At 71.4% G+C, this 55,410-nt stretch carries 53 protein-coding genes (1 of these 53 only partly in view); 29 read left to right on the top strand and 24 right to left on the bottom strand.

Going from position 1 to position 55,410, the window contains the following annotated elements; genetic code table 11:
• Positions 1-230, top strand: partial view of an ArgE/DapE family deacylase gene (locus tag ABIC70_RS23525; RefSeq protein ID WP_043347915.1) — the final stretch only. It extends 1,063 nt beyond the left edge of the window; only the last 230 of its 1,293 coding nucleotides appear in the window; its start codon lies beyond the left edge, outside the window; its stop codon occupies positions 228-230.
• A gap of 107 nt (positions 231-337) precedes the next feature.
• Here ABIC70_RS23525 and ABIC70_RS23520 read toward each other — a convergent pair whose 3' ends face one another.
• A complete protein-coding gene (locus ABIC70_RS23520; RefSeq protein WP_043383463.1) occupies positions 338-1,399 on the bottom strand; it encodes an SDR family oxidoreductase in 1,062 nt (353 codons plus the stop codon).
• A 231-nt stretch (positions 1,400-1,630) separates the two neighbouring features.
• Positions 1,631-2,965, bottom strand: a complete 1,335-nt coding sequence (gene aptA, locus ABIC70_RS23515) for an omega-aminotransferase AptA (protein ID WP_278306724.1) — start codon at positions 2,963-2,965, stop codon at positions 1,631-1,633.
• 167 nt (positions 2,966-3,132) lie between these two features.
• Here aptA and ABIC70_RS23510 point away from each other — a divergent pair, with 167 nt between their 5' ends.
• Positions 3,133-3,693, top strand: coding sequence for a cupin domain-containing protein (locus ABIC70_RS23510; RefSeq protein WP_354441380.1), 561 nt, complete (start codon positions 3,133-3,135; stop codon positions 3,691-3,693).
• A 104-nt stretch (positions 3,694-3,797) separates the two neighbouring features.
• Positions 3,798-3,995, top strand: coding sequence for a hypothetical protein (locus ABIC70_RS23505; RefSeq protein ID WP_075379816.1), 198 nt, complete (start codon positions 3,798-3,800; stop codon positions 3,993-3,995).
• An 83-nt stretch (positions 3,996-4,078) separates the two neighbouring features.
• Here ABIC70_RS23505 and ABIC70_RS23500 read toward each other — a convergent pair whose 3' ends face one another.
• The 3 genes from ABIC70_RS23500 to ABIC70_RS23490 form a co-directional block, all read right to left on the bottom strand.
• Positions 4,079-4,948, bottom strand: a complete 870-nt coding sequence (locus tag ABIC70_RS23500) for an amidohydrolase family protein (protein ID WP_354441378.1) — start codon at positions 4,946-4,948, stop codon at positions 4,079-4,081.
• A gap of 2 nt (positions 4,949-4,950) precedes the next feature.
• Positions 4,951-6,255 carry an MFS transporter gene (locus ABIC70_RS23495; protein WP_043383458.1) on the bottom strand — a complete coding sequence of 435 codons (1,305 nt, stop codon included), beginning with the start codon at positions 6,253-6,255 and terminating at the stop codon, positions 4,951-4,953.
• 127 nt (positions 6,256-6,382) lie between these two features.
• Positions 6,383-6,922, bottom strand: coding sequence for a hypothetical protein (locus ABIC70_RS23490; RefSeq protein ID WP_043383456.1), 540 nt, complete (start codon positions 6,920-6,922; stop codon positions 6,383-6,385).
• A 221-nt stretch (positions 6,923-7,143) separates the two neighbouring features.
• Here ABIC70_RS23490 and ABIC70_RS23485 point away from each other — a divergent pair, with 221 nt between their 5' ends.
• Entirely contained in the window at positions 7,144-7,896 is a 753-nt protein-coding gene (locus ABIC70_RS23485) for a phosphodiester glycosidase family protein (RefSeq protein ID WP_502916039.1), read from the top strand.
• An 8-nt stretch (positions 7,897-7,904) separates the two neighbouring features.
• Here the strand turns inward: ABIC70_RS23485 and ABIC70_RS23480 are convergent, their stop codons facing one another.
• Positions 7,905-9,023 carry an NADH:flavin oxidoreductase/NADH oxidase gene (locus ABIC70_RS23480; protein ID WP_354441374.1) on the bottom strand — a complete coding sequence of 373 codons (1,119 nt, stop codon included), beginning with the start codon at positions 9,021-9,023 and terminating at the stop codon, positions 7,905-7,907.
• Between the two features lie 176 nt (positions 9,024-9,199).
• Here ABIC70_RS23480 and ABIC70_RS23475 point away from each other — a divergent pair, with 176 nt between their 5' ends.
• Positions 9,200-9,670 (top strand): phospholipase A2 family protein, encoded by a 471-nt coding sequence (locus ABIC70_RS23475; protein ID WP_051044695.1) that lies wholly within the window; start codon positions 9,200-9,202, stop codon positions 9,668-9,670.
• Between the two features lie 72 nt (positions 9,671-9,742).
• Here the strand turns inward: ABIC70_RS23475 and ABIC70_RS23470 are convergent, their stop codons facing one another.
• The 4 genes from ABIC70_RS23470 to ABIC70_RS23455 form a co-directional block, all read right to left on the bottom strand.
• A complete protein-coding gene (locus ABIC70_RS23470) occupies positions 9,743-10,885 on the bottom strand; it encodes an extracellular catalytic domain type 1 short-chain-length polyhydroxyalkanoate depolymerase (protein WP_502916038.1) in 1,143 nt (380 codons plus the stop codon).
• Between the two features lie 220 nt (positions 10,886-11,105).
• Positions 11,106-11,525, bottom strand: a complete 420-nt coding sequence (locus tag ABIC70_RS23465; RefSeq protein WP_279899963.1) for a ribbon-helix-helix domain-containing protein — start codon at positions 11,523-11,525, stop codon at positions 11,106-11,108.
• 523 nt (positions 11,526-12,048) lie between these two features.
• The gene (locus ABIC70_RS23460) at positions 12,049-13,974 is read right to left on the bottom strand and encodes a propionyl-CoA synthetase (protein ID WP_354441370.1); all 1,926 of its coding nucleotides are present in this window, start codon (positions 13,972-13,974) and stop codon (positions 12,049-12,051) included.
• Positions 13,975-14,420: 446 nt separating this feature from the next.
• The gene (locus ABIC70_RS23455; protein WP_043347966.1) at positions 14,421-14,603 is read right to left on the bottom strand and encodes a YdcH family protein; all 183 of its coding nucleotides are present in this window, start codon (positions 14,601-14,603) and stop codon (positions 14,421-14,423) included.
• Positions 14,604-14,734: 131 nt separating this feature from the next.
• Between ABIC70_RS23455 and ABIC70_RS23450 the strand changes: the two genes are divergently transcribed.
• The 4 genes from ABIC70_RS23450 to ABIC70_RS23435 all read left to right on the top strand — a co-directional run bounded on the left by ABIC70_RS23450 (position 14,735) and on the right by ABIC70_RS23435 (position 17,884).
• Positions 14,735-14,995 (top strand): YdcH family protein, encoded by a 261-nt coding sequence (locus ABIC70_RS23450; RefSeq protein WP_078947082.1) that lies wholly within the window; start codon positions 14,735-14,737, stop codon positions 14,993-14,995.
• 78 nt (positions 14,996-15,073) lie between these two features.
• Positions 15,074-15,571 (top strand): 5-(carboxyamino)imidazole ribonucleotide mutase, encoded by a 498-nt coding sequence (gene purE, locus ABIC70_RS23445; RefSeq protein ID WP_043383443.1) that lies wholly within the window; start codon positions 15,074-15,076, stop codon positions 15,569-15,571.
• The gene (locus ABIC70_RS23440) at positions 15,568-16,680 is read left to right on the top strand and encodes a 5-(carboxyamino)imidazole ribonucleotide synthase (RefSeq protein ID WP_043383440.1); all 1,113 of its coding nucleotides are present in this window, start codon (positions 15,568-15,570) and stop codon (positions 16,678-16,680) included. Before purE ends, ABIC70_RS23440 begins: the two co-directional genes overlap by 4 nt.
• Positions 16,681-17,011: 331 nt before the next feature.
• A complete protein-coding gene (locus ABIC70_RS23435; RefSeq protein WP_043347979.1) occupies positions 17,012-17,884 on the top strand; it encodes a tetratricopeptide repeat protein in 873 nt (290 codons plus the stop codon).
• Positions 17,885-18,016: 132 nt separating this feature from the next.
• Here ABIC70_RS23435 and ABIC70_RS23430 read toward each other — a convergent pair whose 3' ends face one another.
• The 4 genes from ABIC70_RS23430 to ABIC70_RS23415 all read right to left on the bottom strand — a co-directional run bounded on the left by ABIC70_RS23430 (position 18,017) and on the right by ABIC70_RS23415 (position 24,047).
• Positions 18,017-19,171, bottom strand: coding sequence for an acyl-CoA dehydrogenase family protein (locus ABIC70_RS23430; protein WP_354441366.1), 1,155 nt, complete (start codon positions 19,169-19,171; stop codon positions 18,017-18,019).
• A 248-nt stretch (positions 19,172-19,419) separates the two neighbouring features.
• Positions 19,420-20,616: an acyl-CoA dehydrogenase family protein gene (locus ABIC70_RS23425; protein ID WP_354441364.1), complete on the bottom strand. Its 1,197-nt coding sequence runs from the start codon at positions 20,614-20,616 to the stop codon at positions 19,420-19,422.
• Positions 20,617-20,620: 4 nt separating this feature from the next.
• Complete coding sequence (locus ABIC70_RS23420) at positions 20,621-21,808, bottom strand: acetyl-CoA C-acyltransferase (RefSeq protein ID WP_354441362.1); 1,188 nt, start codon at positions 21,806-21,808, stop codon at positions 20,621-20,623.
• 166 nt (positions 21,809-21,974) lie between these two features.
• Positions 21,975-24,047, bottom strand: a complete 2,073-nt coding sequence (locus ABIC70_RS23415; RefSeq protein ID WP_354441360.1) for a 3-hydroxyacyl-CoA dehydrogenase NAD-binding domain-containing protein — start codon at positions 24,045-24,047, stop codon at positions 21,975-21,977.
• Between the two features lie 346 nt (positions 24,048-24,393).
• Between ABIC70_RS23415 and ABIC70_RS23410 the strand changes: the two genes are divergently transcribed.
• The 4 genes from ABIC70_RS23410 to ABIC70_RS23395 all read left to right on the top strand — a co-directional run bounded on the left by ABIC70_RS23410 (position 24,394) and on the right by ABIC70_RS23395 (position 28,457).
• On the top strand, positions 24,394-25,410 hold the full coding sequence (locus ABIC70_RS23410) for an NAD(P)H-dependent flavin oxidoreductase (RefSeq protein ID WP_354441358.1): 1,017 nt from the start codon (positions 24,394-24,396) through the stop codon (positions 25,408-25,410).
• 250 nt (positions 25,411-25,660) lie between these two features.
• Complete coding sequence (locus ABIC70_RS23405) at positions 25,661-26,416, top strand: enoyl-CoA hydratase-related protein (protein ID WP_354441356.1); 756 nt, start codon at positions 25,661-25,663, stop codon at positions 26,414-26,416.
• An 8-nt stretch (positions 26,417-26,424) separates the two neighbouring features.
• On the top strand, positions 26,425-27,240 hold the full coding sequence (locus tag ABIC70_RS23400; protein ID WP_051976095.1) for an IclR family transcriptional regulator: 816 nt from the start codon (positions 26,425-26,427) through the stop codon (positions 27,238-27,240).
• A gap of 11 nt (positions 27,241-27,251) precedes the next feature.
• Positions 27,252-28,457 (top strand): CaiB/BaiF CoA transferase family protein, encoded by a 1,206-nt coding sequence (locus tag ABIC70_RS23395; protein WP_053609203.1) that lies wholly within the window; start codon positions 27,252-27,254, stop codon positions 28,455-28,457.
• 125 nt (positions 28,458-28,582) lie between these two features.
• On the opposite strand, the gene ABIC70_RS23390 is transcribed toward ABIC70_RS23395, so the two are convergent.
• Entirely contained in the window at positions 28,583-28,960 is a 378-nt protein-coding gene (locus tag ABIC70_RS23390; RefSeq protein ID WP_043345852.1) for a PH domain-containing protein, read from the bottom strand.
• Positions 28,961-29,034: 74 nt separating this feature from the next.
• A complete protein-coding gene (locus ABIC70_RS23385; RefSeq protein ID WP_075379805.1) occupies positions 29,035-29,490 on the bottom strand; it encodes an Rrf2 family transcriptional regulator in 456 nt (151 codons plus the stop codon).
• Between the two features lie 88 nt (positions 29,491-29,578).
• Here ABIC70_RS23385 and ABIC70_RS23380 point away from each other — a divergent pair, with 88 nt between their 5' ends.
• Positions 29,579-30,358, top strand: a complete 780-nt coding sequence (locus tag ABIC70_RS23380; RefSeq protein WP_354441353.1) for a class I SAM-dependent methyltransferase — start codon at positions 29,579-29,581, stop codon at positions 30,356-30,358.
• A gap of 28 nt (positions 30,359-30,386) precedes the next feature.
• Here ABIC70_RS23380 and ABIC70_RS23375 read toward each other — a convergent pair whose 3' ends face one another.
• Both ABIC70_RS23375 and ABIC70_RS23370 read right to left on the bottom strand, forming a co-directional pair.
• Positions 30,387-31,403, bottom strand: coding sequence for an NAD-dependent epimerase/dehydratase family protein (locus ABIC70_RS23375; protein WP_354441351.1), 1,017 nt, complete (start codon positions 31,401-31,403; stop codon positions 30,387-30,389).
• A 26-nt stretch (positions 31,404-31,429) separates the two neighbouring features.
• Positions 31,430-32,674 (bottom strand): complex I NDUFA9 subunit family protein, encoded by a 1,245-nt coding sequence (locus ABIC70_RS23370; protein WP_354441349.1) that lies wholly within the window; start codon positions 32,672-32,674, stop codon positions 31,430-31,432.
• Positions 32,675-32,920: 246 nt separating this feature from the next.
• Here ABIC70_RS23370 and ABIC70_RS23365 point away from each other — a divergent pair, with 246 nt between their 5' ends.
• Complete coding sequence (locus ABIC70_RS23365) at positions 32,921-33,103, top strand: hypothetical protein (protein WP_236952875.1); 183 nt, start codon at positions 32,921-32,923, stop codon at positions 33,101-33,103.
• A 9-nt stretch (positions 33,104-33,112) separates the two neighbouring features.
• Here the strand turns inward: ABIC70_RS23365 and ABIC70_RS23360 are convergent, their stop codons facing one another.
• The 3 genes from ABIC70_RS23360 to ABIC70_RS23350 all read right to left on the bottom strand — a co-directional run bounded on the left by ABIC70_RS23360 (position 33,113) and on the right by ABIC70_RS23350 (position 38,206).
• Entirely contained in the window at positions 33,113-34,054 is a 942-nt protein-coding gene (locus tag ABIC70_RS23360) for an MBL fold metallo-hydrolase (RefSeq protein WP_043756139.1), read from the bottom strand.
• A gap of 205 nt (positions 34,055-34,259) precedes the next feature.
• A complete protein-coding gene (locus ABIC70_RS23355) occupies positions 34,260-35,453 on the bottom strand; it encodes a L,D-transpeptidase family protein (RefSeq protein WP_354441347.1) in 1,194 nt (397 codons plus the stop codon).
• 167 nt (positions 35,454-35,620) lie between these two features.
• The gene (locus ABIC70_RS23350) at positions 35,621-38,206 is read right to left on the bottom strand and encodes a P-loop NTPase family protein (RefSeq protein ID WP_043383415.1); all 2,586 of its coding nucleotides are present in this window, start codon (positions 38,204-38,206) and stop codon (positions 35,621-35,623) included.
• Between the two features lie 385 nt (positions 38,207-38,591).
• On the opposite strand from ABIC70_RS23350, the gene ABIC70_RS23345 reads away from it, so the two are divergent.
• The 14 genes from ABIC70_RS23345 (at position 38,592) to ABIC70_RS23280 (ending at position 53,060) form a co-directional block, all read left to right on the top strand.
• On the top strand, positions 38,592-39,251 hold the full coding sequence (locus ABIC70_RS23345) for a cytochrome c3 family protein (RefSeq protein WP_043345872.1): 660 nt from the start codon (positions 38,592-38,594) through the stop codon (positions 39,249-39,251).
• Positions 39,248-42,229, top strand: coding sequence for a TAT-variant-translocated molybdopterin oxidoreductase (locus tag ABIC70_RS23340; protein ID WP_354441344.1), 2,982 nt, complete (start codon positions 39,248-39,250; stop codon positions 42,227-42,229). The genes ABIC70_RS23345 and ABIC70_RS23340 overlap by 4 nt, the downstream gene beginning before the upstream one ends.
• A gap of 2 nt (positions 42,230-42,231) precedes the next feature.
• Positions 42,232-44,256 (top strand): quinol:electron acceptor oxidoreductase subunit ActD, encoded by a 2,025-nt coding sequence (locus tag ABIC70_RS23335; protein ID WP_043383409.1) that lies wholly within the window; start codon positions 42,232-42,234, stop codon positions 44,254-44,256.
• Positions 44,253-44,798, top strand: coding sequence for a c-type cytochrome (locus ABIC70_RS23330; RefSeq protein WP_043354187.1), 546 nt, complete (start codon positions 44,253-44,255; stop codon positions 44,796-44,798). The genes ABIC70_RS23335 and ABIC70_RS23330 overlap by 4 nt, the downstream gene beginning before the upstream one ends.
• The gene (locus tag ABIC70_RS23325; RefSeq protein WP_354441342.1) at positions 44,795-45,856 is read left to right on the top strand and encodes a hypothetical protein; all 1,062 of its coding nucleotides are present in this window, start codon (positions 44,795-44,797) and stop codon (positions 45,854-45,856) included. Before ABIC70_RS23330 ends, ABIC70_RS23325 begins: the two co-directional genes overlap by 4 nt.
• Entirely contained in the window at positions 45,853-46,341 is a 489-nt protein-coding gene (locus tag ABIC70_RS23320) for a hypothetical protein (protein WP_354441340.1), read from the top strand. The genes ABIC70_RS23325 and ABIC70_RS23320 overlap by 4 nt, the downstream gene beginning before the upstream one ends.
• On the top strand, positions 46,338-47,303 hold the full coding sequence (gene coxB, locus ABIC70_RS23315; protein WP_354441338.1) for a cytochrome c oxidase subunit II: 966 nt from the start codon (positions 46,338-46,340) through the stop codon (positions 47,301-47,303). The genes ABIC70_RS23320 and coxB overlap by 4 nt, the downstream gene beginning before the upstream one ends.
• Before the next feature lie 394 nt (positions 47,304-47,697).
• Entirely contained in the window at positions 47,698-49,374 is a 1,677-nt protein-coding gene (locus ABIC70_RS23310; RefSeq protein WP_051976092.1) for a cytochrome c oxidase subunit I, read from the top strand.
• Complete coding sequence (locus tag ABIC70_RS23305) at positions 49,371-50,030, top strand: cytochrome c oxidase subunit 3 (RefSeq protein ID WP_043383401.1); 660 nt, start codon at positions 49,371-49,373, stop codon at positions 50,028-50,030. The genes ABIC70_RS23310 and ABIC70_RS23305 overlap by 4 nt, the downstream gene beginning before the upstream one ends.
• A 1-nt stretch (position 50,031) precedes the next feature.
• Positions 50,032-50,343 carry a hypothetical protein gene (locus ABIC70_RS23300; protein WP_043383398.1) on the top strand — a complete coding sequence of 104 codons (312 nt, stop codon included), beginning with the start codon at positions 50,032-50,034 and terminating at the stop codon, positions 50,341-50,343.
• A gap of 78 nt (positions 50,344-50,421) precedes the next feature.
• Positions 50,422-51,207: a class II glutamine amidotransferase gene (locus ABIC70_RS23295; protein WP_043352612.1), complete on the top strand. Its 786-nt coding sequence runs from the start codon at positions 50,422-50,424 to the stop codon at positions 51,205-51,207.
• Between the two features lie 163 nt (positions 51,208-51,370).
• Positions 51,371-52,111, top strand: coding sequence for a NepR family anti-sigma factor (locus tag ABIC70_RS23290; RefSeq protein WP_043352613.1), 741 nt, complete (start codon positions 51,371-51,373; stop codon positions 52,109-52,111).
• 126 nt (positions 52,112-52,237) lie between these two features.
• Complete coding sequence (locus ABIC70_RS23285; protein WP_043352617.1) at positions 52,238-52,651, top strand: DUF1236 domain-containing protein; 414 nt, start codon at positions 52,238-52,240, stop codon at positions 52,649-52,651.
• A gap of 133 nt (positions 52,652-52,784) precedes the next feature.
• Positions 52,785-53,060, top strand: coding sequence for a hypothetical protein (locus ABIC70_RS23280; RefSeq protein ID WP_043352614.1), 276 nt, complete (start codon positions 52,785-52,787; stop codon positions 53,058-53,060).
• A gap of 26 nt (positions 53,061-53,086) precedes the next feature.
• On the opposite strand, the gene mscL is transcribed toward ABIC70_RS23280, so the two are convergent.
• From mscL to ABIC70_RS23265, 3 genes are all read right to left on the bottom strand, one after another.
• Complete coding sequence (gene mscL / locus ABIC70_RS23275; protein WP_043352622.1) at positions 53,087-53,506, bottom strand: large conductance mechanosensitive channel protein MscL; 420 nt, start codon at positions 53,504-53,506, stop codon at positions 53,087-53,089.
• Between the two features lie 61 nt (positions 53,507-53,567).
• Positions 53,568-54,419 (bottom strand): CDP-alcohol phosphatidyltransferase family protein, encoded by an 852-nt coding sequence (locus ABIC70_RS23270; protein ID WP_354441333.1) that lies wholly within the window; start codon positions 54,417-54,419, stop codon positions 53,568-53,570.
• Positions 54,420-54,423: 4 nt separating this feature from the next.
• Positions 54,424-55,134 (bottom strand): phosphatidylserine decarboxylase, encoded by a 711-nt coding sequence (locus ABIC70_RS23265; protein WP_012318030.1) that lies wholly within the window; start codon positions 55,132-55,134, stop codon positions 54,424-54,426.
• Between the last annotated feature and the right edge of the window lie 276 nt (positions 55,135-55,410).

The raw sequence follows: 55,410 nt of genomic DNA, 5'->3' as shown, positions 1-55,410 counted from the left end.
CCCACGCGCGGGCGATCGGTTCGCCGCTGCAGAGCTTCACGTCGCCCTCCTACCTCGATACCCGCGTGCACGCCCTCTACGACCGGGTCCCGGCGCTCTGCTACGGCCCGACCGCCCAGAACATCCACGGCTTCGACGAGCGGGTGAGCTTGGCCTCCGTGCAACGCTGCACCACCGCCATGGCGCTGTTCGTGGCCGAGTGGTGCGGGACCGAGCGCAAGGCCGCCTGAGGTCGGCAGGCCGGGGTCGGGGGCGGGTTCCCTCCCCCCGCAGGGGAGAGGGCTTGGTGCGCGTGCTTTCTTCGCAGCGCGACGCGCGCTGACCGGACAGCCCCGGCTCAGGGGATCAGCCGGTCCGCCCGGAGCCGGCCGAACAGGTCGAAGAACGCGTCGTCCGTGGGCTGGTAGGCCGTGAAGCCGAGGCGCCGGCTCTTGCTCATGTCGGTGACGACCTCAATCGGCCGGCCGAGATCGGCATCCGTGTGCCAGGGGGAGGCCAGCTTCTCGAGGTTCGGCTCGGCGAGCCCATGCCGCGCGGCGATCTCCGCCCAGGCCGGCCCGTCCTGCGCCATCCGGGGCTCGAGCGGCCGGTGCGTGCCGTCGAAGGGCACCGCCTCGATCCCGAACCAGTCGGCGATCCGGCCCCACATCCAGCTCCAGCGGAAGACGTCGCCGTTGACGACGTTGAAGGCTTCGTTCGCCGCCTTCGGCTCCGTGGAGGCCCAGAGCAGCTGGCGGGCGAGCAACCGCGCGTCGGTCATGTCGGTGAGCCCGTTCCACTGTACGGCCGAGCCCGGGAACACGAACGGCCGCCCCAGCTCCCGGCACAGGGTGGCGTAGCAGGCGAGCGTCGTGCCCATGTTCATGGCGTTGCCCACCGCCTTGCCGATGATCGTGTGCGGGCGGTGGACGCTCCAGGTGAAGCCGTCGCGCGCGGCGGCCGCGAAGACCGCGTCCTCCTGGGCGTAATAGAAGTTCTCGATATCGAGCCGGCCCTGGTCCTCGCGGAACGGCGTCTGCGGCAGGCGGCCTTTGCCGTAGGCCTCGAACGGGCCGAGATAGTGCTTCAGCCCCGTCACCAGGGCGACGTGGCGGACGCTGCCCTTCGGGCGCAGGGCCTCGAGCAGGTTCTCGATCATGGCCCGGTTGATGCGGATCATCTCCGCCTCGGTGGGACGCCGCTGCCAGGTCGCCAGGAACACGTGGGACGGGGCGATGTCGGCGAGCGCCCGCGCCAGGGAGGCCGGATCCTGCAGGTCGCCGGCCACCGGCGCGACGCCGTCCTGCCGCACCGGATGACGGGCGAGGCCGGCAACCTGCCAGCCCTCCTGATGGAGCAGCGCCGCGGTGGCGCTGCCGACGATGCCGCTGGCGCCGACGATCAGGGCGGTGTTCGACATAGAAACCCTCATGCCCGCCTCAAATCCGGGTCCGGGGCAGATGGGCGTCGGCAGTGTCGCGACAACCCCACCGCGCGCCGGGGGCGCCTGTGCGGACCGCAAGGGTTGCGGGATCGCGTCACCCCTCTCCGTCACCGCGTGCGCAGCGACGCGACCCAGGGCAGCGCGACATCCTTAAGCGTGGCGCGACCCTGGATTGCTTCGCTGCGCTCGCAAAGGCGGATAGCGCTCTCAGGCGGCCCGGTCGATCGCCGCGCCCAGGACGTCCACGATCTCGCCGATCTGGCCGCGCTCGATGATCAGCGGCGGCGACAGTGCGATGATGTCGCCGGTCACCCGGGTGAGCAGGCCGCGCTCGAAGCAGTCGACGAACACCTCGTAGGCGCGCTTGCCGGGCGCGTCCGGCCGCGGTGCCAGCTCGATGCCGGCGATCAGCCCGATGGTGCGGATGTCGATGACGTTCTTGCGTCCGCGCAGATCGTGCATCGCCGCGGCCCAGTCGTCGGCGATGTCGGCGACGCGGGTCAGTAGCCCCTCGTCCCGGTAGATATCCAGCGTGGCGATGCCGGCCGCGCAGGCGACCGGATGCCCGGAATAGGTGTAGCCGTGGAACAGCTCGATCCCGTCCGGGCCGTGCATCAGCCCGTCATGGACCGCCCGGCTCGCGAAGACCGCGCCCATCGGCACCGTGCCGTTGGTCAGGCCCTTGGCGCTGGTCACGAGGTCCGGGACGACGCCGAAGAAGTCGGTCGCGAACGGCGCGCCGAGGCGGCCAAATCCGGAAATGACCTCGTCGAAGATCAGCAGGATGCCGTGCTTCGTGCAGATCTCGCGCAGGCGCTCCAGGTAGCCCTTCGGCGGGATCAGCACCCCCGTGGAGCCCGCCACCGGCTCGACGATGCAGGCCGCGATGGTCTCGGCCCCGTGGAGGGCCACCAGCCGCTCCAGATCCTCGGCGAGTTCCGCCCCGTGCTCGGGCTGGCCCTTCACGAAGGCGTTGCGGGCCGGGTCGTGGGTGTGGCGCAGGTGGTCGGTGCCGTTGAGCTGCGGGAAGACCCGGCGGTTCGACACGATGCCGCCGACCGAGAGCCCGCCGAAGCCGACGCCGTGATAGCCGCGCTCGCGGCCGATCAGCCGGGTGCGGGTCCCCTGCCCGATCGCCCGCTGGTAGGCCAGCGCGATCTTGAGGGCCGTGTCGACCGATTCCGAGCCGGAATTGGTGAAGAACACCCGGTCGAGGCGCTTGTCGGGGCCGCCCGGGGCGATCTCGGCGAGGCGTTCGGCGAATTCGAACGCGATCGGGTGGCCCATCTGGAAGGTCGGGGCGAAGTCGAGGGTCGCGAGCTGGCGCTCCACGGCCGCCGCGATGCCCCGGCGCCCGTGGCCGGCATTGACGCACCAGAGGCCCGCGGTGCCGTCGAGGACCGAACGGCCGTCATCGGCGGTGTAGTGCATGCCCTCGGCCGACACGAGCAGGCGTGGCGCCGCCTTGAACTGGCGGTTGGCCGTGAACGGCATCCAGAAGGCGTCCATCGCGGGCGTGTTGCGGAGCGGATGGTCGGTCATGGGGCGGTTCTCCGGGGCGGGCGGCGCGGATCGGGCGGCGGGACCAGGGGACACCTTCGCCGATCGGGCAACAAGTCCTTTTCTGGTCGCCGCCAACCCCTTGCAGGAATGGGGCCGCGGGTGGCACCGTTGCGGGATCCGCAACACCTGAAACGGGCCTGAGCCGGATGAGCATCGATGTCGGCGCGCGCCTGCGCTTCGTGCGCGCCCACCACGGCCTGTCGCAGCGGACGCTCGCCAAGCGCGCCGGCGTGACCAACTCGGCGATCTCGCTGATCGAGGCGAACCGGGTGAACCCGTCGGTGGGCGCGCTCAAACGGATCCTCGACGGCGTGCCGATCGGCATGGCCGAGTTCTTCGCCCTGGAGCCGGAGCCGGAGCGCAAGGCGTTCTTCGCCGCCGAGGAGCTGACCGAGATCGGCCGCCGGGCCGCCAAGGGGGCGATCTCGTACCGCCAGGTCGGCGACAGCCTGTTCGGGCGCAAGCTCCAGATCCTCAAGGAGCGCTACGAGCCCGGGGCCGATACCGGCCGGGTGCCGCTCTCCCACGAGGGCGAGGAGGGTGGCATCGTGCTCTCCGGCCGCCTGGAGGTGACGGTGGACGCCGAGCGCCGGATCCTCGGCCCCGGCGACGCCTACAGCTTCGACAGCCGCCGCCCGCACCGGTTCCGCTGCGTCGGGCCCAACCCCTGCGAGGTGGTGAGCGCCTGCACGCCGCCGAGCTTCTGACGGCAGGCCGCCCGCGGTGCCGTCCGGGGCGATTGATCCGGATTCGCTCGAAAGCCCCGGATCTGCGTAACGCGGGATTCAGGCGGGAGGATTAGAACAGGGCCATGGATACCCTGGCCGCCACCGCCGTTCAGATGCTGGGCTCGTCCCAGAACCAGCAGATCGGCATCGCCGTCGCCAAGCAGCAGCTCGCGGCCGACAAGGCGGTCGCCGGGCTCGTCGCGGACAGCGCCCAGAGCGCGGCGAACGCCAGTCCCCCGGCGCCCCCCGGACAGGGACTGAGCGTCGACCTGCGGGTTTGACCGGGTCCCCCGCCTCGCCGGCAGCGCGAACGAATTCCGCGCGCGCAGACGGCATGGTCTTCGGCCGGCGTTGAACCCCTGCCCTAACCGAATCCGTAGAGCCGGCGCGGGTTGTCGGCGAAGACCATCCGGCGCCGATCCGCGTCCGGCACCCAGTCGGCCATCAGGTCGAGGAGCGTCGCGGTCCGGGGCGGCCCGTCCCAGGCGGCCACGTGCGGCCAGTCCGAGCCCCAGAGACAGCGCTCGGGGGCGGCGTCGTTGAGGGCGCGGGCGAACGGGATCGTGTCGGCGTAGGGCGGACCGGTCACGGAATCCCGGAAGGCGCCCGACAGCTTCACCCAGTTGCCGTCGGCGACGAGGCCGAGCAGCGCCCGGAAGCCCGGATGGTCCACGCCGGCCGAGGTCGGCATATGGCCCATATGGTCGAAGACCAGCGGCACCGGCAGCCGCGACAGGCGGCCCGCGATGGGCGGCAGTTCACGGGCATCGAGCAGGAACTGGAGGTGCCAGCCCATCTCGCGGGCGAGCGCCCCGTAGGACTCGACCTGATCCAGCCCGACCCCGCCGCCGAACAGAACGTTGAGCCGCAGGCCGACCACTCCGGCCTCCATGAGGGCGGCGAGTTCCCCGTCGGGCAGGCCGAGCGGGATCACCGCGATGCCGCGCAGACGCTCCCGGTTGGCCCGGAGCGTCTCCACCATCAGCCGGTTGTCGGTGCCGTGGACGCTGACCTGGACCAGCACGCCGTTGGCCATGCCGGTGGCGTCGAGCATCGCGAGATACCGGTCCGCCGGGGCGGCCGGGGGCGTGTAGCTGCGGTCGGCTACCAGCGGATAGGCCGGCGGCAGGCCGATCACGTGGGCGTGGGTGTCGACCGCGCCGGCGGGCACCCGGTAGCGGGTGGGCCCGCCCGGATGCGGATCCGGGGCGGGGCAGTCTCGGATCTCCGGCATGGTCAGGTATCCGCGTGCAGGACCCGGCCGCGGGTCTCGGGCAGCGCGAAGGCCGCCAGGAAGAAGATCCCGTAGGCGATGGCCGCGAAGATCGCGATGGCCGAGGCGAGGCCGGCGCGCTCGGCGAGGAAGCCGACCAGCGCCGGGAACAGCGCGCCGACGCCCCGGCCGAAATTGTAGCAGAAGCCCTGCCCCGAGCCGCGCAGGCGGGTCGGGTAGAGCTCGGTCAGGAAGGCGCCCATGCCGGAGAAGTAGCCGGAGGCGAAGAACCCGAGGGGGAAGCCCAGCACCCAGAGCACGCTGTTGGAGAGCGGGATCTGCGTGTAGGCGACGATCACCGCGATGGCGCCCAGCGAGAAGATCAGGAACAGCGGCCGCCGCCCGAGCCGGTCGGCGAGCCAAGCGCCGACCAGGTAGCCGGTGAACGAGCCGATGATCAGCGCCGCGAGGTAGCCGGTGGAGGACACCACCGACAGGCCGCGCTCGGTGGTGAGGAAGCGCGGAACCCAGGTGGTGATCGCGTAATAACCGCCCTGGCAGCCCGCCGCCGCCAGCGAGGCGAGCAGGGTGGTCTTGAGGATCGGCCCGGAGAAAATCTCCCAGATCTTCGGCCGGTCGCCGGTGGCGATGGCCCGGGCGCGGGTCTCGGCGGCGACCTGCGGCTCCTGGACGTAGCGGCGCAGGTAGAAGATCAGCAGGGCCGGCAGGGCGCCCACCGCGAACATCCAGCGCCACGCGATCTCGGGGGGCAGCAGCGAGAAGGTCACCGCCTGCGACAGGACCGCGAGCCCCCAGCCGATGGCCCAGCCGGACTGGACGGAGCCGACCGCCCGGCCGCGATACTCGGCCCGGATGGTCTCGCCGATCAGCACGGCGCCGGCCGCCCACTCGCCGCCGAAGCCGAGGCCCAGGATCGCCCGGGCCACGAGGAGCTGCTCGAAATTCTGCACGAAGGCGCAGAGCAGGGAGAAGAAGGAGAACCACAGGATGGTGATCTGCAGGGTCAGAACCCGGCCGATCCGGTCGGCGATGAAGCCCGCGAGCCAGCCGCCCAGCGCCGAGGCCAGCAGCGTCACCGTGGCGGCGAGACCGGCCGTGCCGGCATCCACGTGCCACAGGGCCATGATCGTCCCGATCACCAGCGGGTAGATCATGAAGTCCATGCCGTCGAGGCACCAGCCGGCCGCGCAGGCCCAGAAGGTGTGCCGCTCCGGCGGGGTCATCGAACGATAGAAGGCGGTGAGGCTGGCGTCGCGGATCTCGACCACCTCCACGGCCGCGCGCCCCTGCCCGGTTGCTGAACTCATCACCGTCTCCCGCCGCCGGATACCAGTATCGGCGTCCCAGGCTGAGCTGTCCAACGATGCGGCGGGCCACGCAAGGAAAAGGCCGCCCGGAGGCGGCCTGTCCCATTCTTTTCGCTGTCGATGACGCTCAGTAGCAGCGTTCGACCAGGACCCGGCGGTAGCCGTAGGGGGTCCAGCGCACCCGCGGGACGGTGTAGCAGCCGCCGCCGTAGCCGTAATCGTAGGCGGCCGGCGCGTAGTAGCCGCCGTAGCCGTAGCCCGGATAGCCGTAGCCATAGCCGCCGTAGAGGCTGCCGGCCGCGAGGCCGAGCCCGACGCCGAGACCCAGGCCGCCGAGGCCGTAGCCGTAGCCGCCGCGATAGCCGTAGCCGCCCCGCCAGCCGTATCCCCGACCGTAGAAGCCGCGGCCGTAGCCGAAGCCGCCCGGACGGAAGCCGGCGCCGCGGAAGCCGCCGCCGAAGCCGCCGTTGCGGAATCCCCCGAACCCGCCGCCACGGAAGCCGCCGCCGCCGAAGCCGCCGCCGTGGAATCCGCCGCCGTGGAACCCGCCTCCGAAGCCGCCGCCATGGAAGCCGCCGCCGCCGAAGCCGCGCGCGTCCGCGCTGGCCGGCGCCAGAACCAGGGCACCCGCCGCCAGCAGGGCCGATCCGAGCACTGCACCCTTCATCACGTCATCTCCGTGGAAAAAATGCCCTCTGCGGCTAAGAACGTGCGAATCGGCAAAACGGTCCAGCCCCGCCCCGCGGCGCGGAGCCGCGAGATCCACGCGAGATCCCCTGACGCGTCCCGGTCGGGCCGAGACACGAAAATCGCCGCTTTCCAGAGCGAGACGCGCGCCGATCTAGCTTCGCCGTCCCCGACTCGCCGTCCCCGAGCTGCATGGAACGAATGATGATGTTGCGACCGGCTCACGCCCTGTTGATCGCGCTGCTCGCCCTCGCGGCCCCGGCCCGGGCGGCGACCCCGGCGGCGGCGGAACCGTGCCGGCCGGTGGAGGCGCAGGGCGAGACCTTCACGGTCTGCACCATCGACCTGCGGCGGCAGCGGCTGCGGCTGTTCTGGCTCTCGGCCGACGGAAAGCCCTACGGCGCCCTCGGCACCCTCGCCGAGAAGCAGGGCGGCCGTCTCGCCTTCGCGATGAATGCCGGCATGTACGACAAGGACCAGGCGCCGGTGGGCCTCTACATCGAAGACGGCCACGAGCTGAAGCGCGCCTCCACGGCGGACGGGCCGGGCAATTTCCACCTCAAGCCCAACGGGATCTTCTGGGTGAAGGGCGAGCGCGCCGGAGTGGTCGACACCGCCCGCTATCTCCGCGCGAAGATGCGCCCGGATTTCGCCACGCAGTCTGGACCGATGCTGGTGATCGACGGCCAGATCCACCCTAAGATCGCCGCCGACGGGCCGAGCCAGAAGATCCGCAACGGCGTCGGCGTGCCCGGCGACGGGCACGTCGCGATCTTCGCCATCTCCGAGCGCCCGGTAACCTTCGGGGCCTTCGCGCGGCTGTTCCGGGACGATCTCGGCTGCCGCAACGCCCTGTTCCTCGACGGCTCGGTCTCGAGCCTCTACGCGCCGAATCTCGGCCGCGCCGACATCAGCCGCCCGCTCGGACCGCTGGTGGGGGCGTTGCCGCGCTGAGGGTATCCTCAGCGCTGCCCGAAGGCCGTATCCTTGAACAGGTCCTTGAACTCCCGCGGCTGCGAGCGCCAGTACTGCTTGGGCGCCCGCACGCGGGCTCCGAGTTCGGCGGCCGCGTGCCAGGGCCAGCGCGGATCGTACAGCATGGCGCGGGCCAGCGAGATCGCGTCCGCCCTGTCCTCCTGCAGGATCGTCTCCGCCTGCCGGGCTTCCGTGATCAGCCCCACCGCGATGGTGGTGAGCCCGGTCTCGGCCTTGATCCGCTCGGCATAGGGCACTTGGTAGCCCGGCCCGAGCTTGATCGCCTGTTTCGGCGAGACGCCGCCCGTCGAGACGTGGAGCGCCGGCGAGCCCGCGCGCTTCAGCGCCTGGGCCAGCGCCACGGTCTCGTCGAGGTCCCAGCCGTCCTCGACCCAGTCGGTGGCCGAGACGCGCAGCCAGACCGGGCTGCCCGCCGGGACGACGTCGCGCACCGCGTCGTAGACCTCGAGGGGGAAGCGCATGCGGTTCTCGAGGCTGCCGCCGTAGGCGTCCGTGCGCTTGTTGGCGATCGGCGACAGGAACTGGTGCAGCAGGTAGCCGTGGGCGCCGTGCAACTCCACGGCCTCGATGCCGAGCCGGACCGCCCGCTTGGCGGTCGCAACGAACTCGTCGCGGACGCGCTTCAGGTCGGCGGCGTCGAGGGCATGGGGTGGGACCTCGTCCTCCCCGTGCGCCACCGCCGAGGGCGCCTCGGTGCGCCAGCCATAGGGATGCTCCGGCGGGATCTGCTGGCCGCCGGCCCAGGGCGCCGCACTCGATGCCTTGCGGCCGGCATGGGCGATCTGGATGCAGATCGGGATCGGCGCGTATTCGCGCACCGCGTCGAGCACGCGGCCGAGCGCCCGCTCGCAGCCGTCGTTGTACAGGCCGAGGTCCCAGGCGGTGATCCGGGCCTCCGGCGAGACCGCGGTCGCCTCCAGGGTGAGCAGGCCCGCCCCCGACATGGCGAGCTGGCCCAGATGCATCATGTGCCAGTCGGTGGCCTCGCCGTCCCGGGCCGAATACTGGCACATCGGGGCGATCAGGATGCGGTTCTCGAGCGTGAGCGCGTCGAGAACCAGCGGTTCGAACAGGCGTGCAGTCATGGGTGGCTCCGGATGCGTCCGGTCAATCTGGCGCAGGACGGCCGCGCCGGCCAGCGCGCTGCGGCAGGTCAGCCCTGCGGCTGGGGGTTCGGGAACTCGCCGATGCGGCTGACCGTTTCTGACGCTGTCGCCACGACGCGAACCGCCTGAGGGGGCGAGATCGCCCGAGGTCCTGAATGATGATCACGAAACTTGCCGCCTCGCTCCTTCTGGCCGCCGGCTGCGCCGCCCTCGCGGCGCCGTCATATGCCCAGCCGGCCGCCTTCGGCGGACCCAAGATGCTCGTTCACGGCAATTATTGCGGTCCGGGCAACAACGCCCCGCTGCCGCCGATCGATGCCCTCGACGCCGCCTGCGCCCGCCACGATGCCTGCACGCCGAATGGCGGGCTGCCCTCGCAGGCCTGCAATCTCCGTCTGCAGCGGGAGGCCACGCTGATCTCCCGCGATCCGCGCCAGCCCCAGGACGTCCGCTCGATGGCCGGCCTCGTCGCGGCCAGCGCGACCCTGATCCCGACCGACCCGAACGCGCGGAGCGTGCCGGCATCGGTGTCGACGAATGCGACGCAGGACGCCTACGCGCCGGCGCTGGACCGATCGGCCCCCGCCGGCCTGGAGGATGACGCCGACGATTCGGACGCCGATTGACACCCTCCTGAGCGCCCGACGGTGACGGCGCGGCGGACCGGCCGCGCCGTCGCTCGCCGCGGTCAGTCACGATCAGGCACGGTCCGCGGACGCTCCTTCCTGCGCCAGGAAGAACCGGACCATCTCGCCGCTGGCATCGGGCCCGCGCGGATCGGTGTAGGATCCGTCGGGGCTTCCGCCCGACCAGGCGTGCCCGGCCCCGTGCAGAACCCACTGCTCCAGCACCGGCCGGCCGGTCGCGTCGCTGCGGACCGTCCGGGTATAGGCCATGCCCCCGGGGCTCATGCCCCGGCTGACCGTCTCGTCCAGGCCCGGGGCCGGCACGGCCTGCGCCGCGACCCGATCGCCATTGACGGGATGCACGGTTCGGTCGCCGTCGCCGTGGAACACGATGGTTGGGACCGCCTGCCGATTCGGCCCCGGTGCCGACCCTTGCCCCTGCATGGCCGCGAAGGCGGTGGGCATGTCCCGGGCCGCCCCGCAGGCCAGCCCGGAATGGATGCCCACGGCCGCGAACAGGTCCGGATAGGTCGCCGCCAGGATCGCCGCCGCGGCGCCGCCGGCCGAGAGCCCGGCCGCGTAGACCCGGCCGGGATCGGCCGAGAACTCCGCCACGACCGACCGGGCGATGCCGGCGATCAGCGCCGGCTCGCCGCCCTCGCGGACTTGGTCGCCCGCCGCGTACCAGTTCCAGCAGCGCTGCAGGTTGGCCGACGGGGGCTGTTCCGGATAGGCGACCAGGAACGTCTGCTCCTCGGCCAGGGCGTTCATCCGCGTGCCGGCCGCGAAATCGTCGGGGTTCTGGGTGCAGCCGTGCAGCATCACGATGACGGGCAGGGCCTGACCCCGGTAGCCGCTCGGGACGTAGACCTTGTAGCCCCGGCTGCCGGCGGCCTCCGTGAAAACGCGATCCTCGAACCGCGCGCCGGGCGGGACTTCGGCGGCAGGGCGGCGGGCTGACGGGCCGGCATTCGGCAGCCGCTCGCGCAGGGCGCGCAACATCGCGGACAGGTCCGGGGCCGTCCCTGGTCGCGAACCGCCGCCTTGATCCGGCGCCGTCCAGGCACCGCCGGCCGCCGTCGGCGCCTCCATGTCGAGGGTCTGCTCGGCATGACCGGCGGTGCCGGGCCGGTCTGCCATGCCGCGTCGTGCCTCGGTCCATTGCGCGACGGCGACCTCCTGGCCGCGGCGGAACCGCGCCATCGCGTCCTGCATCCGGGCGGTCCGGTCCGCTGCCCCGGTTCCTCGCCCGGTTCCTGTCCCCGTTCCCCTGCCCTTCGCCGTCGCGGATCCGAAGGCGTGCGGGTCGAATTGCGGCATTCCGAACGCCGAAAGGTCGAGCTTCGACGGGTCAATCTTGGGGAAACGGAACATGGGGAGGATCCTCATACGGCGTGGTTCGGGTGGAGATTCCGCGCGACCGGGGCGCGGACGGTCAGGTGGTCCGGTCGGCCAGTGCCGCCTTGACGGCGGCGCTGGCCTGGAAGGCACCCAGGACCTCCACGGACGCGATCGCGGCCCGCGCCAGTTCGGGGGTGACGTCGGCGGCGATCGTGGCGAGGCCCAGGACCTGGATGTGCAGGGGCGAGCCGGCATCCCGGGCCGCTTCCAGGTCCGCGCGGGAGAAGTGCGAGAGCCCCAGCCGGAGCTTGCGCCGCGCCACCGACTGCCGGACCGCCTCCTCCTGCCGGTCCAGTTGATTGCGCACGGCCGTGCGGATGAAGTCGGCCCGGTTGGCGTAGAAGCCGTCGCGGACCATCAGGTCGACGCGCCCGAGATCGACGAAGCCGAGATTGACCGTGATCTTCTCGCTATCCGGCACCTTCGGACGGAGGTCGCGCGCGGTGTCGGTCATCGTCGAAACATCTCCAGGCCATCCCGTTGGATGGTCTAAAGATGGTGATGGGCATCCGAAGCGCAATGGGCGTTGGCGTATCGAGACCGGCGGCGGCGCCGCGCACGCCGGTCATGCGGCCCGGGAACCTGCCCGGCAGCCCGCGCGCGTTCTTCCCGGGGAGTGGTGGCGTCCCAGAGCGTGCCAGGGTCGCAGATTCCGTGCGGGATGGCGCAGGCTCGAGCGGTGCGGTGCCATCTGCCCCGCCCCCACCCGTCGCCTCTCCCCTGAGCGTGGGGGAGGCCGCACTCGCGTTCCCGGGGCAGTGGCGCCGGGCGGAGATCTGCGGATCACGCAGGCGCGCTGAGCGCGGCGGCCGCAGAGGGGCGACGGCGGGTCAGGGCGGCTGCCTCCTGCATCATCACCCTCACCGCCGCTCCGGCTCTATCCGCAGGACGCGGTTGGGCCGCGCGGTGTCCCGGCACCGCGCGGGGAGAACCGCCTGGACTCGGCGCCTGTCCCGATCACGGGACCGTCCGGCGCCTCAATCGGCGCCGATTCCCCGCCCCTTCAGGCTCTCGTCGATCTCGTCGAGGGCCGCGGCGTCGTCGATCGTCGCCGGCATCGTCCAGGGCTCGTGGTCGGCGATGCGCTTCATGGTGGCCCGCAGGATCTTGCCCGACCGGGTCTTGGGCAGCCGCGGCACGGTGAGGGCCAGCTTGAACGCCGCCACGGGGCCGATCTCGTCGCGCACCTTGGCCACGAGTTCCCGCTCGATCGTCTCGGTCGGCCGGTCGACGCCGGCCTTGAGCACCACGAAGCCGCAGGGGACTTCGCCCTTCAGGGCGTCCCGGATGCCGATGACCGCGCACTCGGCCACGTCCGGATGGCCCGCCAGCACTGCCTCCATGCCGCCGGTGGACAGGCGGTGCCCGGCGACGTTGATGATGTCGTCGGTGCGTCCCAGCACCGTGATGTAGCCGTCCGCGTCGATCACCCCGGCATCCGAGGTGTCGTAGTAGCCCGGGAACGTGGAAAGGTAGCTCGACCGCATGCGCGCGTCCGAGCCCCAGAGCGTCGGCAGGCAGCCAGGGGGCAGGGGCAGGCGGATCGCGATGGTGCCCATGGTCCCGGCCGGGACCGGTTTGCCGCCCTCGTCCAGCACCTCGACCCGGTAGCCCAGCATCGGCACGCAGGTGCTGCCGTGCTTCACCGGCAGGAGGCCGAGACCCATCGGGTTGCCGGCGATCGGCCAGCCGGTCTCGGTCTGCCACCAATGGTCGATCACCGGCCGGTTCAGCACCCGCTCGGCCCAGGCGACCGAATCGGGATCGGCGCGCTCGCCCGCGAGGAACAGGCTGCGGAAGGCGGAGAGGTCGTAATCGGCGATCCGGGCGCCGGCGGAATCCTCCTTCTTGATGGCCCGCAGCGCCGTCGGCGCGGTGAACAGGCACACGACCCCGTACTCGGCGACGACCCGCCAGAATGCGCCGGCATCCGGCGTGCCCACCGGCTTGCCCTCGTACAGGACCGTGGTGCAGCCGTGCAGGAGCGGCGCGTAGACGATGTAGGAGTGCCCGACGACCCAGCCGATGTCGGAGGCGCAGAAATAGGTCTCGCCGGGCTGGACGCCGTAGAGGTTCGGCATCGACCACGCGAGGGCGACGAGGTAGCCGCCGGTATCGCGGACCACGCCCTTGGGCTTCCCGGTCGTCCCGGAGGTGTAGAGGATGTAGAGCGGGTCGGTGGCGGCGACCGGCACGCAGGCCGCCCGCTGCCCCGCCGCACGGGCGGCCGCCACGGTCTCGGCCCAGTCGCGGTCCCGCTCCGGCATGAGCGTCGCGGCGGCCTGCGGGCGCTGCAGGATCAGGCAGGCTTCCGGCTTGTGGCGCGAGGCCGCGATCGCCGCGTCGAGGAGCGGCTTGTAGGCGACCACGCGGTTCGGCTCGATCCCGCAGGAGGCGGCGAGCACCACCTTCGGCGCCGCGTCCTCGATCCGCACCGCCAGCTCGTTGGCCGCGAAGCCGCCGAACACGACCGAATGCACCGCGCCGAGCCGTGCGCAGGCCAGCATGCCGAACAGGGCCTCGGGCACCATCGGCATGTAGAGGATCACCCGGTCGCCCTTGCCGACGCCGAGGCCGGCGAGGACGGCGGCCAGTACCGCCACCTCGTCGCGCAACGCGCGGTAGGTGATGCTGCGCTTGGTCCCGGTGACGGGCGAATCGTAGCGGATCGCCACCTGATCCGCCCGCGCTCCGTCGGCGTGACGGTCCACGGCATTGTGGCAGGCGTTCAGGGTGCCGTCCGGAAACCAGCGGCCGTAGGGGCCGGAATCCGGCGCGAAGGCCCGCTGCGGGACGTCCGCCCAGTCGAGCGCCTGCGCCGCGCCGAGCCAGAACGCCTCCGGGTCGCGGCGGGCCGAGTCGTAGATGTCCGGGTAGCGGCCCGGCAGGCTGGCTCTCGTCATCGGTTCGGCGTTTCCTCGCGGGCCGCTCTCCGGCGGCGGGGCCCAGAGTAGCGCATTCTTCCGCGGGTGCGAGGCCGGTTGTGGGTCGCCGGAACCCCCACGCGCCTTCGCTCGCGCGATCGGGGTGCTCCGTGACGCGTTCGCCGGATGCATCCCGGATCGGCGGCTTCGAAGCCGGGCGCCTCGGCGTGCCCGGCGGGAAATGCATCTGCCGGGAGGTCGCGGGTCGTCTGTTTCGATCCCCGGGCGTGCGGGCGCGGCAGGCGCCCCGTCGCCAAGGCTCCGGGGTCACATCCGCGAGAGCACGACGCCCGCCCGGATCGGCGATCCCCAGGCGGCCGTTTCTCCAAACGGGCGGTCGCAGAACGCAAAACCGCCGCACCGGTCTCCCGATGCGGCGGCAGCAGTCGTGCCGTTTCTGCTATCCGTGCGGATGGATCAGGGGCTCAGTGCAGCGTATTGCCGTTCGCCTGCAGCCTGTTGATCTCGTCCTTGAGAAGGAGTTTCCGTCGCTTCATCTCGGCGATGTGAAGGTCGTTCGCCGAAGGCCTGTGGATCGCTTCCTGAATCTCACGCTCGAGGGCTTCGTGCTTCCGGGCGAGTTGGTTCAGATGCGTCTGCAGCGACATGAGCCGAATCTCCTGTCATCGTTTCGACACACCGAGATTGGCACAAGATGCCGGACCTGTCGAAGCGTTTTCTGCTGCTAAGTCTGATGATTGCTTACCGCGCCGTCTTGTCCGGCGCCGGAGCGTGACGCATGCTCTCGGGCCATGAACGGTCTTCGGGTCCTCAGGTGACGATGGCGGACGAGGCGGGTGAGAGTGCGCAGTCGGACCTCCTGGGCGAACTGGCGCGGCTGCGCGAGGAGCACCGGGATCTCGACGGTGCCATCGAGGCGCTGGAGCGCAGCGTGGCTGGCGACCAGCTCCAGATCCAGCGTCTGAAGAAGCGCAAGCTCACCCTGCGTGACCGCATCTTCCACATCGAGGACGCGCTCACGCCGGACATCATCGCCTGATGCCGGTGGACGTCTTCGGGCCGCGCCTTGCCGCGGGCCCGCACCGCCTGTAAGCGCCCTCTTTTTCCGGGATCAACGATGGCGTCGCCTCCGGTCGCGATCATCATGGGCAGCCAGTCCGACTGGGCGACCATGCGGCATGCCGCCGAGACGCTCGATGCCCTCGGCGTACCCTACGATGCGCGCATCGTGTCGGCCCACCGCACGCCGGACCGGCTCGTGGCCTTCGCCAAAGGCGCGGTCGCGGCCGGCCTCAAGGTCGTGATCGCGGGGGCGGGCGGCGCCGCGCACCTGCCCGGCATGGCGGCCGCGATGACCCGCCTGCCGGTCTTCGGCGTCCCGGTGGAATCCAAGGCCCTGTCCGGCCAGGACAGCCTCCTCTCGATCGTCCAGATGCCGGCGGGCATCCCGGTGGGGACCCTGGCGATCGGCCGGGCCGGGGCCATCAACGCGGCCCTGCTCGCCGCCGCCGTCCTGGCGCTCGCCGATCCGGATCTGGCGGAGCGCCTGGAGGCGTGGCGCGCGGCCCAGAGCGCCTCGGTGGCCGAACGGCCGGTGACGGAAGAGAACGCGTGACGGACAAGATCCTCGGCCCCGGCTCCACCCTCGGCATCGTCGGTGGAGGCCAACTCGGGCGCATGATCGCGCTGGCGGCGGCCGATTACGGCCTCAAGGCGCACGTCTACGCCCCCGACGCGGACAGCCCCGCCTTCGACGTGGCGGCCCGGACCACCTGCGCGGCCTACGACGATGCCGAGGCGCTGGCCGCCTTCGCGCGCAGCGTCGATGTCGTGACCTACGAGTTCGAGAACATCCCGCACGCCACCGCCGACATCCTGGCCCGGCACGCCGCCCTGCACCCGAACGCGCGGGCGCTCTCGACCACGCAGGACCGCCTCTCCGAGAAGGAATTCATCAACGGGCTGGGCATCCCGACGGCGCCGTTCCGGGCGGTGGACACGCCCGACGATCTCGACCGGGCGATCGAGGTGATCGGCCTGCCGGCGGTGCTCAAGACCCGCCGCTTCGGCTACGACGGCAAGGGGCAGCGCATGCTCCGCGAGCGGGCCGAGGGCGACCGCAACGCCCTGTTCGCCGAGTTCGGCGGCGCGCCGCTGATCCTGGAGGGCTTCGTGCCGTTCGAGCGCGAGGTCTCCGTGGTGGGCGCCCGCGGGCGCGACGGCAGCTTCGCGGCCTACGACCTGTGCGAGAACGAGCACCGCGATCACATCCTCGCGCTGACGCGGGTGCCGGCCCCGGGCGTGGCCCCGGAGACGGGCCGCATCGCCCTCGAGATCGCCCGTCGGATCGCTGACGCCCTCGACTATGTCGGCGTCCTCGCCGTCGAGATGTTCCTCGTCCGCGAGGACGGGGCGGAGCGGCTCGTGGTCAACGAGATCGCGCCCCGGGTCCACAATTCCGGCCACTGGACCAGCGAGGGGGCGCTGACCTCGCAATTCGCCCAGCACGTGCGGGCCGTCTGCGGCTGGCCGCTGGGCGATCCGGGCCGGGTCGGCGGCCTGCCGGTGGAGATGCGCAACCTCATCGGCGCCCAGGCCGACGATTGGCACGCCCTGCTGGCCGAGCCCGGCGCCCATCTGCACCTCTACGGCAAGGGCGAGGCGCGTCCCGGCCGGAAGATGGGGCACGTGACCCGCCTCGGGCCCGTCCCGGCCGGTTCCTGAGGCTTCGAAGGCACACCTGCATCGTCGCATGGCGGTCGGAAGCCCGCCTGCGGCGTCCCGGAACCGTCGAGCCATACCTTCGCCACATCCCACCGCTTCCACCACAGCGTGGTCGGTTCCGAATGCTGTCGATCGATTCCGCCTGTACCGCCTTCGTCCCCGGGACGGGCGGGGGCCGGATCACGACGCGGCGCTTCTTAAGCCGGCCTTCACCGTGATGCGCGACGGTGCCCCGGATTCGGGCGTGCCCGGCGCACGGCGCGGGCTCTTGGACTGTGAGGGGCGAGGCGGGCACGCGCAAGGCGGGCGACGCCTCGGGGAGAGTGGGGCAATGAACGTACGCAACGGGCTGGGACGAAAGACGGCACTGATCGGCGCAGCCATGGTCTCGGCCGCCGGCCTCGCGGGCTGCGAGACCGTCGGGAGCGCGGCCGGCCCGCGGCAATACGCGGTCCTCGAGAAGGACACCACGGGGGCCACGAACGTCAACATCGCCTCCCTGACCGAGGTCGTGCAGCGCAACCCGAACGACGCGGCCGCCTACAACACCCGCGGCGCAGCCTATGCCCGCGCCGGCCAGTTCAACGATGCCATCGCCGACTTCACCAAGGCGATCCAGCTCGATCCGAACTCCGCCTCCGCCTACAACAACCGCGCCCTGGCGAGCCGCCAGATCGGCCGCGACGGCCCTGCCCTGCAGGACTTCACCAAGGCGATCGGGATCGATCCGAATTACGGCCCGGCCTATATCGGCCGCGCCAATGTCGAGCGCGCCCAGGGCAACCTCGACCAGGCGCTCAACGACCTCAACGTCGCGATCCGGCTGATGCCGGAATCGGCCGAGGCCTATCATGCCCGCGGCCTCGTGCGGCAGAAGCAGGGTCAGGACACGCAGGCGATCGCCGATTTCGACGCCGCCATCGACCGCGACCCCTTCAAGTCCGCGCCCTACGCCGCGCGCGGCCAGAGCCTGATCGCCACGAACCAGTACCCGAAGGCGATCGAGGACTACAACGCGGCCCTCAACGTCAACAACAAGGACGCCACCTCCTGGGCCTATCGCGGCCTGGCCTACGAGAAGTCGGGCCAGCGCAAGGAGGCGATGGAGAACTACCAGCGCGCAGCGACGATCGATCCGAACAACTCCGTCGCCCGCGCCGGCCTCGGCCGGGTGCAGGGTGGGGTCGGCTCGCTGTTCAACTGACCGCTCGACGGTCTGAAGGTGGTTTTAAAAGGTCTCCGCCTCCCCTGCCTGGGGCGGAGACCTGTTCGTCGGGGTTTCATCCCGACACCCCACCAAAGGGCACGCCCTTTGGAAGCCCCTTGTCCGCGTGGGTTACGCCGCCAGCAGTCCGTTCGCGTCCTGCGTGATGCGGCGCAGGTGATGGGCGGTGTCGCCGAGCTGGTACTCGATCATGGCGAGCCGCTTGAAGTGGTGGGCGCCGATATACTCGAGGGTCATGCCGATGCCGCCGTGGAGCTGCACGGCCTCCTGGCCGACATACCGGCAGGCCTTGTTGATCTGGACCTTCACGGCCGATAGGGCCGCCGCACGCGCCGCCGCATCCGGCGTGTCGACCATCATGGCGGCGTAGAGGGCCATCGAGCGGGCCTGCTCCAGCTGGATCAGCATGTCCACCGCCCGGTGCTGCAGCGCCTGGAACGAGCCGACGCTGACGCCGAACTGCTTGCGGGTCTTGAGGTACTCGACCGTGAGCGTGTGGAGCGCGTCCATGGAGCCCACCGCCTCGGCGGCGAGCCCCGCGATCCCGTGCTCCACCACCCGCTCCATCAGCGGCAGGCCGGCTTCGGGATCGCCCAGCGCCGCGTCGCCGGGCAGCGGCACCTCCGAGAAGGACACCTCCGCGGCCCGGCCGCCATCCTGCGTCGGGTAGGCCTCGATCGCGACGCCGGCGGCGTCGGCCGGGACCAGGAACAGGCCGATCCCCTGCGCGTCGCGCCGCTCCCCCGACACGCGGGCGGAGACCACCATCAGGCCGGCCGCGTCGGCGTTGGGTACGACGCTCTTGGCCCCGCTCAGCACGAAACCGTCGCCGGAGCGTCGGGCCGTGGTCGCCACGTCGGCGAGGTCATAGCGGGACTGGCGCTCGGTGTGGGCGAGGGTCAGGCGCAGGTCACCGGAGACCAAGTCGGGAACGAGGCGCGCCTTCTGCGCGGCGCTGCCGCCGAGCCGCAGGGCCGTCGAACCGAGAACGAGGCTCGCCAGCAGCGGCTCGACCACGAGGTTGCGGCCGACCGCCTCCATGACCAGCATGGTCTCGACCGGGCCGCCGCCGAGGCCGCCGTCCTCGTCCGAGAAGGGCAGTCCCGTGACGCCGAGTTCGGAAAAAGCCGCCCAGCCCTCCGCGGGGAAGCCGAGCGGCGCCTTGAGCCGCGCCTGCCGGCTTTCCAGGGACGGGTAGAGATCGGCGGCCAGCCGCTCGACGCTGTCGCGTAGGAGCGACTGGTCCTCGTTCAGGTCGAAATCCATGGTGGTTGTCCTCGGAAGTTCCCTCCCCCCTCTGCGGGGGAGGGTGGCCCCTGCGTCAGCAGAGGCCGGGAGAGGGGAACCCGGCTGCAGGACAGGGCGCGACCGGCATGAAGGGCGTGCCGCGTCCTGAAACGTCGCTCCCCTCTCCCGACCTCCTTCGGGGGCCAACCTCCCCCGCAGAGGGGGGAGGGAGAGCCGAGGCCGCGACCGCCGCGTTTCTCAAGCCTGCAAGCGGATCCGGGATCGTCTCACAACCCCAGAATGCCCTTGGCGATGACGTTGTGCTGGATCTCGTTCGAGCCGCCGTAGATCGAGACCTTGCGGTTGTTGAAATAGCTCGGCGCCGCCGCATCGACCCAGTCGAAGCCCCCGGGCAGGTTGTTGGCCCCTGCCCCGCGTGCCGGGGCGGCAAGCGCGAACGGCCCGGCGAGCTCCACCAGCAGCTCCGTCGCCGCCTGCTGGAGCTGCGAGCCGCGGATCTTGAGGAGCGAGGAGGCGGGGTCCGGCTCCACCGAATCCGCCCGGCCCTGCTTGGCCGCCACCCGCATCTGGGTGATCTCCAGGGCCTTCAGCTCGACCTCGACCTCCGCGACGCGGGACCGGAAGGCGGGATCGTCCCACATCGTGCCGGGTCCGGCCGGCATTTCCCGGGCGAGGCGCTTGATCCGGGCGATCCGCTCCTTGGTTAGCCCGATCCGGGCGATGCCGGTCCGCTCGTTGGCGAGCAGGAATTTCGCGTAGTCCCAGCCCTTGTTCTCCTCACCGACCAGGTTCTCGACCGGCACGCGGACAGAGTCGAAGAAGACCTCGTTGACCTCGTGCCGGCCCTCCAGGGTGAGGATCGGGCGCACGGTGATGCCGGGCGTCGTCATGTCGATGAGCAGAAAGGAGATGCCCCGCTGCTTCTTGGCCTCGAAGTCGGTGCGGACCAGGCAGAAGATCCAGTCGGCGTGCTGGCCGAGCGTCGTCCAGGTCTTCTGGCCGTCCACGACGTAGTGGTCGCCGTCGCGCACGGCCTTGGTCTTGAGCGAGGCGAGGTCGGAGCCGGCCCCGGGCTCGGAGAAGCCCTGGCACCACCAATCGTCGAGATTGGCGGCGCGCGGGAGGAAGCGCTCCTTCTGGTCCTGCCGGCCGAAGGTCGCCAGCACCGGGCCGAACATGTAGCAGTTGAACTGCTGCGGCAGGGGTACCGCCGCCTGGAACAGCTCCTCCGTGTAGATGTAGCGCTGGATCGAGGTCCAATCCCGGCCGCCAAATTCCTGCGGCCAGTGCGGCACCGCCCAGCCCTTGGCGTTGAGGATCCGCTGGCTGGTGACGTAGTCGTCCTTCGAGAGACTGCGCCCCTCCGAGACCTTTTTTCGGATCTCGGCCGGGATCTCCGTCCGGCAGAAGTTCCGGACCTCGTCGCGGAACGCGATTTCCTCGTCGGTGAAGCGCAGATCCATCGATTCAGCTCCGGGCGATCTCGAACAGGCCGGCACAGCCCTGGCCGCCGGCGACGCACATGGTCACCACGGCGTAGCGCGCGCCGCGGCGGCGGCCTTCCAGCAGGGCGTGGCCCACGAGCCGCGCCCCCGACATGCCGAACGGGTGGCCGACCGCGATGGCGCCGCCGTTGACGTTGACCGTGTCCGGGTCGATCCCGAGCTTGTCGCGGCAATAGACCGACTGGGACGCGAAGGCCTCGTTCAGCTCCCAGAGGTCGATGTCGGAGACCCGCAGGCCCTGCCGCTCCAGAAGCCGCGGCACCGCGAAGACGGGGCCGATGCCCATCTCGTCCGGCCCGCAGCCGGCCGATGCGAAGCCCCGGAAGATGCCGAGGGGCTCGAGGCCGCGCCGCGCCGCCTCGTCGGCCGACATCAGCACGCTGGCCGAGGCGCCGTCCGAGAGCTGGCTGGCATTGCCCGCCGTGATGAAGGCGCCCTCCCCGCGCACGGGCTTGAGCTTGGCGAGCCCCTCCAGGGTCGTGTCCGGCCGGTTGCCCTCGTCCTTGGCGAGCCGGGTCTCGACCTCCCGGGTCTCGCCGGTGGCCTTGTCGGTCACCGCCATGACGGCGCTCATCGGGACGATCTCGTCGTCGAGCAGCCCGCGTTCCTGCGCGGCGGCGGTGCGGCGCTGGCTCTCCAGGGCGAAGAGATCCTGCGCCTCCCGGGAGATCCGGTAGCGCTCCGCCACGATGTCGGCGGTCTCGATCATCGGCATGTAGATCGCCGGCAGGTGGGCCTCCAGCCACGCGTTGCGGGTCAGCTCCCGCTGCACCTTCGGCTGCACGAGGCTGATCGACTCGACCCCGCCGGCCACCGCCACCGGCACGCCGTCGAGGATGATCCGGCGCGCCGCGCTGGCGATCGCCTCCAGGCCCGAGGCGCAGAAGCGCGAGACGGTGACGCCGGCCGACTCGACCGGGATCCCCGCCACCAGGGCGGCGTGGCGGGCGACGTTGCCGCCCGTGGCGTTCTCCGGATAGCCGCAGCCGAGCACCACCTCCTCGACCGCTTCCGGCTCCAGCCGCGCCCGGTCCAGGGCGCCGCGGATCGCGTGGGCGGCCAGATCGGCGCCGCGGGTGAGGTTCAGCGCGCCGCGATGGGCCTTGCCGATGGGCGTGCGAGCGGTCGCGACGATCACCGCGTCGGTCATGCCGGAATCCTCTGGGGTTCCCAAAGGGCGTCACGCCCTTTGGTGGGGTGTCGGGGCGAGGCCCCGACGGATGCGGCCTCGGCCGTCAACAGGGCGCTGCCCTGCACCCGCGAAAGGTCCCGGACCTTTCGAAACCGGGACTTGGTGTGCGCAAGCCGACACGGCATCAGGCCGAAGCCTTCCACTCGGCGAAGCGGCCATCTTCGGCGGCGAGGCGCTTCAGGAGCGGCGCCGGTTCCTGGCTGTCGTCGCCGGTCTCGGCCGCGAAGCGCGACAGCGCCTCGGCGACCGTCCGCAGCCCGACCGTATCGGCCCAGTGCATCGGGCCGCCGCGCCAGGCCGGCCAGTTGTAGCCGTTGATCCAGATCGTATCGATGTCGCTCGGACGGGCCGCAACGCCCTCCTCCAGGATCCGCGCGCCCTCGTTGACCATCGGGTACATCAGCCGCGCCACGATCTCGTCCGGCGTGAAGCTGCGGCGCGCGATGCCGTGCTCGGCGGCGACGCGGGCGATCAGGGCCTCCACGTCCGGGTCGCGGGTGCCGGTGCGGGCGCCGTCCGGGTAGAGGTAGAAGCCGCGGCCGGTCTTCTGGCCGTAGCGGCCCTGCTCGGCCAGCGAATCGGCGACCGGCGCCCGGCCTCCGAAATCCTTGCGCGAGCGCCAGCCGATATCGAGCCCCGCGAGATCGCTCATGGCGAAGGGGCCCATCCGGAAGCCGAAACCGGTCACCGCCGCGTCGACCTCGTGCGGCAGCGCCCCCTCGAGCAGCAGGCGCTCGCCGGCGCGGCTGCGGCGCTCCAGCATGCGGTTTCCGACGAAGCCGAAGCAGACCCCCACCGTCACCGGCAGCTTGTTGAGGCGCTTGCCGAGATCCAGGGCGGTGGCGAGCACGTCCGGCGCGGTCTTCTCGGCCCGGACTACCTCCACGAGGCGCATGACGTTGGCGGGGCTGAAGAAGTGCAGGCCGAGCACGTCCTGCGGCCGGCTCGTCACCGCCGCGATGGCGTTCACGTCGAGGTAGGAGGTGTTGGTGGCCAGGATCGCGCCAGGTTTGGCGATGGCGTCGAGCTTGGAAAAAATCTCCCGCTTGACGCCCATGTCCTCGAAGGCTGCTTCGATGACGATGTCGGCCTCCGCGGCGTTCTCCAGGCCGATCGCCCCCGTGATCCGGCCGACCCGCTCGTCGCGCTGCGCCTCGGTGATCGAGCCGCGCTTGGCCGAGCCGGCATAGAGGCCCCTCACCCGGTCGAGACCGCGCTCCAGGGCACCGGCCTCCGTTTCGATCACCGTCACGGGGATGCCGGCATTGGCGAAGCACATGGCAATCCCGCCGCCCATCGTGCCGGCGCCGATCACCGCCGCCGTCCGGATGGGGCGGCGGGGCGTGTCCTTCGGCAGGCCGGGCACCCGCGCCGCCTCGCGCTCGGCGAAGAAGGCGTAGCGCAGGGCCTTCGAGCGCGGATCCTCCACCAGGGTGCGGAACTCGGCCCGCTCCACCGCGACGGCGGCGTCGAAATCCTGCTCCAGGCCGGCGCGCACGGCCCGCACCAGGGCGTGGACGTTGGTGGCGTCGGGATCCCGCTTCACCGCCTCGGCAGCCAGGCTCTCGAACCGCTCCCGGGCCTCCGGCGTGAGCTTCTCCGACCGGTCGCGCACCCGCGGGAGGCGGCCCGCATCGGCCAGTTCCAGGGCCCGGGTCCGGGCCTCCGCCACGAGGTCGCCCAGGACCACGGCGTCGACGATGCCGAGCGCCGCCGCCTTCTCGGCGGAGACGGGCTCGCCGGTGAGCATCATCGGGGAGGCGGCGTCGGGGCCGATCAGGCGCGGCAGGCGCTGCGTGCCCCCCGCCCCCGGGATGATCCCGAGCTTGATCTCCGGCAGGCCGAGCTTGACGGCGGGCGCCGCGACCCGGCCGTGGCAGGCCATCGCCAGTTCGAGGCCGCCGCCGAGGGCCACGCCGTTGATGGCCGCCACCACGGGCTTCGGGCTGGTATCGAGGCGGTCCAGGATGTCGGGCAGGCTCGGCGGCTGCTGCGGCTTGCCGAACTCGGTGATGTCGGCCCCGCCGACGAACACCTTACCCTCGGCGGCCAGCACAATCGCGCGGACCGATTCGTCCGCGATGGCCTGGTCCAGGGCCCCGTCGAGGGCGGCCCGCAACGCGGCACCGAGCGCGTTGACCGGCGGGTTGGCGAGCGTGAGCACGGCCACGCCGCCATCGACCTCCTGACGAACCACACAACACTCCCTGTCATTCTGCAATGCAGAATAATGGTCTGCACGTTGGATGAATGTTGGTCCGGGTCGACGCGAGCGTCAAGCGAGGGCCGTGAATCGTCTGCGGCTGACGTCATCTCCGAACCGATCATTCTGCATTGCAGAAATCGACGGATGCTGCCGTTTGACCCGCGCCCCGGCGCCATGTCATCAAAACGGCCCCGGGCGGGACTCGGTTGCGGTCGCCGCCGGGTGAGCGATGATCGGGCTGCCCGAAGCAGGGGAGGATCGCGGTGCGTGGCATCCATCGGGGCGAGCGGCCCGGGAGCGCCTGTCCGGCGCGGAATCGGGCGGCAGGGAGCGGGCGGTGAGCGACGGTCCCGAGCAGACCCTGTCCGGGCGCCTGCCCGAAGCCCTGCGCGGACGCCTCGCCCTGCCGGTGATCTGCGCGCCGATGTTCATCGTCTCCGGGCCGGAACTGGTGATCGCCCAGTGCCTGTCCGGCGTGGTCGGCTCGTTCCCGGCGCTCAATGCCCGGCCCGCCGCTCTGCTCGACGAATGGCTCACGCGGATCACGCGAACGCTTGCGGAGGCCCGGGCGGCCGAACCGTCGCGCAAGGTCGCGCCCTTCGCGGTGAACCAGATCGTCCACGCGTCCAACGACCGGCTGGCCCAGGACGTCGAGGCCTGCGTCCGGCACCAGGTGCCGATCATCATCACCTCGCTGCGGGCGCCCGACGCGGTGATCCGCCCGGTTCACGCCTATGGCGGCGTGGTCTTCCACGACGTCACCACCGTGCGCCATGCCGAGAAGGCGCTGGAGGCCGGGGTCGACGGGCTGATCCTCGTCTGCGCCGGCGCGGGCGGGCATGCCGGCACGCTGAGCCCCTTCGCCCTCGTCGGCGAGATCCGGCGGTTCTACGGCGGTCCGCTGATCCTCTCGGGGGCGATCACCTCGGGCGCGGCGATCCTGGCCGCCCAGGCCATGGGGGCCGACCTCGCCTACATGGGCACCCGGTTCATCGCCACCCGGGAGGCGAACGCCGCCCCCGCCTACAAGGACATGATCGCCGGCAGCGCGGCCGCCGACATCCTCTACACCCCCTACTTCACCGGCGTGCCGGGCAACTACCTGACGCCCAGCATCCGCGCCGCCGGGCTCGATCCCGAGGCGCTGCCGGTGCGCGACAAGACCGCGATGAATTTCGGCAGCGGCGGCGTGAAGGCGTGGCGGGACGTCTGGGGCGCGGGCCAGGGCGTCGGCACCATCGCGGACGCCCCGGCCACCGCCGACCTCGTGGCCCGTCTCGCGCGGGAATACGCGGCGGCGCGGGGGCGGATGGCCGGCCTGTCGGCGGAGTACGCGGGCGAGGCCGTGCCGTGAGCGTCCGGGTGCATCCGCCTCTCGCGGCGCAGGCGGCTCGTCTCATCCCCTTCACGGGATGGGCGATGGAAGTCCGGGCTCCGGATATCCGAGCTTCGGCGCCCCAGCGCGGTGCCGGTCCCCGCCCCCGGACGGGGGCGGAAGCCTGTCGCGCTCCGTCGGCGATGGCGGGGGGCACGCGAATCTCGCCGCCCGTTGCCCGTCCGGCGAGGGGACAGCGGCCTGCTCGGGAGACGGGGGCGCGACTGTGATGTGTGAATCCGCCCCCCCGAACCTGCGCGTCGCCGACCCGGAGCCCGGGATCCGGCTCGTCACCATCGACCGGCCGGAGCGGCGCAACGCCCTCGATCGGGCGACCTATGCGGGCCTGACCGCGGCCATCGAGGCCGTGGCCCGGGACGAGGCGGTGCGCGCCGTCGTGCTCACCGGCGCCGGCGGCTGCTTCACCGCCGGCAACGATCTCAAGGATTTTCAGGACGTCGAGACCGGCGGCGACAGCCCCGGCCTGACCTTCCTCAAGGCTCTGCGCGCCTGCCCGAAGCCAGTCCTGGCGGCCGTGGAGGGCCATGCGGTCGGGATCGGCACGACGCTGCTGCTTCATTGCGATCTCGCCTATGCGGGGGACGGCGCCCGGTTCCGCCTGCCCTTCACGGCGCTCGGCCTCAGCCCGGAGGGCGGATCGAGCTACCTGCTGCCCCTGGTGGCGGGTTCGAAGCGCGCCGCCGAACTCCTGATGCTCGGCGAGCCCTTCACGGCCGCGGAGGCCGCCGCGGCGGGCCTCGTCAACGCCGCCGTCCCGGCGGGGATGGCGCTGGAGACCGCCCTGGGCAAGGCGCGCGCGCTCGCGGCCCTGCCCCCGCTCTCGATCGCCGCCACCAAGCAGGCCCTGCGCCGTGGCCACGAGGAAGCTGTTGTCCGGACGCTCGGCGAGGAGGCGGAGGTCTTCCACGCGCTCCGCCGCGCCCCGGAGGCGCAGGCGGCCTTCGCGGCGTTCCTGCACCGATGAGGGCGCAGATGGATGCGGACGCGGCCCTGCTGGCCGATCCCGACACCGCCGGACTCGGCGCGAAGGAGGACCGGCACTTCGTGACGGCCCTCGCGCGGGGGCTGTCGGTGCTGGCCTGCTTCGGCCCGGGGCGCACGAGCCTCGCCAACCACGACATTGCGGAGGCCTGCGGCCTGCCGCGCTCCACCGTGTCGCGGCTCACCTACACGCTGACCAAGCTCGGCTACCTGCAGCATTTGCCCGAGATCGGCCGCTACCGCCTCGGCACGGCGACGATCGCGCTCAGCTCGGCGGCTCTCGGAGGCCTCGACGTCCGCGGCATCGCCCGGCCCGTGCTCCGCGCCGTGGCCGAAGCCGCCAACGCCTCGGTGGGACTCGGCGTCCGCGACCGTCTCAGCATGCGCTACGTCGATTGCCAGCGCGGCCCGGCGGCGATCTCGCTCAACCTCGATACCGGCTCGCGCATCTCCCTCGCCCGCAGCGCCATGGGCCGAGCCTACGTGGCAATCTGCACGGATCGCGAGCGCGAGGGCATTTACGAGGACCTGAAGGCCCTGGACCCGGTCGCCTGGCCCGCGCTCCGGGCCGGTCTCGACCGGGCCGTGGCCGAGCATCGGGAGATCGGCTGCTGCACCTCGTTCGGCGAGTGGCAGGAAACCGTCTGCGCCATCGCGGTGGGGTTCCATCCCGGCGGCGGCCTGCCGCCCATGTCGGTCAATTGCGGCGCCCCCACCGTCATCACCGACGCACGCTTCCTCATGGAGGTGGCGCGCCCGAGACTCATCGCAGCCGTCCGCAGCCTCGACGGCGTCATGGGAGCCTGAGGATGTCCGCGATGGATGCCGAATCCGCCACCGACGACCTGCCGCTCGCCGGGATCCGCGTCCTCGACCTGTCCCGGGTCCTGGCGGGGCCGTGGTGCGCGCAGGTGCTGGGCGATCTCGGCGCCGACGTGATCAAGATCGAGCACCCGGAGCGCGGCGACGATACCCGAGACTGGGGCGTGCCCACGAGCCCCGGCAACACCTCGTATTTCGACAGCGTGAACCGCAACAAGCGCTCCATCGGTATCGATCTCGCCACCCCGGACGGGCTGGCGATCGTCAAGGCGCTCGCGCGCGAGAGCGATGTCCTGGTGCAGAACTTCAAGACCGGCGGGGCCGAGAAGCTCGGCCTCGGCTACGGCGACCTGTCGGCGGAGAATTCCGGCCTGATCTACTGCTCGATCGCCGGCTACAGTTCCGACGGCTCTGAGGCCGGACGACCCGGCTACGACCTCGTCGTGCAGGGTGAATCCGGTGTGATGGCGCTCAACGGCGAGGCTGGAGGGCCGCCGCTCAAGTTCGGGGTCGCGGCGGTCGATCTGTTCACCGGGCAGTTCGCGGCCCAGGCCGTGCTGGCGGCCCTGTACCAGCGGGAGCGGACCGGACGGGGCAAGACGATCGACCTCGCTCTGTTCGATTGCGGTGTCGCGCTGACCTCCTATTACGGCCTGGAGGCGCTGGCCCGGGGCATCGATCCGCCCCGCTACGGCAATGCCCATCCCTCGATCGTGCCCTACGGCGTATTCGAGGCCGGCGACGGGCCGGTGGTGATCACGGTCGGCAACAACGGGCAGTACCGCCGCTTCTGCGAGCAGGTGCTGGAGCGGCCGGACTGGGTCGCCGACCCGCGCTTCGCCACCAACCTCGATCGGTCGCGCAACCGCGCCGCCTTCATCCCGGTGCTGGAGGCGGAACTCGCCAAGTGGGAGCGCGCGCCGCTGATCGCGCGGCTCAGGGCCGCGGGCATCCCCTGCGGCGAGGTGATGGGCCTGCGCGAGGCGCTCACCTGCGACCGGGCCCAGGAGGCCGGGCTGGTGGTGACGGCGCCCGGCAATGCCCACGTCATCGCCCCGCCCTATCGGCTCGACGGCCGCCGGCTGCCGGTGCGGCGCATGCCGCCGGGCCTCGGGGATTCGAGCGCCGAGATCCTGGCCGAGGAGCTGGACTATCCGGAGGGCGCGCGCGACGCGCTGCGGGTCAAGGGCGTGGTCCGGTAGGCAGGTCGCCTCCTGCAGGTCGCCTCCTGCAGGTCGCCTCCTGCAGGTCGCCTCCTGCCGTCGCGTACCGTGGACGGCTCGCCGCGGGTCGGAGCGGGCCGTCATCCGCGCGGTCGGGCCGTGGGCTAGCGCAGCACGCCTTCGGCCAGGGCCCGTTGGATGCCCCGGATGTCCGCGCCCTTCTTCAAGGTCCGCTGGATCGGCTCCGCCGCGCCCGAGACCCAGATCTTCAACTCGGCGTCGAGGTCGAACGTACCGGCGGTCTCGACCGAGAAGCGCACGATCGCGCGGTACGGCACCGACAGGAACTCGACCTTGCTGCCGGTCACGCCCTGGACGTCGATCAGGATGACGCGGCGCTCGGTGAACACGAACACGTCCCGGATGATCTTGAAGGCGAGCCGCGCCGTCTCGCCGTCGATCAGGATGCCGTCGAGCCGGCGCTCCAGGGAGGCCGCATCGACGGCCGAGCCGTGTCCGAGCAATCCGTCCAGAAGGCCCATGGCCGATCATCTCGTGCTGGTCCGCGTCGAGGCGGAGCATGGCGCCCGACCGTCGGCGCGGCAAGCGCCCGCCGTCACGTGCAGGTCGAGCTGTCCGATGCCCCCTCGGACCGGCACCGGGCGTCGAAGCTTCGCGCGAGCTCGGCGAGGCTGACGGAACCGAGCCGCGTGATCAGAAGAGCCTCGGCCTCGCGCAGCGTGTCCTCGACCGCCGCGTTGACGACCTTCTCGACGGCGCAGGCCGGGTTCGCGCGATCGCTGCCGATCGCGAAGATGCGGGGCCCGCCGACCGCGCGGTGGATGTCGAGCAGCGAGACCGCGTTCAGGTCCGCCGCGATGGTCCATCCGCCGCCGTGCCCCTTCTCCGACGTCACGTAGCCCGCGTTCCGGAGCCCGGCCATCGTGCGGCGGACGACCACGGGATTCGTCCCGAGCATCCGCCCGATCGCCTCGGACGTCATCGGTCCGTCGTGGCGCGCCATGTGAAGCAGCACATGGAGCGTTCGGGAGAGGCGGCTGTCGGTGCGCACCCGTCGATCCATCACACCGGACTCGGGATTGGCAACCGTGCGCCCTCACGATACTTATCAAGTTACGTGATGGCGCGGAGCTGAAGCGGTGCGCGAGTTCGAGAACCCGGATCGGTGGGACAGGGTCGCCGAGCACTACGAGACGACCGCCCATCCGTTCACGGCGCGCTTCGCCGAGGCGGCGCTCGCGCGGGTGCCGCTGACCGGAAGCAGCCGCGTCCTCGACGTCGCGGCGGGCACCGGTGCCCTCGCGCTGGCCGCGGCGCGGACGGGGGCGCAGGTCCTCGCGGTCGACTTCTCGCCCGGCATGGTCGCGCGCATCGCCGGGGCGGGACTGCCCAATGTCGACGCGCGGGTCATGGACGGACAGGCCCTCGCCCTGCCCGACGGTGGCTTCGACGCGGTGTTCTCGATCTTCGGAGTGATCATGTTCCCCGACTGGCGGAAGGGCCTCGCCGAGATGGCGCGCGTGACGCGCCCCGGGGGATCGGGCGTCGTGGCCACGTGGCAGGATCAGGGCGCGGCGACGTTCCTGCTGCTCGGCGAGATCCGCCGCAGGCTGTTCCCCGAGCGCGAGAGCCGGGCGATGCCCGAAGGGGTGCGCGCGCTCGGCGATCCGGCGGGGTTCACCCGGGCGCTGGTCGCGGCCGGGTACGCAGCCCCCCGGATCGACCGGGTGACCTTCGACTACGCGCTAGACGTCGCCATGCTCGACGACCCCGACACGGTGTTCGGCCTGTCGCCGGACTGGGTCGACCTGAGCGCGGCCGACCGGGCCGCGGTGATCGCGGAGGCGCGGCGCATGGCGGGCGGTCGACCCGTCCTGTCGATCCCCTCGACTGCCCTGATCGCCGTCGCGGAGCGCTGAGCGCCGCGGTGGCGCCAAATCCTGCGCCTCAGCCGGACTTGCGCGCGTCCGACAGCCGCGCCCGCGCGTCGTCCAGCACCCGGGTCAGGGCCGCGTCCCACGAGACCCGCGGCTGCCAGCCGGTGGCAGCGTGGAGGCGGCCGGCATCGCCCGCGGCCAGAGGAATCTCGGTCGGGCGCACGCGCTCCGGGGCGATGCGGATCTCGAACGGGACCCGGGCCCGGGCGCGCAGGTCCTCGAGGACGCTGGCGATCGTCCGCGGCTGGCCCGAGCTGATGTTGAACACGCTCCCGTCCGCCAGGGAGTCCGCCCGGCCGATCAGGTCGGCGTAGGCGTTCGCCACGTCGGCGACGTCGAGGAAGTCGCGGTAGGAGGAGAGATTGCCGACCTCCAGGCAGGGCGGCACGAGGCCGGCCTCGATCCGGGCGATCTGGCCCGCGAAGGAGGCCACGACGAAGCGCTCGTCCTGGCCGGGGCCGATATGGTTGAACGGCCGCAGCACGACGAGCTTCACGCCGATCCGGGGCAGCAGGTCGCGGAGCAGCTGCTCGCCCACCCATTTCGACCGGGCGTAGGTGTTGCGCGGCAGGGGCTCGACCGCCTCGCTGAGGGCGTGGCCCGCCAGGAAGGCGCTGCCGTAGACTTCGCCGGAACTGACGAAGAAGAAGGTGCAGCCCGGCACCGCCTCCACCGCGGCCACGAGGTTCATCAGGCCGTTGACGTTGACCCGCCACGTCTGGCCCGGGCCGCTGGCGGAATCCGCCACCGAGGCGAGGCCCGCCAGATGGAGGATCGCGGTCGGCCGGAATCGCGCCACGAAGCCGCGGAGCGCGGCTTCGTCGAGGAGATCGATCGCCGCGTAGCTGACGCCCTCCGGCAGGTGCGGCGCCCGCCCCCGCCCGATCCCGGCCACGCAATCGCCCGCTCCCGCGCTCATCGTCGCCAGGAGCGGCAGAACGTGGCCGCCCACGAAGCCGGCCGCCCCGGTGACGAGGATGCGCCGCCCGACCGGGCCGCCGGATCCGTGGAGGGAGAGCGCGCTCATGGCGCGATCCGGGCGCGGGCCGTCACCTAGCCCGGTTTCCGAGTTCCCCAGCGCACGCCCCTGCTGCCCTGCCCGGCCCCCGGCGAGCTGCCGGCATCGGCCCCGATCGCCGGGCCGGAGGCGGTCTGGGGCCGATGCTGAGAGCCGGCCGCCAGGGGTTTCGATGCCAGCGTGTCCGGCACCTCGGACAGGTACGACTCGTCCTGGTCGGTGGCGAACTGCCCCGCCTTGCGGAAGGTCCAGAGATAGCCCGGCACCACCGCCTCGGCGGCGGTCGGCGTGATGCCGATGCCTTCGAAGGTCCGACCCTCGGCCTTGGCGGCCTCCGAGACGACGTTGTCGTTCTGAAGCAGCGTCACCTGATCGCGGGTCAGCTTCAGCGAATCCGGCAGCAGGCCGAAGGTCAGGGTGTCGGCGATCTCCAGCATGCGGGCCTGGAGCTTGGCCGCCGGCGCAGGCAGGTCCACGACCACCCGCTTCCGCCGGATCGTCTTCAGCATGTAGCGCACGAAGTGCTCCAGCGTGCCCACCTCCGGGCCGCCGAGTTCGTAGACCTTGCCGGGCGCCACGGTGCCGTCGACCGCGCGGGCGATCGCCTCGGCGACGTCGCCCACGAAGGCCGGCTGGAAGCGGGACTGGCCGCCGGCGAGCGGGAGAACCGGAAGCGCCCGGGCGAGGCCGGCGAAGCGGTTGAAGAAGCTGTCGCCGGGCCCGAAGATCAGCGAGGGCCGGAACACCACCGCGTCCGGACAGGCGGCGAAGACCCGCGCCTCGCCCTCTGCCTTGGTGCGCGCGTAGACCGACGGCGAGGCCGGATCGGCCCCGATCGCCGAGACGTGGATTATCCGGGCGCCCTGGCGCGCCGCGGCGCGGGCGATCGCCTCGGCCCCGTCGACCTGCAGCCGCGCGAAGCTCTGGGAGCCGGTCTCCTGCAGGATGCCGACGAGGTTGATCAGCACGTCCGACCGCTCGGCGGCCCGGACCACCGAGTCCGGGTAGCGCAGGTTGGCCTGGACGGCCACGATCTGGTTGACCTTCCCCAGGGGCTGCAGGAACAACGCGAGATCCGGCCGGCGCACCGCGACGCGGATCCGGTAGCCGCGCTTGGCCAGCGCCCGCACCACGTGCCGTCCCAGGAAGCCGGAGCCGCCGTAGATCGTCACGAGCTGGTCCTGCGGACGCAGGAGCCCCGGCGTGGCGGCGGCTGCGGACTGCGTCTCCGGACTCGTGTGCGCCGCCGCGGGCGCCGTCGTGTTCTCTTGGCCGCTCATCGCCGTGGTCTCGAGCTCCTCGCGCGCCCCGGGGCGCCGTCAGGCGGCCTACTTAGCCTAACTTCGGCGCGATGGGAGCCGCCGAATGAGCCGCCGCGCCATTCCGGTGAACAGCGTGGGGCCGATGACCGGCGCGGCAGAGGGCCGGACGCTGGAACGGGTGCGGCCGCCAAGCATTCTTACCCACCATACGGCCCTGCCGAATCGCGCGGATGGGACGCGCCGGGGACTTCGATGATTGTAGGGATGCTCGTTTCCGCGGCGATCGCGGTGTTCGGCCTGCTGGTCGCGTTGGGGTTCGTCGGGCACCCGATCGACGCGCAGCTCGTCAGCAACTACGGCTGGAGCATTCTGATCATCGGCGTCGCGCTGTTCGTGCTGTTCGCGTGGTCCCGGTACAGCCGGACCCGCAGGCGGCACTCCGCCTGATCCGCCGGCTCAGGCGACCTTGATCCGGCGGCGCATCTCCCGCGCCACGGCCGGACGCCCGTTTGGACGGCCGCCGACCGCCCGGGGAGCCCCGACCGTGAGGCTCTGACATTCGCGCGCGATGAATGCGGTCGGCATCTCGGCCTGCATGTCGGCCTCCATGTCGCGCAGCGCCGTATCGGAATGGGCCGGGTGCAGGTGAATGATCCCGAGCGCCTTGACGCCCGCCGTCCGGGCGAGTTCCACGCCCTTCTGCCAGGTCGAGTGGCCCCAGCCCCGGCAGGTCGGATACTCGCCGTCGGTGAACATGCCGTCGTAGACCATCAGGTCGGCGTCGGCCACGAAGGCGGCGAGGTTGGGATCGGGCCAGGGGTCGCTGTGCTCGATGTCGCTGATCAGGCACAGGCGCTTGCCGGCATGCTCGAACCGGTAGCCCACGGAGCCCTGCGGATGGTTCAGCAGGATCGTGGCGACCCGCGTCCCGTCCGGGAAGGTCAGGGTCTGCCCCGCCTCGAAGCCGTGGTGGTGGAAGGTGCAGCACAGCCTGTCGAGCGTAACCGGGAACAGCGGCGGCGCGAACAGGCGGTCGAGGGTCGGGCCGGCCGATTCGCCGCCGAGGTTGCCGCAATAGGTGTTGATCACCCGGTCGCAGTCGAGAACCGCCGGCTTGAAGAAGGGGAGCCCCGCGGTGTGGTCGAGATGCAGGTGGCTGAACAGCAGATCGACTTCCCGGGGCAGATCGGTCCGGTGACCCTGTCCGAGATTGTAGATGCCCGAGCCCGCGTCGACGATGAACATCCGCTGGCCGCACCGCACCTCGATGCAGGGCGTGCTGCCGCCGAATTCGGCGTATTGCGGGCCGCTGACGGGCGTCGAGCCGCGGACGCCCCAGAAGCGGAGTACGAGGTCTTGGTCGGCCGTCAGGAGAGTCGGCTCGGAACTGTTCGACATGGCGATCACGAATCCGCGGACAGTCGGTCCCGATCGGTTATGATCGAAACCCCGTCGCCGTTCCGGGAAGGTAGCTTTGAATAAGGCAGGCCGACGGAGCAGGTGTACCGCTCATCCCCTGCCGTATCATGAATTGGTGTGCCGCAGGCGGTCGTGATGTGCGTCCGCGCACACGCACGGGACGCTTGACCGGACCCTCGCATGCTCAGAGCGCCTCGGCCGAGGCCAGGAGACCGCCCGGCGAACCGGCCAGAATCGGGCGTCCGGAGCCCGATCCGGCGAGGCCGGCGGCCAGCCAGGACGGAAGCGCGTCGCTGTAGCGGGTCGGGAGCGGCGCGACCAGCGCCCCGAACGGATCGGGGGCGCGCTCGTAGACCGGGACGAAGCCCGCCATCTGCCGCGGCGACAGGCCCGACTCGGGCGCGGCCCAGCTGGCCCAGACCGTGTCGGGCACCGGGCGATGGGCGCGATGGCCCGGCACGACCACCACCTCCTGGCCGGCGAAGGCCAGGGCTTCCGGCCGGCTGATGTCGCCGACCGCCCCGCCCCGGGCCGTGTAGGCCGCCCAGAAGGCGTTCTGGCCGCCGTCGGAATAGGTCGTGCGCACGGCGGGCTCGCCCGCCTCGGCGAGCGCGGTCATCCGCGCCTCCTCGACCGCCCGGCGGGTGGTGACCGCCGCCTCGATGGCGGGATCCCGCGAAGGCGCGAACGCGTACCGGCCGGCGACCACCGAGACCTGCAGCTCCTCGCGGCTCGCCTCGAACCGGTCCGAGCCGGCCTTGAGTTCCCGCCAGAAGGCGATGTTGGGGTCGGTCCGGTGGCGGGCCATGTTCTCGGCGGTCATCCGGAACGGGTAGGACTGGAACTGGAAGGCCGCCTGCCCGCCGTTCAGCGCGTCCCGGGCGATGGCGTAGATCTCGCCGACCGTACCGTTGGTCATGGCGAAGCAGCCCATGGACGAGCAGATGCCGTGGACCATCACGGCGGACCCGGTTCCGCCATGGGCCCGGTCGTAGGCGTTCGGATATCCGACGTCGAAGGACAGGTAGTAGTGCGAGTTCGGGTTCATCTGGCGCCGGGGCACCGTATAGAACCCCTCCGGGGTCTGCCGGTCGCCGCTCTTGCGCTTGGGCCCGAGCTGGCCGGACCAGCGGCAGATCGGGAACGTCTTGATGAAGACGTAGCCGGCGCGACCCTTCTTCCAGACCTCGATCTCGGATTCTTTCTTGTAGGCCCGGAACAGGACCGGCGAGGCGGCCGTCACGCCCTTCTGCGCCATCAGGGCAAGGGTCGCGGCGGGGATCGGCGCCTCCGCCTTGCCGGCCTGCGCGGCGGCCGGACCGGCGAGGACCAGCACGACGAGGCCGGCAGCGAGGAGGATCGAGGTCGACAGGGGCATGAACCGTCCGCGCTGGATCGGCCGGGATGGCTGCCGGACAGGCGCGGCCTCGCGGCCTGACGGATTATTGCGGCGGCCATGAGGCTGCGCGTCCGGTCAGCCCGACCCCGCTGGATTGTCCCGCTGCGCGCGGAAGGCCGACGGCGCCGGCGGATCGTGACGTCCTGTCAGGCTGCCGGTGCGGGGTCCCGCTCGGCGGCGGCCGGGACGGGTGCGATGACCGCGCTGTTCTCCACGGCGATCACCGCGTCGAAGGGCGCGGCGTTCTCCGCAAGACTCGTCTCGGGCAGGCAGACGATCAGGCCGCGCCCGGCCCGCGCCTGCCGCAGCTGGGCGAGGCGCTCGCGTGCGCCCTCGACCTTCCGCTCGTCCATCGCGACCGCGACCACGAGGATGTCGGGATCACGGGCGAGGCAGCGGCTCAGCTCGATCGCCACGCGTTCGCGGGCATTGATCGCGCCGTCCGCCAGAGCCCCGGTGCTGGGCTGAGCCTCGACCTTGCTGTCGAGGCCGAGGCCATAGACCGAGGCCTCGAGGCCCTCGTCGGCCAGAACCCGGCGCACCAGTTCGCGCACCCGCGGCTCGGCATTGGCCTCGCCGAGGCTGATCCGGCCGAACAGGAGGTTCTCCTCCAGGCTGGCGGCCGGATTGACCCGGGAGGGGTCGTGGAACTCCACCGCGCCCGCGAGGTGGGGCGGCAGCATCCGTGCGAAGGACCGCCGCGCCTGGACGAGGCGCTCCTCGAACGGGCCGTCGATCAGGCCGAAGCGGTGGCGCGATTCGTTGTAGCGCAGCGCCAGGCCGATCAACCGCAAGCGGTCGCGCTGGCCCGCCGGTCCCCGGCGCAGGCTCGCCGCGTTGGGCAGGCGCACCACGAGATCCTCGAAATAGCCCCGCTCGGCCGCCTGGAACAGCGAATAGGCGTCGAACAGGGGATGGTCGTTGGGCAGGTCGGCGAAGATCTCCACCGTGCTGCGGGCCACCGACAGGCCGATCTCGGTGAGCGGGCGAACCAGCCCCTCGGCCTCCAGAACCGCCCGCAGATAGGGGTGGCGGGCGAAACGCAGGGGCGCGAAGGTGCCGCCCACCGGCTCCCCGAACAGGATGTTCTCGCCGATGCTCGCCTGGTTGTTGTAGCGGTCGGGATCGAAGGGCTCGACGAGGCGCTCGGCGCCCTTGGCGGCCAGCGCCACCCGCATGGTCCGGCGGGCGGTGACGATCGCGGCGGCGAGCCGCGGCTGAGCGGCCGGATCGAGCCGTCCGGTCAGCCCGCGGGCGTACACGAAGCCGTCGAGCCCGGTGAGCCGGCTGATGCCGATCAGCGCGATGTCGTCGGGCGCGGTCGCCGGATCGGTGCCGTAGAGCAGGTTCTGCCGGAGGGAGCCCTCCATCAGGATCGCCTCCCCCGACGTGAAGGCGATGCGCCGGGCGCGCTCCGCGGCGTCGAAGTCGCGCAGGTCCGTGCCCGCATAGGTGACGGCCCCGGCCGTCGGCTCGACCTGCCCGGCCAGCACCGCCGCCAGCGCCCGGGCGCCGCTGCCGCGGCTGCCCGTGATCGCCACGTGGCCCGGCATCGTCACGGCCACGGCGACGCCGGTCAGGCGCTCGCCCGTGGCCGGATCGAAGGCTCCGACGCCTTCCGTGGCCAGGATCCCGGACCGGGGCAGCGGCAATGCGGCCGCACCAATCCGGGCGGCCCTCGCCCGCCGCCCCTCGAGGGACGCGATGATGCGGGCGAGGTCGCGGAGGCGCGGACGCACCGACCGGCGGACCATCCAGAACCGCGCGCAGATGGCGGCGAGCCAGCCCGCGAGGCCGAAGGCGCCGACGGCCGCCAGGAGGGCGGCCGGATCCACCGGGGCCGCGGGCGGCTGCCCTGGCGCCGAGCGCCACAGTGCCGTGCCGGCGGCGATGGCCGGCAGGATCACCGCCAGCGCCAGGGCGGGCGCCCGGGCGTAGGCCAGCCGCGCCTCGGCGCGACCGACATTGGTCCGCATCGCGGCGACGCGGGCGGCGATACGCCTGCGCTCGATGGCCGCCGCTCCGTGGTTGCGCACGGCAGGAAGCCGCCGAACGAGGTCGTTCAGGTTCTCCTCCGCCCGCGCGCTGGAGCGCAGGCGCAACTCCTGCCGGTCGCGCGCCCGTTCGAGCACCAAGCCGTAGGCGAGTCCGATCGCCGCCAGTCCGATCACGGCCGCCGGGATCAGTCGGGGCGCGGCCAGGGCCGCGAAGCCGAGGGCCAGGATCAGGGCCGCGAGGGTCATCGCCGGCAGGACGATGCCGGCGGCGAGCAGGCGGTCGGCTCGAGCCAGCACCTCTCCGACGATCCGGGCCAGGCTGCGCGCCTCGTCCCGGGCGCCCGCGGGGGCGTCGAGGATCGCCCGCAGAACGCCTTCGCGGACGGCGTCCCCGGCCTTGTTCTGCGCCTTGAAGCACAGGCGCGCCACGCACCAGCCGAGGCCCGCCAGGGCCAGGGCGCAGACGGCGATGCACAGGAAGGCGGTGAGCTCGAGTTCGGCGGGGCGCATCGGGATGCCGGGGGCCAGCACCAGCTCTCCGCCCGGAAGCGCGACCGCCACGCGCAGGAAGGGCAGCACCGGCGCCTCGTCGCGCGGCAGGACCGCGATCAGGTCGCGCAGGCACAGGAGCGCGAGCGCGCAGAGCGGCGCGCCGATCCCGACCGCGAGGGCCGCCGCCGCGGTGTGCTGAGGCCGCGCGGCGCGCCACGTCAGGACGAGAGGATCGGATTCCATGCGTCTCCGGACAGGATCGGGCGTCTCAACCGTCGCGCGGGCATAGGCGTTCGCGCCGGTCACGGGAAGAGTCGCGGGCGCGGGCTTCCCTTGCGCGGACCTTGCCGCCGGCGGCTGCGACATGTCGGCCGGGTTGTTTGCGGTTGTGGCTCTGGTTTGGAAGCGCTCCAGCGTTACAACCATGGGGCATGGCGCGGCCGTGGCTCGCATCTGCGAGGCGCTGGATTTCCAAGCCTGATCGCCGCGGGCGCCCGAGCCGTATCGCGCGGCCGGCCGGCGCACCGCACGATTTCGACCGGGACCAGAAGGTGGGGCGACGCTTGCGGCGAGGGGCTGAGAAGACCGAGCGCCATCTCCCGGCCTTCGCCTGTTGCGGGTCGGCCTGATGGCGCAGCTGTTCACGCCCGGGGCCGACGCGCTCTACCGCCTCGCTCTGATGACCGGCGTCGCCTGCCTGGTTGGGCTCCCGGTTCTGGCGGCCGGGATCGTGCGCTCGAACTACGTCACGGGCGTCGGGGTCGCGCCGGCCCAGCCCCTGCCGTTCAGCCACAAGCACCATTCCGGCGAACTCGGCATCCAGTGCCGCTACTGCCACACCACGGTCGACCGGGAGGCCACGGCCGGCATCCCGCCGACGCATACCTGCATGACCTGCCACTCGCAGATCTGGACCGGCTCCGAGATGCTCAAGCCGGTGCGCGACAGCTACGCGCAGGACAAGCCGCTCGAATGGAAGCGGCTGAACAAGCTGCCGCAATACGTCTACTACAATCACTCCGTCCACGTGACGAAGGGGATCGGCTGCTCGACCTGCCACGGCGACGTCACGGCGATGCAGATGACGTACCGGGCCAACGCCTTCGAGATGCAGTTCTGCCTCGATTGCCACCGGGCGCCGGAGAAGTATGTCCGCACGCCGGATCAGGTCTGGAACATGACCTGGACGCCGCCCTCCGACCAGGCGACCCTGGGCCCCAAGCTCGTGGCCCAGTACCATATCCGCGGCGGGGAGCGGCTGACCGAATGCGGGATCTGCCACCGATGACCGGCGCCCCCGACATCGCGGCCCTGCGCGCGAAACTCGCCGGCGGCGACGGTCCGCGCTTCTGGCGCAGCCTCGACGCCGTGGCCGACAGCCCCGAGTTCCGCGCCTATCTGGCGGCCGAGTTCCCGTCGGCGTCCCGGCTCGCCGCGGCCCCGGAGCGGCGCGGCTTCCTGAAGCTGATGGCCGCCTCCTTCGCGCTGGGCGGCCTTACCGCCTGCGGCGGGGGCGGCGGCCGCGACTACGAAGTGCCGTACGTCAATCAGCCCGAGCGGATCGTGCCCGGCACGGACCTGTCCTACGCCTCCTCGGCCGTGTTCGACGGCTTCGGCAACGGCATCCTGGTCACCACCCGCAACGGCCGGCCCCTGAAGATCGAGGGCAATCCCGAGCATCCCTGGAGCCGCGGCGGCACCGACGTGCTGGCCCAGGCTTCGGTGCTCGGGCTCTACGACCCGTTCCGCTCCCAGGCGGTGCAGCATCTCGGCCGGCCGAGTTCCTGGGCGGCGTTCCGGGCAGACCTGCAGGGTCGGATGCCGGGCTGGCGCGAGAGCCGGGGCGAGGGTCTCGCCCTGCTCACCGGTCCCGTGACCTCGCCCGGCGTGGCGGCCCAGCTCGCGCGGCTGCGGGCCGCCTACCCGGCGCTCCGCTGGTATGTCGGCGCCGGGGCGGGGCGCGACGGGATCTACGAGGGCGCTCGCCAGGCCTATGGACGGCCCTTGGAGACCCGCCCCGATTTCGGTCGCGCCCGGACCATCGTGGCGCTGGACGGCGACTTTCTGGATCTCGGACCCGGTCAGGTCGGCCTGTCGCGGCGCTGGAGCGAGGCACGGCGGGCGGCCTACGCGGAGGGCCGCCTCCTCACCCTCCACGCGGCGGCGCCGACACCGACCTTGACCAGCGCCAAGGCGGATCGGGGGCTCGTGGTCCCGGCCGGCCGGCTGGAGGCCCTCGCCCGGGATCTGCTCAATCTGGCCGCGGGCGGCGCGGCCCCGGCGGGCGACGATCCCGTCGCGCGCTGGACGCGGAGCGCCGGGACGGCCCTCGCCGAGGCCCGGGGAAGCGGCATCGTCACCGCCGGCCTGACCGCCAGCCCAGACCTGCACGCGCTGGTTCACCGCCTCAACGGCGCCCTCGGCAACACCGGCGCGACCCTGGTCCACACGGCGCCCGTGGCGGAGACGGGCGCCGGGACCCTCGCGGATCTCGCGGAGGCCATGGATCAGGGTGCCGTCAAGGTGCTCGTCGTCCTCGGCGCCAACCCGGTCTACGAGGCGCCCGGCGCCCTCGATTTCGCCGCCCGGATGGCGCGCGTGCCCCTCAAGATCCATGCGGGGCTCTACTACGACGAGACCGGTGCGCATGCCGACTGGCATCTGCCGGCCGCCCACCCGCTGGAATCCTGGGGCGACATCCGGTCCCTCGACGGGACGGTGGGTCTGATCCAGCCCACGGTCGCCCCCCTGTACAACGGCCGGACGCTCGCGGAGATGCTGGCCTTCCTGGCGAGCGGCGAGGGTGGGGAGGTCGGTCAGGACGCCCTCGGGCTCCTCAAGGCGCAGGGACGGAACCCGGGCGAGGACGAGGCGGCCTTCGAGGCCCGCTTCTCCGAGGCCCTGCGCCAGGGCTTCTGGGCGGACAGCGCGCGTCCGGCCGAGACGGTGGCGCTGACGCAGGCGGCGGCAGCCGCCCCCGCAGCGGCTTCGTCGCCCGCGCCGGCCGCCGATGGGGTCGAGGTGCTGTTCCGGCCCGATCCGACGATCTGGGACGGCACCCATGCCGACCTCGCGTGGCTGCAGGAGCTCCCGAAGCCCCTGACCAAGGTGGTCTGGGAGAACGTGATCGCGCTCAGCCCGCGCCTCGCCGAGCGCGAGGGGATCGCCACGGGCGACATCCTGCGGGTCGAGGCCGGCGGCCGCGCGGTCGAGGGGCCGGCCTGGATCCTGCCGGGGCAGGCCGACACCACCGTGACCCTCACCCTGGGCTACGGCCGCGACGTCCCGGACCACCTCGCCCGCGGCCTCGGCTACGACGCCGCGCCCCTGCGGCCGCCGGGTTCTCCCTGGGGTCTCGCCGGCGCTCGGCTGACGAAGACCGGACAGCAGCGCAGGCCGGTCACCACCCAGCATCTCGGCACGATGGAGGGTCAGGATCTCGTGCGCGTGCAGGCTCTGGGCGCCGCACCCGTGGGCGATCCGAAGGGCGCGCCGACGCCCGCCTCGTTCTATCCGCCCCCCGAGAGCCAGGACCGCTGGGTCGCCGCGCAATGGGGCATGGCCATCGATCTCGATGCCTGCACCGGCTGCAACGCCTGCGTCACCGCCTGTCAGGCGGAGAACAACATCCCCGTGGTCGGGCGCGAGGAGGTCGAACTCGGCCGCTGGATGGGCTGGCTGCGGATCGACCGCTACTACGCGGGCGACCTCGACGCGCCGACGACGCATTTCCAGCCGGTGCCCTGCATGCATTGCGAGCAGGCGCCCTGCGAACTCGGCTGCCCCGTGGAGGCGACGCTCCACGACAGCGAGGGCCTGAACCTGCAGGTCTACAACCGCTGCGTCGGCACGCGCACCTGCCAGAGCTACTGCCCCTACAAGGTCCGCCGCTTCAACTACCTCGATTACACCGGCGGCATGACCCCGGTGGAGCAGCAGCAGCGCAATCCCGAGGTCACGGTCCGGTCCCGGGGCGTGATGGAGAAATGCACCTACTGCATCCAGCGGATCACGGCGGCGCGGATCACATCAGCCAAGGACGCCCACGCGCCGATCCCCGACGGGGCCGTGGAGACCGCCTGCCAGGGCGCCTGCCCGACCCGGGCGATCACCTTCGGCAACGTCGCCGATCCGGGAAGCCGGGTCTCGGCCGCCCGGCGGGACACGCGGGAATACGCGCTCCTCGGCCACCTGAACACGCGGCCGCGCACCACCTATCTCGCCGGGCTCGCGCCCGCCGCGGATCCGAACGGACGGGAGGGCTGAGCATGGCCGGCCCCCTCTCCGGCGGTCCGCAGCCCGGCCCCCTGATCCGGCCCGACGAGACCCTTCAGGGGATCGGCGGCGCGGTCACGGCGATCCCGCTGACGCATCCGGGGAACCGGCGCTGGTGGATCGCCTTCGCGGCGGCGGCCTCGCTCCTCGGCCTGTTCGTGCTCACCCTCGGCTATCTGCTCTATGCCGGTCCCGGCATCTGGGCGAACAACAACGCCGTCGTCTGGGCCCTCGACATCGCGAGCTACGATTGGTGGATCGGCGTCGCGTCCGGCAGCCTGCTGGTCTCGGCGATCCTGCTCCTGCTCGGGGCGGAGTGGCGCGGGGCGGTGAACCGCGTGGCCGAGACCCTGGCACTGCTGGCCACCGCGGCCGCCGGGCTCTACCCGATCATCCATCTCGGACGGCCGTGGTTCTTCTTCTGGAACCTGCCCTACCCCAACACCTACGATCTCTGGCCGCAGTTCCGCTCGCCACTCCTCTGGGACGCGATCGACATCGTGTCCTTCCTGGTGATCTGCGTGAGCCTCTGGTTCATCGGCCTGCTGCCGGACCTCGCCACGTTGCGCGACCGTGCCCACGCGGAGGCGATGCGCCAGCGGGAGACGAAGGCAGCGACCCGGAAGCGCGCGCTGCTGCGCGCGCAGGTCTACGGCATCCTCGCCTCGGGCTGGCGCGGCTCGGCGGCCCATTGGCAGATCTGGGTTCAGGCCTACCGGACGGTGGCGCTGCTCGGCGTGCTGCTGGTGGTCTCGGTCCAGACCGGGGCCTCGGTGATGCTGGCGGGCTCGCTGATGCCGGGCTGGCACAGCACGCTGCTGCCGGTGAGCTTCCTGGTGAATGCGGTCTATTCCGGCGTCGGCGTCACGGCGGTGATCGTGATGCTGATCCGCCTCGTGTACGGCCTCGGCGCCCTGGTGACGGACCGCCATCTCGACGTGCTCGGGCGGCTGTTGCTCTGTCTCGGCTGCGCCAGCGCCTATTGCTACGCGGCCGAATATTTCGACACGTTCCTCAATGGCGACGCCGCGGGGCGCGGCGTCCTGGTCCGGCGCATGACCGGCGACCACGCCCTCGTGTCCTGGACGGCGATCCTGTGCCTCGTCCTGCCCGCACAGATCCTGTGGTCGGCGCGGGCCCGGACGGCGCCGGTCGCCATCGCGGTGGTGGGCCTTCTCGTGGCGATCGGCGCCTATGCCGACCACGTCATGGTCCTAGTCGTCACCCTGACGCAGGATTTCCTGCCGTCCTCGCGGCTGCCCTACACGACGGATGTCTGGGGCATCGCCACCTTCGCTGGCTCGGTGGGCCTGTTCCTGACCCTGCTCCTCCTGTTCCTGCGCTACCTGCCGGCCGTGTCGATCGTCGAGAGCCGCCGCCTCGCCCTGATGGTGTCGCCGGCCGCGCAGGAGGCGGCCCGCGCGGCCGCATCCCGGGCCACCGGTCGCCCGGAGGACGACCCGGTCACCGCGCCCCTGTGGGGCGTGTCCGCGACCTTCGCGAGTCAGGGCGACCTCGCCGCCGCCCTCCAGGCGGTCTCCGGGATCAGTCCGGATCACGTCCACCTCGACGGGCACGGGCCGGTGCCGATGCCCCGCACCCTGCGGGCACTGGGCTTGGAGGGACGCTCGATCCTGCCCTACGCCCTGGCCGGGGCCCTGCTCGGCGGTGTCGGCTTCTTCGCCCTGTGCCTCTACGCCACGGCCTACGATTACGTCTTCCTGATCGGCGGGCGCCCGCGCCTGTCCTGGCCCTCGTTCGTGGTGCCGAGCGTCTCCGTCGCGATGATGGCGGGCTGCGTGGCGATCCACTTCGCGCTCCTCGTGCTCAACCGCCTGCCCCGGCTGAATCACCCGGCCTTCAACATCCCGGGCTTCCTGCGGGCTTCCGAGGACCGGTTCTTCCTCTCCGCGGAGGCGCGGGGTGACCGGTTCGACGCAGGCCGGATCGAGCGGCGGCTCGCGGCCCTGCCGGCCGAGGCCGGGCGTCCCCTCGAGCTCCGGCGGATCCCGCGATGAGGCGCGCCGCCCTCCGCACCGTGCCGCTCGCTCTTCTCGCCCTGGCGCCGCTGGCGGCCTGCGGCGAGGCCGACATGGCCGATCAGGCCCGGGCCAAGACCTGGGACAAGAACCCGTTCTTTCCCCGGGAGATCACCATGCGCCAGCCGGTGGCCGGCACCGTGCCGCGGATCGATCCGGCCCGGACGGCGCCGCAGCCGCAGACGATCAGCCGGGCGCTGCTCGACCAGGGCCGGGAACGCTATGGAGTCTTCTGCACCCCCTGCCATGGGCAGGACGGGCGCGGCGCCGGCATGATCGTCGCCCGGGGATTTCCCTCCGCCGGCAATCTCACGGCGGAGCCCGTGCGCATGGCCTCCGCGGCGGAGCTCTACGACGCCATCTCGAACGGCCGGAAGTCCATGTTCGGTATGGCCCAGATGATCCCCTCGGCAGACCGCTGGGCGATCATCGCCTATCTCCGCGCTCTCCAGCTCAGCCAGGATACCCCGGTGGCGAGCCTGCCCCCGGAGGATCGCACCCGCCTGGAGGCAACGCCGTGAGGCGCCCCGCCCTGCTCGGCCTCGCCGGCCTCGTCCTCCTGGCCGTCTGCCTGCTCGCGGGCGGCTGGCGCGGGGCCGCGGCCTCGTATCTCGCGGCGTGGCTCGTCCTTCTCGCCCTGCCGGTCGGCGCCCTGCCGGTGGTCATCGTCGCCGAGCGTTTCGGCAAGCGGGTCCGCGAGCGCGGCGGCATCGAGATGCTGGCGGGTCTGCGCCGGCTGATGGCGCTGATGCCGGTCGCGGCCGTGCTGTCGCTGCCGCTTCTGGCCGCCACGCCCCTGCTCTATCCCTGGGTGAGCGCTCCGGCGCGCACGCCGCTGGCCGCCCTGTGGTTCACGGTGCCGTTCTTCGCGATCCGGGCGATCGTCTATCTCGCAGCCTGGACCTGGCTGGCGCTGAGGTTCGCCAAGCCGTTCGACGCCCCAGGCGAGGGGCGGACCGTGCCGGCTGTGGGGCTGCACGCGGTCGTCGGCACGCTGTTCGTCACCGACGTCGTCGCCTCCCTGGATCCGCGGCTCGATTCCACCCTTCTGGGCCTCCTGGTGATGACGGCCTGGAGCGGCCTCGCCTTCGCGGCGGCGATCCTCCTCGCCTGGGAGGAGCCGGAGCCCGTCGGCCGCGGCCGTACCGCGCCCGGACGGGGCCGGCTGGTGCCCCTCGTGGTGCTTCTGGGCCTCTGGGCCTATCTGCACTTCGTCCAGTTCCTGATCGTCTGGTCGGCGAATCTGCCGCCCGAGGTGACGTGGTACTTCGCCCGCGGCGGCTGGGTCGGGCGGGCGCTGGCGGTCGTGGCCGGCGCGGTCGTCGTGCTGGCCGGGCTCGCGACCCTCCGGCCGGGACGCCCGACCACCCGGATCCTGGCCGGCGCGGCGGTGGCCGTCCACGCCCTGGAGATGTTCTGGCTGATCACCCCGGCGGTGCGCGACCGCTTCGTCCTCCGGCCGAGCGACGTGCTCGCCGCCGCTGCCGTGGCCTGCCTCGCGGCCGCGCTCCGGCCGGTGCTGCGGCCGCGGGCGGACCGCGTGGCCTCCGACGCCCGGCGCGCCGGGAGGCTGGCTTGAGCGCCGACGGCCCCTCCGGGCTGATCCCGGCGATCCTTGCCGGGCTGACCCTGCGCGGCAGCGGGCTCCTGAACGGGCGGCCGCCCCGTCCGGCTGCCAACACCCAGCGCAATCCGAATGAGCCCGGGCACGAGACCCGGGACGTCAATGTCCGCAACACCGTGATGGTGATGGCGGGCCTCGCGCTCACGGTCCTGGCGGTCGTGGGGACGATGATCTGGCTGATGGACACCTTCGCGGCGCGTCAGCGCCGGGCCCTGCCGGCCCTGACGCCGCAGCAGACCACGCAGTTGGCGCCGCCGCCTCCGAACCTTCAGGCCGACCCGTACGCCGATATCGACCGTGCGCGGGCGGCGGCCGAAGCGTCTCTCGCCGGCTACGGCTACCGGGACGAAGCCCGGACCCGCGCCCGAATCCCGATCAGGCGCGCCATGGACCTGATCGTCGGCCGCTCCCTCGAACCGGCGGAGCCCGCTGCGCGATGACGCCGAGCCACGATTCCCTCCAGCTCTGGCCGGCGGCGGTCTCCGCCACCGCGAGCGAGACCGACCTGCTCATCCTGGCCTTCACGGTCCTGACGCTGCTCCTGACCGTCCCGGTCTTCGTGGCGATCACCTACTTCGCCCTGCGCTACCGCGAGGGGTCCGAGGCGGACCGGAGCCCCTCGGGCATCCGCTCGAACCTGATCGAGATCAGCTGGATGCTGATCCCGTTCCTGCTGACGCTGATCTTCTTCGTCTGGGGCGCGAAGCTGTTCATCCAGTCGAAGAACCCGCCTCCCGACGCCATGGTGGTCGAGGCGATCGGCCGGCAATGGATGTGGAAGTTCCAGCACCCGACGGGCCAGTCCGAGATCAACAACCTGCACCTGCCGATCGGCCAGCCGATCCGCCTGCACATCATCAGCCAGGACGTGATCCACGCCCTCTACCTGCCGGCCGTGCGGATGCAGGTCGCCGCCCTGCCCGACCGCTACACCGACCTGTGGTTCAAGGCCGACAAGACCGGCACCTACCATCTCTACTGCTCGGAATATTGCGGCACCGACCACTCCGTGATGGGCGGCGAGGTCACCTTCATGAACCCCGGCGACTACCAGGACTGGCTGACCCATGCCGGCGCGCAGCAGGGCAAGATCGCGGCGGGCCGGGCCCTCTACGAGGCCTATGGCTGCGCCGGCTGCCACGAGCCCGGCACGTCCGTGAAGGCGCCGAGCCTCGCGGGCCTGTTCGGGTCGCAGGTGAGGCTCGCCGACGGCCGCACCGTCACCGCCGACGCGGCGTGGCTGCGCGAGAAAATCCTGAATCCGAACGGCGACCGGCTCGCCGACGGGGGCAAGCAGGTGATGCCGAGCTTCGCCGGCCGGATCCCGGCGGACGAACTCGGGACGCTGATCGACTTTCTGAAAGCCTATCCGACCTCGAAAGCCGCGGACGCCACACGATGATGAGCTGCGTCAACCTGAAAATTCAGTCGTCGGATCGCAAGGCGCACCGGACCAGCTCTTCGCCCTGCTCGCGGTTTCACACCTCCGATCTGGCCTTGCGTTTTCAGGATCGAGCGCGGGTCCCCTCTCCCGAGCGTGAGAGGGACAGGGTGAGGGATGAGAACGCTCCAGACGAGGCGCGACCTGTCGATGCTTCAAGGGTGTGCTCGATCCTGAGCCTTCTCGTCCCTCACCCCAACCCTCTCCCGCCCGGGAGAGGGGGCCCGTCGCGCCCTGTCGCCAGCGGCGATGTCCGCCTCAGACCTGTGAACATCGCGGCCCGCGGATCGGGGTCGGACGAGCGCGCGAACGTCCTGACGTCCGGCTTCCGACGCTACCTATCGAGGGCGACACGATGAGCGCATCGGGCAGCATCGGCGGCACCGCCCACCGGGAACCCCACACCCCGGAATCCACGATCGGGCGCAAATCCGACTACCTGCACGCGGAATCGACCCTGCGCTCGTGGTTCCTCACCACCGACCACAAGCGCATCGCGATCCTCTACCTCGCCTCGATCACCGGCTTCTTCGTGATCGGCGCCCTGGCGGCGGGCGTGGTCCGACTCGCTCTGGTCGTGCCGAACGGCGCGATCATGACCAACGACACCTACAACAAGGCCTTCACCATCCACGGCGTGGTGATGGTCTGGTTCTTCCTGATCCCGTCGATCCCCGCGACCTTCGGCAATTTCCTGATCCCGCTGATGATCGGGGCCAAGGACCTCGCTTTCCCCAAGCTCAACCTGACGAGCTGGTACGTGTTCATGACCGGGGCCCTGTTCACCCTGGTCTCTGTGGTGCTGGGCGGGGTCGATACCGGCTGGACCTTCTACGCCCCGCTCTCGACGGCCTTCTCCAACACCTGGGTGCTGCCGGCGCTGATCGGCGTCACCATCGTGGGCTTCTCGTCGATCCTGACGGGGCTCAACTTCGTGGTCACGATCCACACCATGCGGGCGCCCGGCATGACGTGGTTCAAACTGCCGATCTTCGTCTGGGCGCACTACGCCACGAGCCTGATCTTCCTGCTCGCGACGCCGGTCATCACCACGGCGCTGATCCTGCTGATCGCGGAACGCGCCTTCCATATCGGCGTGTTCGACCCGGCCTATGGCGGCGACCCGGTGCTGTTCCAGCACCTGTTCTGGTTCTACTCCCACCCGGCCGTGTACATCATGGTCCTGCCCGGCATGGGGGTGATCTCCGAGATCGTCCCGGCCTTCGCGCAGAAGAAGCTGTTCGGCTACCGCTTCGTCGCCTACGCGTCGATCGGACTGGCCTCCGTGACCTTCTTCGTCTGGGGTCACCACATGTTCGTCAACGGCCAGAGCGATTTGGCCTCGCTGGTGTTCTCGGGCCTGTCCTTCGCGGTGGCGGTGCCCTCGGCGGTGAAGGTCTACAACTGGACCGCCACGATCCATAAGGGCTCGCTCCGGCTCGATACCCCGATGCTCTACGCGATGGGCTATATCGGCCTGTTCGTGCTCGGAGGCCTCACCGGCCTCTATCTCGCGACGCTCTCGATCAACCAGCACATCCACGCGACCTACTTCGTGGTCGCGCATTTCCACTACATCATGGTCGGCGGCACGGTGCTGGCGTTCCTCGGCGGCCTGCATTTCTGGTGGCCGAAATTCACCGGCCGGATGTACAGCGAGCCCTGGGGCCGGGTCTCGGCGCTGCTGATCTTCCTCGGCTTCAACGTGACCTTCTTCCCGCAATTCATCCTGGGTTACCTCGGGATGCCGCGGCGCTACGCGACCTACCCGGCGGAGTTCCAGCTGCTCAACGTGCTGTCCTCGGCGGGCGCCACGATCCTGGCGGCGGGCTACATCTTCCCGATGCTCTACCTCGTCTATTCCCTCTGGTTCGGCCGGAAGGCGCCCGCCAATCCGTGGAACGCCAAGGGGCTCGAATGGGAGACGGCCTCCCCGCCCCCGACGCACAATTTCCTGTCCCCGCCCGAGGTGCCGCGCATCCCCTACGACTACCCGATCCAGGCCCAGGAATCCCGGGACCAGCACGGATGAGCAAAGGTCTGGCCGACGGCGTCGGGGTCGCGCGCGCGGAGCATTTCGAGAGCGTGGCCCAGCAGCGCGAGGCGGCGACGCTCGGCATCTGGGCCTGGCTGATCACCGAGTTGCTGCTGTTCTCGGCGCTGTTCCTGGTGGCGCTGATCACCCGGATCCAGCATCCCGAAGCGACGATCGCGGCGGCCAAGCACCTCAAGTTCTGGATCGGCGCCACCAACACCGTGGTGCTGATCTGTTCATCGCTCACGATGTCGATGGCGATCGAATTCTCCCGGATGGGCTGGCAGCGCGCCATGGTGCGGGCGATGCTGGCGACCGCGGCGCTCGGGGGCCTGTTCCTCGTCCTCAAGGGCTACGAGTACTACGCCGACTGGGCCGAGCACATGATGCCGTTCCTCAGCGATCGGCCCTTCGCGCTGGCCGAGACGCCGGCGGCGCGGCTGTTCGTGAACCTCTACTACGTCGCAACCCTGCTCCACGCGCTGCATCTGTTCACCGGCATCGCGCTCCTGCTCGGCATGACCTGGATGGCCGCCAAGGCCGGGTTCCTCGCCCGGCACCAGAACTGGATCGAGGTCTACGGCCTGTACTGGCACTTCATCGACCTCGTCTGGATCCTGGCCTTCCCGATCCTCTACGTGGTGAACCGGTAGGATGCGGAACCCCCTCGCGACCCTGAGCGCCGACGACCGCGCCCTGCTCCGGCGGCGCCTGCGCACGCCGGTGCTCACCTTCCTGGCGCTGCTGGCGCTTCTGGCCGTCAACGTCACCCTCGGCGCCACCCTCCCCTTCGCGCAGGTCTGGATCGTCGAACTCGCCGTGGTCGCCGTGATGGTGGCGCTGATCCTCCTCGTCTCCATGGAGGTGATCCACGAGCCGCCGCTGATCCGGCTGTTCTCGGGGCTCGGCTTCTTCTGGGTCGCCATCCTGGTCGGCATGACGCTGACCGACTATCTGGCGCGCTGAGCGACGCGAAATCCGTTGTCCGGGCGGCCGAACACTCCTAAACGTCGCCGCTCCCCCGCATAGCCTGGCTGACAGACGATGTGCGAACTGCTCGGCATGAGCGCCAACGTGCCGACCGACATCCGCTTCTCCTTCGCGGGCCTCGCCCGGCGCGGCGGCGAGACCGGGCCGCATGCGGACGGCTGGGGGATCAGCTTCTACGACGGGCGCACCTGCCGCAGCTTCCACGAGCCGGAGCCGAGCGCCCGCTCGCAGCTCGCCCGGCTGCTGCGCGACATGCCGATCAAGAGCCGCATCGTCGTCGCCCATGTCCGCAAGGCCAACCGCGGCCGGGTCAGCCTGGAGAACACCCACCCGTTCTCGCGGGAATTGTGGGGCCGCCGCTGGACCTTCGCGCATAACGGACAGCTCAAGGGCGTGAAGCGGCTGCCGCTGGGCGGCTTCATGCCGATCGGCTCGACCGACAGCGAGCACGCCTTCTGCTGGATGCTCGGCCGGCTCCAGGCCCGGTTCCGCGCCCTCCCCCGGCCCGAGACCCTCGACCGGGCCGTGGCCGACCTCGCGGGCGAACTCCACGCCCTCGGCGTGTTCAACATGCTGCTCACCGACAGCCGCACCCTCTACGCCCATTGCGGCAAGCGCCTCTGCTACCTCACCCGGCGGGCCCCCTTCGGCAAGGCCACCCTGATCGACGAGGACTGGCAGGTGGATTTCGCCGAAGAGACCACCGAGCACGACGTGGTGACGGTGATCGCCACCCAGGCGCTGACCCGGGACGAGTGCTGGACCGATCTCGCCCGCGGCGACGTCCTGACCCTGCGCGACGGGGCGATCCGGCTGTTGAGACCGGCCAACTTAGCTTAAGTGTGTTTTGCCTGAGGGTGCATGCCCGCGCCCGATGCGCTAGAACTCCGGTAACAGGAGCGCATCGGCCGGGCTTTCCAACCGGTTCGGGCCGACAAGCGCTCCGCCTCGACCCGCCGGGGACCACAGGTCGAGCCACGACGAGTTGACGAGCGCGATACACATGACCCGCGACGACACCGACACCGTCCTGTCCCAGGAGGACGGGACTCGGGATGGCCGCCCGAACCTGGCTCCCGGGATCCGCACGCATCTCGGGGAGCATCTGCGCACCGTCTACGAGCGGATCGGCGAGGAGACACTGCCGTCCCGGTTCGCCGAGCTGATCGAGAAGCTCGAGGCGGCTTTGCGCGCCCGCGGTGAGGCGATCGAGCCGGAATTCCGCAACGGTCTGCTCGCGGCCGTCCCGTCCCTGCGCGCCTTCGCGCTGTCGCTGACGTCGAACCCCGCCCGTTCGGACGATCTCGTGCAGGACACCCTGCTCAAGGGCTGGCAGCACCGCGCCCGGTTCCAGCCGGGGACGAACCTCAACGCGTGGCTGTTCACGATCCTGCGCAACATCTTCTACTCGGATCACCGCAAGCGTGTGCGCGAGGTCGAGGATCAGGACGGGTCCTACGCGGCCCGGCTCGCCACCGCCCCGCACCAGGGTGACCGGCTCGACGTCGAGGATCTGCAATCGGCGCTGGCCAAGCTGCCGCCGGATCAGCGTGAGGCCCTGGTCCTGGTCGGCGCCGAGGGCGTCTCCTACGAGGAGGCCGCGGCCATCATGGGCTGCAAGGTTGGCACGGTGAAGAGCCGCGTCAGCCGCGCCCGTGGCAGGCTCGCGGAGCTGCTGGGCTACGACGAGGAGGATCTCGGCTCCGACCGCTTCATCCAGTCGGCGATGCCCAAGGACGCGTGAGGGCTCAGCCGGCTGCATCCCGGCGTCCCACAAAAAAAGATGCATCCGATTCCGGGGGTCGGGCGTTACCGGCCCGAGCTTCGCTGCGCCTGCGCGGCGAAACACCACGGAACGGAGATGTCCCGCATGACCTTCAAGACCCTTATCGCCGCCTCGGCCCTCGTCCTGTCGCTTCCGCTGGCCGCCCAGGCCCAGGGCACGATCCCCGGCGCCGAGCGCGGCGCGGCTGCGGGTGCCGATGCGGCCGGCCCGATCGGCGGCATCGTCGGCGGCGCGGTCGGTGCGGCTACCGGCACGGTGGGCGGCATCCTCGGCGTCGACATGGCCCCGCGCTTCCGCAGCTATGTCCGCGAGCGCAATGTCCGCTCCTACGACTATGACGGCCGCGTCGCCGTCGGCACCACCCTGCCGGCTTCGGGCGTGACCTATTACGACGTGCCCAACGAGTACCGCGTGCAGCCGGGCTACCGCTACACCGTGGTGAACGATCGTCCGGTGCTGGTCGATCGCGGCCACCGCATCGTCGAGGTCATCGACTAAGACCCCGGGCCGGTTTCGCGCTGGCCCAAGCGCCCCCGGAGCCCGGCTCCGGGGGCATCTTCATAGCCGCGGCCGTCGGCGCAACGCTTCATCCGTCCGGCCGTTGAGAGATGGCCTGAGCCGTGAGGCGATCATGAGCGACGCACCCACCGATCCGAAAACCACTCTGCCGGAGCCCGTGCGCGACCACCTCGGGCAGCAGCTGCGCGGCGTCCTGCCGGTGGGGTCGGACAAGCCCCGCTTCCTCGGCGACGATCCCGTGCCGGATGCCTTCGAGCCGCAGATCCGCCGGCTCGAGACCCGGCTGAAGACCCACGAGGAGGGCACCGAAGCCGTCGGTCATGCCCTCGACCAGATCCTCGATGCCCTCGGCGTGAAGCCGGACGAGACCGACAAGCCCAAGGGCTGAGTCGGCACCGCGCGCCCGCACAGGCGTCAGACGCGCGGCTTCTCGGCCAGCAGGTCGCGGATCTCGGAGAGAAGCTTCACGTCGGCCGGCATCGCGTCGGGCTTCTTGGCCTCGGCGGTCTGCAGGCGGTTCATCGCCCGGATCACCAGGAACAGCACGAAGGCGACGATCAGGAAGTTCAGCGTCAGGGTCAGGAACTGGCCGTAACCGATGACCGCGCCCTGCTTCTTGGCATCCGCATAGGGCAGGCCTGCCTGCACCTTCGACGAGAGCGGAATGTAGTAGTTCGAGAAGTCGAGCCCGCCGGTGATCGCGCCGATCACCGGCATGAAGATGTCCTGGACCGCCGACGTCACGATGGCCCCGAAGGCCGCGCCGATGATCACGCCGACCGCGAGATCGACCACGTTCCCGCGCAGCGCGAACGTCTTGAAATCCCCGAGCATCCGCCAGCCCCCGCCCGCTTGATACCGCCAAGATAGAGGACGGCTCCGCGAAGGCCAGCGCCTATTCCGATGCCGGTCGGTCGGCCGTGGCTAGGGCGGGCCGGTCCTCGCCCAGGGCGGCGAGTTCCGCCTTGACCCGGCGGCGATACTGGGCGGCCACCACCGGGATGGTCAGCAGATAGCCCCCGCTCACCGCGACGAGCGCCTCGAACGGGTAGCTGATCAGGAGGCCGAAGGCCGCGACCCCGAACAGGAAGATCGGCAGGACGAGGCTGCGCGGCACCCGCTTGCCCATGGTCTTGCCCGAATAGGTCGGGACCGTGGAGACGACCAGCAGCGCGATGCACAGCACGTAGATCAGGACCGCGGGCGCCGCCCAGGTCTCGATGCCGAAGCCCAGGAAGTGGAGGTAGAGCGGCAGCATCGCGGTGAGCGCCCCCGCGGGCGCCGGCATGCCGACAAAGAAGTCCTTCTTCCATTCCGGCCGGTTCGGATCGTCGAGCATCGCGTTGAAGCGGGCGAGCCGCAGCGCCATGGCGATGGCGAAGATCAGCGCGACGATCCAGCCCATCGATTTCAGGTGGAACAGCACGAAGCCGTAGAGGATGAGCGCCGGGGCGCATCCGAAATTCACGAAGTCGGCGAGGGAATCGAGCTCCGCGCCGAAGCGCGACGTGCCCTTGAGCAGCCGCGCCACCCGCCCGTCGATGCCGTCGAGCACGCCCGCCACCACCACGGCGATGACGGCGGGCTCGAATTTGCCCTCGAAGGCGAGCCGGATCGCCGTGAGCCCGAGGCAGAGCGCCATCAGGGTGATCATGTTGGGCGCGATCATCCGGAACGGCACCGGCTTGAACCGGCGCGGCCGCGGCTCGTTCGGATCGGGCGCGAAGGGCGGGAAGAGATCGTCCATGGCCTCAGATCCGCTTGAACAGGCGCTCCGGGCCCCCGCCGAGATCGGCCAGCACCGTCTCGCCGGCCACCGCCTTCTGGCCGAGCCCGACCAGCACGGTCGACCCGGCCGGCAGGTAGACGTCCACCCGCGATCCGAAGCGGATCAGGCCGAAGCGCTCGCCGACGCCGAGCACGTCGCCCGCCGAGACGAACCCGACGATGCGCCGGGCCACGAGGCCGGCGATCTGCACCACGCCGACGCGCTTCGGCTGGCCGGCATGGGTCGTCTCGATGACCATGCCGTTGCGCTCGTTGTCGTCGCTGGCCTTGTCGAGCTCGGCATTGAGGAACAGGCCCGGCGTGTAGTGGATCTGGCCGATCCGGCCGGCCACCGGCACCCGGTTCACGTGGCAGTCGAACACGTTCATGAACACCGAGACCCGTAGCGTGGGCACCTGCGGCAGGTCGAGCTCGGGCGGCGGCAGCACGGTGGCGATGAGGTTCACGCGCCCGTCGGCGGGCGAGATCACGAGCCCGTCCGCCACCGGGGTGACCCGCTCGGGATCGCGGAAGAAGTAGCAGACCCAGAGGGTGAGGATCAGGAAGATCCAGCCGAAGAACTGGGAGAAATAGCCCGCCAGAACCGTCAGCACGATGCCGATCAGGATGAAGGGATAGCCCTCCTTGTGGATCGGCACGAGCGTCCGGCGGATCGTCTCGATCAGGTCGGTCATGGGTTCTTCGGACTCGAGGGAACCGCCGGCAGGCGGACGTGTCGGACGGGCGGATGGCAGCCCGCCGGGCCGCCGTCAACTTTCCAGGGGTCGCGGATCGCCGCGGGACGTCGCGCCCGCCCCTGCCGGGTTCCGCTTCGTCGAGCATCGATTCGGGCGCGCGGCCCTCCCGTCACGCGTCATCGTCCCCGCGCGCCGGTGGCGCCGGGGGCATGGCCCGGGAGCGAACACGAGGGACGCGGGACGCCGCGGGAACCCAGGTGTCGGCCAAAGTCG

This window comes from Methylobacterium sp. 1973 (assembly GCF_040545035.1).
Taxonomy (GTDB): domain Bacteria; phylum Pseudomonadota; class Alphaproteobacteria; order Rhizobiales; family Beijerinckiaceae; genus Methylobacterium; species Methylobacterium fujisawaense.
This window is presented reverse-complemented; position numbering and strand designations above follow the sequence as displayed.

Excerpts from the sequence above, each read along its gene's own strand:
- ABIC70_RS23370 (WP_354441349.1), bottom strand. The coding sequence starts at position 32,674 with ATGAGCGGCCAAGAGAACACGACGGCGCCCGCGGCGGCGCACACGAGT.
- ABIC70_RS23270 (WP_354441333.1), bottom strand. The coding sequence starts at position 54,419 with ATGGACGATCTCTTCCCGCCCTTCGCGCCCGATCCGAACGAGCCGCGG.
- ABIC70_RS23400 (WP_051976095.1), top strand. The coding sequence starts at position 26,425 with ATGGATGCGGACGCGGCCCTGCTGGCCGATCCCGACACCGCCGGACTC.
- ABIC70_RS23295 (WP_043352612.1), top strand. The coding sequence starts at position 50,422 with ATGTGCGAACTGCTCGGCATGAGCGCCAACGTGCCGACCGACATCCGC.
- ABIC70_RS23435 (WP_043347979.1), top strand. The coding sequence starts at position 17,012 with ATGAACGTACGCAACGGGCTGGGACGAAAGACGGCACTGATCGGCGCA.
- ABIC70_RS23300 (WP_043383398.1), top strand. The coding sequence starts at position 50,032 with ATGCGGAACCCCCTCGCGACCCTGAGCGCCGACGACCGCGCCCTGCTC.
- ABIC70_RS23265 (WP_012318030.1), bottom strand. The coding sequence starts at position 55,134 with ATGACCGACCTGATCGAGACGATCCGCCGGACGCTCGTGCCGATCCAC.
- ABIC70_RS23470 (WP_502916038.1), bottom strand. The coding sequence starts at position 10,885 with ATGCAGGACGCGATGGCGCGGTTCCGCCGCGGCCAGGAGGTCGCCGTC.
- ABIC70_RS23285 (WP_043352617.1), top strand. The coding sequence starts at position 52,238 with ATGACCTTCAAGACCCTTATCGCCGCCTCGGCCCTCGTCCTGTCGCTT.
- ABIC70_RS23310 (WP_051976092.1), top strand. The coding sequence starts at position 47,698 with ATGAGCGCATCGGGCAGCATCGGCGGCACCGCCCACCGGGAACCCCAC.
- ABIC70_RS23495 (WP_043383458.1), bottom strand. The coding sequence starts at position 6,255 with ATGAGTTCAGCAACCGGGCAGGGGCGCGCGGCCGTGGAGGTGGTCGAG.
- ABIC70_RS23485 (WP_502916039.1), top strand. The coding sequence starts at position 7,144 with ATGATGATGTTGCGACCGGCTCACGCCCTGTTGATCGCGCTGCTCGCC.
- ABIC70_RS23375 (WP_354441351.1), bottom strand. The coding sequence starts at position 31,403 with ATGAGCGCGCTCTCCCTCCACGGATCCGGCGGCCCGGTCGGGCGGCGC.
- ABIC70_RS23520 (WP_043383463.1), bottom strand. The coding sequence starts at position 1,399 with ATGTCGAACACCGCCCTGATCGTCGGCGCCAGCGGCATCGTCGGCAGC.
- ABIC70_RS23280 (WP_043352614.1), top strand. The coding sequence starts at position 52,785 with ATGAGCGACGCACCCACCGATCCGAAAACCACTCTGCCGGAGCCCGTG.
- ABIC70_RS23390 (WP_043345852.1), bottom strand. The coding sequence starts at position 28,960 with ATGGGCCTTCTGGACGGATTGCTCGGACACGGCTCGGCCGTCGATGCG.
- ABIC70_RS23510 (WP_354441380.1), top strand. The coding sequence starts at position 3,133 with ATGAGCATCGATGTCGGCGCGCGCCTGCGCTTCGTGCGCGCCCACCAC.
- ABIC70_RS23490 (WP_043383456.1), bottom strand. The coding sequence starts at position 6,922 with ATGAAGGGTGCAGTGCTCGGATCGGCCCTGCTGGCGGCGGGTGCCCTG.
- ABIC70_RS23505 (WP_075379816.1), top strand. The coding sequence starts at position 3,798 with ATGGATACCCTGGCCGCCACCGCCGTTCAGATGCTGGGCTCGTCCCAG.
- ABIC70_RS23365 (WP_236952875.1), top strand. The coding sequence starts at position 32,921 with ATGCTCGTTTCCGCGGCGATCGCGGTGTTCGGCCTGCTGGTCGCGTTG.
- ABIC70_RS23405 (WP_354441356.1), top strand. The coding sequence starts at position 25,661 with ATGTGTGAATCCGCCCCCCCGAACCTGCGCGTCGCCGACCCGGAGCCC.
- ABIC70_RS23450 (WP_078947082.1), top strand. The coding sequence starts at position 14,735 with ATGCTCTCGGGCCATGAACGGTCTTCGGGTCCTCAGGTGACGATGGCG.
- ABIC70_RS23460 (WP_354441370.1), bottom strand. The coding sequence starts at position 13,974 with ATGACGAGAGCCAGCCTGCCGGGCCGCTACCCGGACATCTACGACTCG.
- ABIC70_RS23350 (WP_043383415.1), bottom strand. The coding sequence starts at position 38,206 with ATGGAATCCGATCCTCTCGTCCTGACGTGGCGCGCCGCGCGGCCTCAG.
- mscL (WP_043352622.1), bottom strand. The coding sequence starts at position 53,506 with ATGCTCGGGGATTTCAAGACGTTCGCGCTGCGCGGGAACGTGGTCGAT.
- ABIC70_RS23430 (WP_354441366.1), bottom strand. The coding sequence starts at position 19,171 with ATGGATTTCGACCTGAACGAGGACCAGTCGCTCCTACGCGACAGCGTC.
- ABIC70_RS23345 (WP_043345872.1), top strand. The coding sequence starts at position 38,592 with ATGGCGCAGCTGTTCACGCCCGGGGCCGACGCGCTCTACCGCCTCGCT.
- ABIC70_RS23355 (WP_354441347.1), bottom strand. The coding sequence starts at position 35,453 with ATGCCCCTGTCGACCTCGATCCTCCTCGCTGCCGGCCTCGTCGTGCTG.
- ABIC70_RS23420 (WP_354441362.1), bottom strand. The coding sequence starts at position 21,808 with ATGACCGACGCGGTGATCGTCGCGACCGCTCGCACGCCCATCGGCAAG.
- ABIC70_RS23395 (WP_053609203.1), top strand. The coding sequence starts at position 27,252 with ATGGATGCCGAATCCGCCACCGACGACCTGCCGCTCGCCGGGATCCGC.
- ABIC70_RS23290 (WP_043352613.1), top strand. The coding sequence starts at position 51,371 with ATGACCCGCGACGACACCGACACCGTCCTGTCCCAGGAGGACGGGACT.
- purE (WP_043383443.1), top strand. The coding sequence starts at position 15,074 with ATGGCGTCGCCTCCGGTCGCGATCATCATGGGCAGCCAGTCCGACTGG.
- aptA (WP_278306724.1), bottom strand. The coding sequence starts at position 2,965 with ATGACCGACCATCCGCTCCGCAACACGCCCGCGATGGACGCCTTCTGG.
- ABIC70_RS23475 (WP_051044695.1), top strand. The coding sequence starts at position 9,200 with ATGATGATCACGAAACTTGCCGCCTCGCTCCTTCTGGCCGCCGGCTGC.
- ABIC70_RS23465 (WP_279899963.1), bottom strand. The coding sequence starts at position 11,525 with ATGACCGACACCGCGCGCGACCTCCGTCCGAAGGTGCCGGATAGCGAG.
- ABIC70_RS23425 (WP_354441364.1), bottom strand. The coding sequence starts at position 20,616 with ATGGATCTGCGCTTCACCGACGAGGAAATCGCGTTCCGCGACGAGGTC.
- ABIC70_RS23335 (WP_043383409.1), top strand. The coding sequence starts at position 42,232 with ATGGCCGGCCCCCTCTCCGGCGGTCCGCAGCCCGGCCCCCTGATCCGG.
- ABIC70_RS23330 (WP_043354187.1), top strand. The coding sequence starts at position 44,253 with ATGAGGCGCGCCGCCCTCCGCACCGTGCCGCTCGCTCTTCTCGCCCTG.
- ABIC70_RS23340 (WP_354441344.1), top strand. The coding sequence starts at position 39,248 with ATGACCGGCGCCCCCGACATCGCGGCCCTGCGCGCGAAACTCGCCGGC.
- coxB (WP_354441338.1), top strand. The coding sequence starts at position 46,338 with ATGACGCCGAGCCACGATTCCCTCCAGCTCTGGCCGGCGGCGGTCTCC.
- ABIC70_RS23480 (WP_354441374.1), bottom strand. The coding sequence starts at position 9,023 with ATGACTGCACGCCTGTTCGAACCGCTGGTTCTCGACGCGCTCACGCTC.
- ABIC70_RS23305 (WP_043383401.1), top strand. The coding sequence starts at position 49,371 with ATGAGCAAAGGTCTGGCCGACGGCGTCGGGGTCGCGCGCGCGGAGCAT.
- ABIC70_RS23500 (WP_354441378.1), bottom strand. The coding sequence starts at position 4,948 with ATGCCGGAGATCCGAGACTGCCCCGCCCCGGATCCGCATCCGGGCGGG.
- ABIC70_RS23455 (WP_043347966.1), bottom strand. The coding sequence starts at position 14,603 with ATGTCGCTGCAGACGCATCTGAACCAACTCGCCCGGAAGCACGAAGCC.
- ABIC70_RS23360 (WP_043756139.1), bottom strand. The coding sequence starts at position 34,054 with ATGTCGAACAGTTCCGAGCCGACTCTCCTGACGGCCGACCAAGACCTC.